At 57.9% G+C, this 57,671-nt stretch carries 48 protein-coding genes and 1 pseudogene (2 of these 49 cut by a window edge); 22 read left to right on the top strand and 27 right to left on the bottom strand.

Annotated elements, in window-relative coordinates:
- Nucleotides 1-254, top strand: partial view of a LysR substrate-binding domain-containing protein gene (locus AB8846_RS15930; protein ID WP_370733131.1) — the end only. The gene continues 670 nt to the left of window position 1, outside the view; the window shows 254 of its 924 coding nt (coding positions 671-924); the start codon falls outside the window, past its left edge; it ends in the stop codon at nt 252-254.
- A gap of 52 nt (nt 255-306) precedes the next feature.
- Here AB8846_RS15930 and AB8846_RS15925 read toward each other — a convergent pair whose 3' ends face one another.
- Entirely contained in the window at nt 307-777 is a 471-nt protein-coding gene (locus AB8846_RS15925) for a hypothetical protein (RefSeq protein WP_370733130.1), read from the bottom strand.
- A 268-nt stretch (nt 778-1,045) separates the two neighbouring features.
- Between AB8846_RS15925 and AB8846_RS15920 the strand changes: the two genes are divergently transcribed.
- Complete coding sequence (locus tag AB8846_RS15920) at nt 1,046-1,522, top strand: WbuC family cupin fold metalloprotein (protein ID WP_014883727.1); 477 nt, start codon at nt 1,046-1,048, stop codon at nt 1,520-1,522.
- A 65-nt stretch (nt 1,523-1,587) separates the two neighbouring features.
- Here AB8846_RS15920 and AB8846_RS15915 read toward each other — a convergent pair whose 3' ends face one another.
- Nucleotides 1,588-2,130 carry a cysteine hydrolase family protein gene (locus tag AB8846_RS15915; RefSeq protein ID WP_370733129.1) on the bottom strand — a complete coding sequence of 181 codons (543 nt, stop codon included), beginning with the start codon at nt 2,128-2,130 and terminating at the stop codon, nt 1,588-1,590.
- A gap of 551 nt (nt 2,131-2,681) precedes the next feature.
- On the opposite strand from AB8846_RS15915, the gene AB8846_RS15910 reads away from it, so the two are divergent.
- Nucleotides 2,682-3,047, top strand: coding sequence for a GNAT family N-acetyltransferase (locus tag AB8846_RS15910; RefSeq protein WP_331412376.1), 366 nt, complete (start codon nt 2,682-2,684; stop codon nt 3,045-3,047).
- Nucleotides 3,048-3,064: 17 nt separating this feature from the next.
- Here the strand turns inward: AB8846_RS15910 and AB8846_RS15905 are convergent.
- The 8 genes and pseudogenes from AB8846_RS15905 to AB8846_RS15870 form a co-directional block, all read right to left on the bottom strand.
- Nucleotides 3,065-3,247: pseudogene (locus AB8846_RS15905) on the bottom strand (ISNCY family transposase); the annotation flags it as partial.
- 365 nt (nt 3,248-3,612) lie between these two features.
- Entirely contained in the window at nt 3,613-4,212 is a 600-nt protein-coding gene (locus AB8846_RS15900; RefSeq protein WP_370733128.1) for an NAD(P)H-dependent oxidoreductase, read from the bottom strand.
- A 73-nt stretch (nt 4,213-4,285) separates the two neighbouring features.
- The gene (locus AB8846_RS15895) at nt 4,286-4,879 is read right to left on the bottom strand and encodes a TetR/AcrR family transcriptional regulator (protein ID WP_370733127.1); all 594 of its coding nucleotides are present in this window, start codon (nt 4,877-4,879) and stop codon (nt 4,286-4,288) included.
- Between the two features lie 34 nt (nt 4,880-4,913).
- A complete protein-coding gene (locus AB8846_RS15890; protein ID WP_370733126.1) occupies nt 4,914-8,003 on the bottom strand; it encodes an efflux RND transporter permease subunit in 3,090 nt (1,029 codons plus the stop codon).
- The gene (locus tag AB8846_RS15885; protein ID WP_331412372.1) at nt 8,000-9,109 is read right to left on the bottom strand and encodes an efflux RND transporter periplasmic adaptor subunit; all 1,110 of its coding nucleotides are present in this window, start codon (nt 9,107-9,109) and stop codon (nt 8,000-8,002) included. The genes AB8846_RS15890 and AB8846_RS15885 overlap by 4 nt, the downstream gene beginning before the upstream one ends.
- A gap of 74 nt (nt 9,110-9,183) precedes the next feature.
- Nucleotides 9,184-9,798: a TetR/AcrR family transcriptional regulator gene (locus AB8846_RS15880; protein WP_063145706.1), complete on the bottom strand. Its 615-nt coding sequence runs from the start codon at nt 9,796-9,798 to the stop codon at nt 9,184-9,186.
- Between the two features lie 306 nt (nt 9,799-10,104).
- Complete coding sequence (locus AB8846_RS15875) at nt 10,105-10,419, bottom strand: PTS sugar transporter subunit IIB (protein WP_063145707.1); 315 nt, start codon at nt 10,417-10,419, stop codon at nt 10,105-10,107.
- 84 nt (nt 10,420-10,503) lie between these two features.
- Nucleotides 10,504-10,971: a DUF1348 family protein gene (locus tag AB8846_RS15870; protein WP_370733125.1), complete on the bottom strand. Its 468-nt coding sequence runs from the start codon at nt 10,969-10,971 to the stop codon at nt 10,504-10,506.
- Between the two features lie 103 nt (nt 10,972-11,074).
- On the opposite strand from AB8846_RS15870, the gene AB8846_RS15865 reads away from it, so the two are divergent.
- Nucleotides 11,075-11,653 (top strand): TetR/AcrR family transcriptional regulator, encoded by a 579-nt coding sequence (locus AB8846_RS15865; protein ID WP_370733124.1) that lies wholly within the window; start codon nt 11,075-11,077, stop codon nt 11,651-11,653.
- Nucleotides 11,654-11,704: 51 nt separating this feature from the next.
- Here AB8846_RS15865 and AB8846_RS15860 read toward each other — a convergent pair whose 3' ends face one another.
- Nucleotides 11,705-12,484, bottom strand: a complete 780-nt coding sequence (locus tag AB8846_RS15860) for an SDR family oxidoreductase (protein ID WP_370733123.1) — start codon at nt 12,482-12,484, stop codon at nt 11,705-11,707.
- A gap of 90 nt (nt 12,485-12,574) precedes the next feature.
- On the opposite strand from AB8846_RS15860, the gene AB8846_RS15855 reads away from it, so the two are divergent.
- The 3 genes from AB8846_RS15855 to AB8846_RS15845 all read left to right on the top strand — a co-directional run bounded on the left by AB8846_RS15855 (nt 12,575) and on the right by AB8846_RS15845 (nt 13,918).
- Nucleotides 12,575-12,913 carry a helix-turn-helix domain-containing protein gene (locus AB8846_RS15855; protein WP_063145711.1) on the top strand — a complete coding sequence of 113 codons (339 nt, stop codon included), beginning with the start codon at nt 12,575-12,577 and terminating at the stop codon, nt 12,911-12,913.
- A gap of 69 nt (nt 12,914-12,982) precedes the next feature.
- The gene (locus AB8846_RS15850; protein WP_331412368.1) at nt 12,983-13,387 is read left to right on the top strand and encodes a VOC family protein; all 405 of its coding nucleotides are present in this window, start codon (nt 12,983-12,985) and stop codon (nt 13,385-13,387) included.
- Nucleotides 13,388-13,405: 18 nt separating this feature from the next.
- On the top strand, nt 13,406-13,918 hold the full coding sequence (locus AB8846_RS15845; RefSeq protein ID WP_370733122.1) for an N-acetyltransferase family protein: 513 nt from the start codon (nt 13,406-13,408) through the stop codon (nt 13,916-13,918).
- Here AB8846_RS15845 and AB8846_RS15840 read toward each other — a convergent pair.
- Both AB8846_RS15840 and AB8846_RS15835 read right to left on the bottom strand, forming a co-directional pair.
- A complete protein-coding gene (locus AB8846_RS15840; protein ID WP_370733121.1) occupies nt 13,899-14,681 on the bottom strand; it encodes a hypothetical protein in 783 nt (260 codons plus the stop codon). The two genes, AB8846_RS15845 and AB8846_RS15840, sit on opposite strands and share 20 nt — an antisense overlap.
- Before the next feature lies 1 nt (nt 14,682).
- Complete coding sequence (locus tag AB8846_RS15835; protein ID WP_370733120.1) at nt 14,683-14,889, bottom strand: hypothetical protein; 207 nt, start codon at nt 14,887-14,889, stop codon at nt 14,683-14,685.
- A gap of 248 nt (nt 14,890-15,137) precedes the next feature.
- Between AB8846_RS15835 and AB8846_RS15830 the strand changes: the two genes are divergently transcribed.
- The 8 genes from AB8846_RS15830 to AB8846_RS15795 are packed head-to-tail and all read left to right on the top strand — an operon-like array spanning nt 15,138 to nt 21,015.
- Entirely contained in the window at nt 15,138-15,572 is a 435-nt protein-coding gene (locus AB8846_RS15830; RefSeq protein ID WP_370733119.1) for a nuclear transport factor 2 family protein, read from the top strand.
- On the top strand, nt 15,569-16,288 hold the full coding sequence (locus tag AB8846_RS15825) for an SDR family NAD(P)-dependent oxidoreductase (protein WP_331412363.1): 720 nt from the start codon (nt 15,569-15,571) through the stop codon (nt 16,286-16,288). Before AB8846_RS15830 ends, AB8846_RS15825 begins: the two co-directional genes overlap by 4 nt.
- Nucleotides 16,285-17,544 carry an NAD(P)/FAD-dependent oxidoreductase gene (locus tag AB8846_RS15820; protein WP_370733118.1) on the top strand — a complete coding sequence of 420 codons (1,260 nt, stop codon included), beginning with the start codon at nt 16,285-16,287 and terminating at the stop codon, nt 17,542-17,544. Before AB8846_RS15825 ends, AB8846_RS15820 begins: the two co-directional genes overlap by 4 nt.
- 1 nt (nt 17,545) lies before the next feature.
- Complete coding sequence (locus AB8846_RS15815; protein WP_370733117.1) at nt 17,546-18,268, top strand: DUF1365 domain-containing protein; 723 nt, start codon at nt 17,546-17,548, stop codon at nt 18,266-18,268.
- The gene (locus AB8846_RS15810) at nt 18,265-19,485 is read left to right on the top strand and encodes a class I SAM-dependent methyltransferase (RefSeq protein WP_370733116.1); all 1,221 of its coding nucleotides are present in this window, start codon (nt 18,265-18,267) and stop codon (nt 19,483-19,485) included. Before AB8846_RS15815 ends, AB8846_RS15810 begins: the two co-directional genes overlap by 4 nt.
- Nucleotides 19,482-19,967, top strand: coding sequence for a DUF2878 domain-containing protein (locus AB8846_RS15805; protein ID WP_370733115.1), 486 nt, complete (start codon nt 19,482-19,484; stop codon nt 19,965-19,967). Before AB8846_RS15810 ends, AB8846_RS15805 begins: the two co-directional genes overlap by 4 nt.
- Complete coding sequence (locus tag AB8846_RS15800) at nt 19,964-20,485, top strand: hypothetical protein (protein ID WP_370733114.1); 522 nt, start codon at nt 19,964-19,966, stop codon at nt 20,483-20,485. The genes AB8846_RS15805 and AB8846_RS15800 overlap by 4 nt, the downstream gene beginning before the upstream one ends.
- Nucleotides 20,482-21,015, top strand: coding sequence for a DUF3833 domain-containing protein (locus AB8846_RS15795; RefSeq protein ID WP_370733113.1), 534 nt, complete (start codon nt 20,482-20,484; stop codon nt 21,013-21,015). Before AB8846_RS15800 ends, AB8846_RS15795 begins: the two co-directional genes overlap by 4 nt.
- Here the strand turns inward: AB8846_RS15795 and AB8846_RS15790 are convergent.
- Nucleotides 21,012-21,470: a DMT family transporter gene (locus tag AB8846_RS15790; protein ID WP_370733112.1), complete on the bottom strand. Its 459-nt coding sequence runs from the start codon at nt 21,468-21,470 to the stop codon at nt 21,012-21,014. The genes AB8846_RS15795 and AB8846_RS15790 overlap by 4 nt on opposite strands.
- 4 nt (nt 21,471-21,474) lie before the next feature.
- Complete coding sequence (locus AB8846_RS15785; RefSeq protein ID WP_063145723.1) at nt 21,475-21,909, bottom strand: DMT family transporter; 435 nt, start codon at nt 21,907-21,909, stop codon at nt 21,475-21,477.
- Nucleotides 21,910-22,004: 95 nt separating this feature from the next.
- Between AB8846_RS15785 and AB8846_RS15780 the strand changes: the two genes are divergently transcribed.
- Entirely contained in the window at nt 22,005-22,937 is a 933-nt protein-coding gene (locus AB8846_RS15780) for a LysR substrate-binding domain-containing protein (RefSeq protein WP_370733111.1), read from the top strand.
- A gap of 4 nt (nt 22,938-22,941) precedes the next feature.
- Here the strand turns inward: AB8846_RS15780 and AB8846_RS15775 are convergent, their stop codons facing one another.
- Both AB8846_RS15775 and AB8846_RS15770 read right to left on the bottom strand, forming a co-directional pair.
- Nucleotides 22,942-23,970: a methionine synthase gene (locus AB8846_RS15775; RefSeq protein WP_063145725.1), complete on the bottom strand. Its 1,029-nt coding sequence runs from the start codon at nt 23,968-23,970 to the stop codon at nt 22,942-22,944.
- A 23-nt stretch (nt 23,971-23,993) separates the two neighbouring features.
- Nucleotides 23,994-24,968 (bottom strand): DUF1852 domain-containing protein, encoded by a 975-nt coding sequence (locus AB8846_RS15770; RefSeq protein WP_370733110.1) that lies wholly within the window; start codon nt 24,966-24,968, stop codon nt 23,994-23,996.
- Between the two features lie 353 nt (nt 24,969-25,321).
- Between AB8846_RS15770 and AB8846_RS15765 the strand changes: the two genes are divergently transcribed.
- Nucleotides 25,322-25,861 carry a DUF2058 domain-containing protein gene (locus AB8846_RS15765; protein ID WP_370733109.1) on the top strand — a complete coding sequence of 180 codons (540 nt, stop codon included), beginning with the start codon at nt 25,322-25,324 and terminating at the stop codon, nt 25,859-25,861.
- Between the two features lie 7 nt (nt 25,862-25,868).
- Here the strand turns inward: AB8846_RS15765 and AB8846_RS15760 are convergent, their stop codons facing one another.
- Both AB8846_RS15760 and azoR read right to left on the bottom strand, forming a co-directional pair.
- Nucleotides 25,869-26,555: an RluA family pseudouridine synthase gene (locus AB8846_RS15760; protein ID WP_370733108.1), complete on the bottom strand. Its 687-nt coding sequence runs from the start codon at nt 26,553-26,555 to the stop codon at nt 25,869-25,871.
- Between the two features lie 90 nt (nt 26,556-26,645).
- Nucleotides 26,646-27,251 (bottom strand): FMN-dependent NADH-azoreductase, encoded by a 606-nt coding sequence (gene azoR, locus AB8846_RS15755; protein WP_080327161.1) that lies wholly within the window; start codon nt 27,249-27,251, stop codon nt 26,646-26,648.
- A 205-nt stretch (nt 27,252-27,456) separates the two neighbouring features.
- Between azoR and hrpA the strand changes: the two genes are divergently transcribed.
- Nucleotides 27,457-31,359 (top strand): ATP-dependent RNA helicase HrpA, encoded by a 3,903-nt coding sequence (gene hrpA / locus AB8846_RS15750; RefSeq protein ID WP_370733107.1) that lies wholly within the window; start codon nt 27,457-27,459, stop codon nt 31,357-31,359.
- 82 nt (nt 31,360-31,441) lie between these two features.
- On the opposite strand, the gene AB8846_RS15745 is transcribed toward hrpA, so the two are convergent.
- From AB8846_RS15745 to AB8846_RS15725, 5 genes are all read right to left on the bottom strand, one after another.
- Nucleotides 31,442-32,101 carry an O-methyltransferase gene (locus tag AB8846_RS15745; RefSeq protein ID WP_370733106.1) on the bottom strand — a complete coding sequence of 220 codons (660 nt, stop codon included), beginning with the start codon at nt 32,099-32,101 and terminating at the stop codon, nt 31,442-31,444.
- 71 nt (nt 32,102-32,172) lie between these two features.
- Nucleotides 32,173-33,552 carry an efflux transporter outer membrane subunit gene (locus tag AB8846_RS15740; protein WP_370733105.1) on the bottom strand — a complete coding sequence of 460 codons (1,380 nt, stop codon included), beginning with the start codon at nt 33,550-33,552 and terminating at the stop codon, nt 32,173-32,175.
- Nucleotides 33,549-34,631, bottom strand: a complete 1,083-nt coding sequence (locus tag AB8846_RS15735) for an HlyD family secretion protein (protein ID WP_370733104.1) — start codon at nt 34,629-34,631, stop codon at nt 33,549-33,551. The genes AB8846_RS15740 and AB8846_RS15735 overlap by 4 nt, the downstream gene beginning before the upstream one ends.
- A gap of 22 nt (nt 34,632-34,653) precedes the next feature.
- Nucleotides 34,654-36,306: an MFS transporter gene (locus AB8846_RS15730; RefSeq protein ID WP_370733103.1), complete on the bottom strand. Its 1,653-nt coding sequence runs from the start codon at nt 36,304-36,306 to the stop codon at nt 34,654-34,656.
- A gap of 157 nt (nt 36,307-36,463) precedes the next feature.
- Entirely contained in the window at nt 36,464-37,783 is a 1,320-nt protein-coding gene (locus AB8846_RS15725; RefSeq protein ID WP_370733102.1) for an MFS transporter, read from the bottom strand.
- A gap of 388 nt (nt 37,784-38,171) precedes the next feature.
- On the opposite strand from AB8846_RS15725, the gene AB8846_RS15720 reads away from it, so the two are divergent.
- Nucleotides 38,172-38,966 (top strand): YdcF family protein, encoded by a 795-nt coding sequence (locus tag AB8846_RS15720; protein ID WP_370733101.1) that lies wholly within the window; start codon nt 38,172-38,174, stop codon nt 38,964-38,966.
- 54 nt (nt 38,967-39,020) lie between these two features.
- Here AB8846_RS15720 and gap read toward each other — a convergent pair whose 3' ends face one another.
- Nucleotides 39,021-40,022, bottom strand: a complete 1,002-nt coding sequence (gap, locus tag AB8846_RS15715) for a type I glyceraldehyde-3-phosphate dehydrogenase (RefSeq protein ID WP_063142840.1) — start codon at nt 40,020-40,022, stop codon at nt 39,021-39,023.
- Between the two features lie 189 nt (nt 40,023-40,211).
- On the opposite strand from gap, the gene cybB reads away from it, so the two are divergent.
- A complete protein-coding gene (gene cybB, locus AB8846_RS15710; protein ID WP_063142839.1) occupies nt 40,212-40,742 on the top strand; it encodes a cytochrome b561 in 531 nt (176 codons plus the stop codon).
- A 90-nt stretch (nt 40,743-40,832) separates the two neighbouring features.
- Here cybB and AB8846_RS15705 read toward each other — a convergent pair whose 3' ends face one another.
- Complete coding sequence (locus tag AB8846_RS15705; protein ID WP_370733100.1) at nt 40,833-41,900, bottom strand: oxidoreductase; 1,068 nt, start codon at nt 41,898-41,900, stop codon at nt 40,833-40,835.
- Nucleotides 41,901-41,913: 13 nt separating this feature from the next.
- Entirely contained in the window at nt 41,914-42,657 is a 744-nt protein-coding gene (locus tag AB8846_RS15700) for a DeoR/GlpR family DNA-binding transcription regulator (RefSeq protein ID WP_063142837.1), read from the bottom strand.
- Nucleotides 42,658-43,397: 740 nt separating this feature from the next.
- On the opposite strand from AB8846_RS15700, the gene AB8846_RS15695 reads away from it, so the two are divergent.
- The gene (locus AB8846_RS15695; protein WP_331412344.1) at nt 43,398-44,735 is read left to right on the top strand and encodes a TolC family outer membrane protein; all 1,338 of its coding nucleotides are present in this window, start codon (nt 43,398-43,400) and stop codon (nt 44,733-44,735) included.
- A gap of 120 nt (nt 44,736-44,855) precedes the next feature.
- A protein-coding gene (locus AB8846_RS15690) for an Ig-like domain-containing protein (protein ID WP_370733099.1) crosses the window boundary here: on the top strand, nt 44,856-57,671 show its 5' portion. The gene runs 5,190 nt beyond the window's last position; only the first 12,816 of its 18,006 coding nucleotides appear in the window; the start codon lies at nt 44,856-44,858; its stop codon lies beyond the right edge, outside the window.

Raw genomic sequence — 57,671 nt, 5'->3', positions numbered from 1 at the left:
GCCGTGCTGCCATGAGCGGACATGGTGTTGCTATGGCCGATCTTCGTCTTACGCTTGAAGCGCTTGAGAGTGGGCTTCTCGCACTGCCTTTCAGGGAAGCAATCGCAACCGGCGAAGGCTACTATCTTGTCTGGCCGAAAAATTCGCTCAGAAGAGAGAGTATCGAACGCCTGATGGCCTGGCTTCAGCTCCATACGCCGGTTTTTCCCTCTCAGGATATTGTTTGTCTCGATTACGATGAGAAACGCGTTTAATCAATATAAAAGCAGGATATTCCGTACGGGATATCCTGCCTGCTGAATAATTTTATGCGTAGGGTATATTCGCCATCTTTTTATATCTTTCCGGCAGGGCGCTGTTCAGGTTAAGTAATTTATCCAGAATATAAAGCGCAGGCGTCCCCTTTGCGCGTTCAGCATCGATCAGCGCAGCGCGTAACAGATTGGCAGCCGACGTCATTTCACGGAAATACTCCTCCGATTCACGCGTCTGAGCTTCGCCTGACGCGGCGTAACGCACCTTTGGCCAATCCTCAAAGTCAAGCAGCGGAAGGAGCCCATCTTCTTTAGGTAAATGCGCTGAGAGCAACTCTTCAGCGTTAGCTGAATTGCTTTGGGCGAAAGAGAGGAGGTGCAGTCGATGGATAAAAGGTGATAGCGCCTCTGAGCTTTCCTTTTCTGTTGAAAGTAACGTTATCAACTCATGCGCATTTGCTTGGGCGCTAAATTTATGAGGCGAGATAATATTCATTACATGGAATAAAACATCGAGTGTCATAGGTGCTCCATACAGGCTTGGTATTATTTATTTTTTTCTATCCCAGGGATGAATGGATGGTATTTCAGAGGCGTCACTTTTGAAAAACGATAAATAGTGGAAATCAAAGTGAGTTTTACTCAACGTTACGCCCTGGAGTGCAATCACGCACATCCTCACGTTGCAGCGATTTGTTTCACAAATGCCATCGCTCATCGACCGTTCAGAATGGTATAACGTCTTGCGGCAATCGGGTTGCCGTCCGCTGATTCCATTCACAAAGGTGTATATGAAACAAATTACGTTCAGTGACCTGCAGCAACAAAGCGAGCAGGCTGCCAATTCTCCTCGCTTACGCGCGCATCGCAATTTACATCCTGAGCTGAGCGACCCGGTGCAGCGCCTGGCCATCGCGATGGAGCCCGGCACCTATGTTCGCCCCCATCGCCACCCGCACACGTTTGAACTGCTAACCGCTCTGAGCGGTCGCTTTCTGGTGCTGAATTTTGATGACAGCGGTAACGTGACCCAGCGCGTGGTGTTAGGTGAAGACTGCAAGGTGCTGGAGATGGATGCCGGTACCTGGCATGCCGTGCTGTCGCTGGATAAAGGCGGCGTCATTTTTGAGGTAAAACACGGCGGCTACCAGCCTGTACCTGAGCACGATACCGCCCCATGGTCACCGGCTGAGAACGCGCCCGGCAGCGCGGAGCTGATGAAATGGTACGCCCAGGCGCAGGTGGGTGACGGTGGTTTTACGCTGTAATTATTTTCTCATGTGCCCGGCGCGCGAAAAGGCGCGCCGGAAAAGAGAGAGACGATCCCGCCAACTCAACTGACCGTATTAAAATGCCAGTCGCCGGCAGTCGACAGCGTCACGAATGGACCGGCCAGCGTGCTGTTGTGATGCGCAATGATGTCATTGGCGGATAAATGTGCATTATCCATTGTGGTATGCGCATCTGAAATCAATACCGTCCTGAAACCCAGCTCCGGTGCGGCCCGGCAGGTGGTATCGACACAAAATTCTGTTTTCATCCCGGCAATGACCAGCTGTTTAATGCCTCTCTGATTAAGTTCACGCAGCAATTCGGTATCCCGAAAACAGCTGGGATAGCGCTTTGTGAAAACAACATCATGGTCCTTCACGTCCAGCTCGGGGATCAGCTGTGTTAAGGGACCCTTCTCTGAGAAGGGGGAGTCGTCTGGCCCGATATGGCGGGCAAAAAAGATGGGCACCTGCGCGTGCCGCGCGTTGGTTATCAACAAACGGATATTTGCCAGAACGGCATCGGCGGAACTGGGGGAAACTGGGCCCCGGAAGAGGCCCTGCTGCATGTCGATAATTAAGAGCGCATTGTCAGATGAAACCATTTTCTTTCTCCATTCAGAGGGTGGTGAACGGAGAGTTGTTTCCCCGTCCAGACTGGCGGGGGTTGAGGTTCTGTCTGTCAGTCGTTTGCTACAGATACGCCCACGCCGCCGAAGGTTCCGGTGGTGGTGAGCGTGATTGTTGGCTGAAATGACTGATACATGCAATTACCTTTGTTTATTTCGCTGTTAGCGTAACTATCGCGTCCAGTTATAGCCCTGGTGAGAGATTCTCTTCAATACACCAACATCAGTAGGTGCAACGTGTTATTGCAAGTTTAAAATGTCACCTGATTCCACAAAGAAGAAATGTCATCTTTTCTTCTTTAGAGAGCTGTCTTCAACTCTTTATTATGATGGTCAAGGACAAAAAGGGAGTTCCGAAACATAATGAAAAAACAGTTTATTGCGATTAAGTTTCAGAAAGCGTACTTCGGACCCTGACAACAATTGTAGTTGGCTACTATAGAGAAGATGAGATCGTGTGCGTACGTTCAGCTAGTATTGATGACTATGAGGCGCTTTGCGCCATCGACTCAGTTGCCGCAGATAGCATGGCGCGACGTGACCAAATTCGTTACTGGCTCGGGTCGGCGTGCTGTTGTGTTGCAGAGGTAAATAATCGGGTGGTCGCTTACGGCGTACTAACGCGCCATTTCTTTGACCAGCCTTTTATTGAGATGGTGATGGTAGGGGTAGAATATCGTAACCAGGGGTTAGGCACCGCAATTATTAGACATTTCGACTCAGCCATCACCGACTCGAAATTGTTCGGTTCCGCCAACATGTCGAACAGGCAAATGCAGGAGTTGTTTGTCAGGTTGGGCTTCAGACCAAGCGGTTACATAGACAACCTTGATGAAGGTGACCCTGAAATCATTTTCTACCGCCCTGCCACCTGCGTTAGTAGTGCTAAATGAAGGCCGGGATGTCCGTTCTATTTTACCAGACTGGATCTGAATTCTTCCGGATTGGCTAATACGGGATAGATGGCTATCAGCTGTTCCTGAATTCTGGCATGAGCACAGCGTTTTGGCATGGATTTACTCCGGCTGCGCTTATCCTGAAGCTCCAGCTCGTCCATTTTGTCCTGTGCCAGTTTCAGCACCGTCCCGAGGCGCGTGCCGTTCCCGGAGTTTTTCAGCCGCCAGTGTCGGACTGAAGTCGGGGTAATATTGACGCATCAGAGCCAGCACATGAAGTTTAAAGGAGTCAGGCAGACAATGGACACTGATTGCCGGGCTTTCCCCTGTGGCCGTGAGCCAGTCCTGGTGCGCCTGCATCACGCCGTCTGAGCCGCTTTTCACAGACCGCCTGAATGACGTTAACGCGGTTTAATTCTTTATCTGACATAGTCACCAGTATCCGGATATCCTTGTTTCAGCAAAGGTTTTATCCTTATGTGTCGCAAAAAGTGACATTATAATATTGGTGCTACACAACGTTAGCGTTGCGCCTGGGTTATATGAAGTTCACAGGCTGATATTATTTAATATTGCCGAGGCTTTGCAGGAACACCTCAACCTGCTCAGGCGTCGCCGTGTCTGCCTGGTAAAGGACATCGAGCTTAACGTTCTTCAACCCGCAGAAGCCAAATACCCCTTCGATAATCTGCGTCTGAATCGCCGTCGAATAGCCGTGTTTGTCGAATCCGCTGAGATCGCTGCCGCCGGTGGCAATCAGGCGGACGGGAATATCACGTAAGTTGCCCACGATCCGGCCATCCTCGGCCACCTTATACGCCCAGTTCAGGGTTAATACGCGATCGAACCAGCCTTTCAACAGCGCGGGGACCGACCACCAGTACACCGGGAAGACAAACACCAGCATATCCGCCCGCTCGACGCGCTGCTGCTCGCGCAGAATATCGTCGGGAAGGGCGCTCGGATCGCCGTGATACAAATCAAGGTCGGCACGAGACATGGCCGGGTTAAACCCTTCAGCATGCAGATCGGCAATCTCGACCTGCGTTCCTTGCTCGCGTAATTTCCCGGCAATGCGGGCAGCCAGCGAATGGGATAATGAATTGTCGACAGGGTGAGCCGTCAGGATCAGTGCGTTATTAATGGCATTTGTAGCAGACATAGCGACCTCGAATGGGTGAGAACTGACACCTATATTACTATTGGTAACTTAGGTGTCAATCCGCCCCGAGCGATCATTTTGTGCTATTCACGTAGGTCTCCAGCACGCCGGTCATGACGCCGCTGAGCGTATCTTCCGCAACATTCCGGGCGAGCACGCCGTTGCCTGCTGCGGTGCTGAGCGCGTCCGCCGCGCCAATGATGGCCGTCAGCGCTGCTTCTCCCTGAACGCCTTTCAGCGTGACAAAAGGGGAAAGCGCGGTACGCAGGCAGTCGGCACATTCTGCCACGCATGCCTCACGAAACGTCTGCAACGCGTGGGAACCGGACAGCGCCGCGGCGATCGGCCCGGTTTCAGGCCCGGCGGTAATGGCACAGTCGATATAGGCGGCGCTGAAAAAACGGATCGTCTTCTCCAGCGTTTTGCTGTCGACCGCCAGCGTCTCGCGGAATTTTGCCAGCTGCCGATCGCTATAGTCCTGGTACAGCGCCATCAGCAACCCTTCACGATCGCCAAAGTGGTCGTAGGGGATAGGTTTGGTCACGTTGGCCCGCTCGGCCAGGTAGCCAAGCGTCAACGCCTCCGTGCCTTGCTGACGAACAATTCCGCGTGCAACCTCCAGCAGCTGCACGCGGCGGTCCTCTTTTCTTAAGCGCTTAACAACCATGCTTTCCTCAGATGTGTTATCTACTCATGGTAGTTTACACGTTTTCTGCGGGGTGCTGCACGCGTTGTTCCGCTGGGCGGATGCGGAACCAGATCGCATACATCGCGGGCAGGAAGACGAGCGTGATGATCGTTCCGCCCAGCGTTCCGCCTATCAGCGTGTAGGCCAGCGTGCCCCAGAACACCGAATGCGTCAGGGGAATGAACGCCAGCACGGCGGCCATGGCGGTCAGAAGGACCGGGCGGGCGCGCTGAACCGTCGCTTCAACCACCGCCTGGAACGGCTCGAGACCCTCCTTCTGGTTATGATCGATTTGACCGATCAGAATCAGCGTATTGCGCATCAGAATGCCGGAAAGGGCGATCAAACCGACCAGCGCGTTGATGCCAAACGGCTGATTGAAAATCAACAGCACGGGCACCACGCCAATCAGCCCCAGCGGCGCGGTTAAGAACACCATCACCATCGCCGAGATTGAGCGCACCTGCAAAATGATGATCAGCAGCGTCAGGGCAATCATGATCGGGAACAGCGGGATCATTGCCTGCGTGGCTTTGCCCGATTCCTCAATCGAACCCGCCATGTCGATTCGGTACCCGGCCGGCAGCGCATCAACAATCGGCTGGAGCTGCTTCATGATGGCGACCGACACATCCGGTGGCTGAAGATTGTCAGCGATATCGCCCCGAACGGTTATCGTCGGCGTGCGATCGCGACGACGCAGGATCGGATCTTCCATGCCGATCTCAATCTTGCCGATTTGAGACAGCGGAACGCGCTGTCCCGCATTGCCGACAAGGGTAAAGCCCTCTATTTTTGCCGGATCAAGACGGATATCTCCCGCCGCGCGGCCAACCACCTCTACCGAGCGAATATCTTCCCGCACGGAGGTGACGGGCACGCCAGAGAGCAGGAACTGAAGCTGCTCGGCAACGGCACTGGAGGTTAATCCGGTTGCCTGCAGGCGGTTTTGATCGAGGGAGAAATGCAAGACGGGTACGCGTGACCCCCAGTCGGTGTTGACGGTTCGCATCAACGGACTTGCCTGAAGCACGGCTTTCACCCTATCAGCGATGTCATGCACCTGTTCGACATCCGGACCCGTCACGCGCCAGGCAACCGGGAAGGGCGAGTAAGGGCCAAACACCAGCTGCGTCACCCGCACGCGCGCTTCGGGCGCCAGGCCGTTGGCGACCGCTTCTCTCAGCCGGAGCTTGAGCGCCTCGCGTGACGTCTCGCTGTCCGTCAGGATCACGATTTTCGCAAAAGACGGGTCGGGCAGTTCAGGCGCCATCGCCAGATAAAAGCGGGGCGAACCCTGACCAATATAAGCAGTGACGATTTTGGCTTCCGGCTGCTGGCCAAGCCACGCTTCTATTTTTGCCGCTGCGGCGCTGGTTTGCTCAATCGAGGTACCGTAGGGCATCTGCACCTCAACCAGGACTTCCGGGCGATCGGAGGTCGGGAAAAATTGTTTTTTTACCAGACTCATTCCGAGCACGGCCACGATGAAAATGGCGACCACCGACCCGGCAACCCGCCATTTTCTGGCGATAACGCGGGCAAGCAGCTGGCGAAAACGGTTATAGCGAGGCGTGTTATAGATGGCGGCATGACCCCCTTCTACTTTGGGGATCGCCGGCAGGATCTTCACCCCAAGATAGGGCGTGAACACCACCGCGACAAACCACGACGCAATCAGGGCGAGGCCGACAATCCAGAACATATTGCTGGTGTATTCCCCGGCGGTCGACTGGGCAAAACCATTCGGCATAAAGCCAATGGCCGTCACCAGGGTACCGGCCAGCATGGGCGCGGCGGTATGGCTCCAGGCAAAGGCCGAGGCTTTGATTTTGTCATAACCTTCTTCCATCTTAACCACCATCATTTCGATGGCGATAATGGCATCATCAACCAGCAGGCCGAGGGCGAGGATCAGGGAGCCCAGCGTCACGCGGTCAAAGTTTATTCCCGCGGCTTCCATCACCACGAAAACGACCGCCAGCGTCAGCGGGACCGCCGCCGCAACCACCACCCCCACGCGCCAGCCCATGCTGACAAAACAAACCACCATGACCACAAGCAGGGCGACGAAGAATTTAACCATGAACTCATCGACCGACGAGCGAATATTCACGGACTGGTCGGTGACCTTGGTCAGGGACATGCCAAGCGGCAGGCTATCATTTATTTTTGCCGTTTCCGCATCCAGCGCTTTACCCAGCGCCAGGCCGTTCCAGCCTTCGCGCATCACGATGCCCAGCAGAAGGGCGGGCTCATGCTGATTACGTATCAGCATCGTCGGGGGATCTTCGTAGCCCCGTTCAACCGTCGCCACATCGGACAGCTTGAGCGTTTTACCCTGAGCGACAAATGGCGTATCGCGAATTTTCTGCAGCTCATCGAACGCGCCGTCCAGGCGGATAAAAATTTGCGCGCCTCGGGTCTCAATGGAACCCGCCGCGGCTAACGCGTTCTGGCTGTTGAGGGCATTGAAAATATCCTGGGGTGAGAGCCCGATCGTCGCCAGACGGTCATGGGAGAAGGAGATATAAATCCGCTCGGCCTGTTCGCCGATAATGTTCACTTTCTTCACGCCGGGAACGTGCAGAAGCTGCTGGCGCAGGCCTTCGGCATCACGTACCAGCTGCCGCTGCGGTTCGCCTTTCGCTTTCAGGGCAAAGAGGGCAAAGGTAACATCGGAGAATTCGTCATTGATCATCGGGCCGATGACGCCCGCTGGAAGACGCTGCGATTCATCTCCAAGCTTCTTACGCGCCTGATAGAACTCCTCCTGCACTTCGGCAGGCGGGGTTTTGTCCTGCAATGACAACGTGATAAACGCCATGCCGGGACGGGTATAGGTTTCGGTACGGTCATACCATTTGAGTTCCTGCAGGCGCTTTTCCAGCGGTTCGGCGACCTGATCCTGGATCTCCTGCGCGGTGGCGCCCGGCCAGACGGTTATCACCGTCATTTGCTTTACCGTGAAGGGCGGATCTTCCGCGCGCCCGAGCCCAAAGAAGGCGTAGATTCCGGCAATCGTGACCAGAACGATCAGAAACAGCGTGATGGAACGTTCGCGGACGGCCAGCGCTGACAGGTTGAAGCGGCTTCCGCTCATGGTGTGTTCTCCGCCAGGGCGGCATTGCGTTGTTTAGCAAGCCTGACGACCTCACCTTCGTGCAGAAGATGTGCGCCTAACGCAACAATCTTCTCACCGGGCTTCACCCCGCCCGTGACCTGCACCGCATCTTCACCCACGCTCAGCACCTTGACGGGCGTCCATGCGACCTTTGCCGGCTGGGCGGAAATGCGCCATACGCCGGGACCTTTTCCTGCATCATAGAGTGACGCCAGCGGGACCTGCATGACCTGACCTTCCGCTTTATTGTTCTGAATATTCAGCGTGACGGTCGCCCCCAGCGGCGCGTTCGCCAGCAGGCCATCCAGCACGTAGCGGGCTTCATACGTGCGGGTCGCGGCATCGGCCGAGTCAGACAGCAGCCGCAGCGTTGCGGTGACCGGGTGTTCTTCATTGCCATAAAGTGTGGCCTGCGCTTCGCTGCCGACGGCAGGGCGCAGCGTTTCCGGAAGCTGCACGAGCGCTTCACGCTGTCCCGCTCTGGCGAGCCTGATCGTCACCTGTCCGGCACTGACGACCTGGCCCGGCTCGGCGAGCGTCTCCATGACCACGCCGTCTGAATCTGCCAGCAGTACGGCATAGCCCGTGGCGTTTTGCGCCACGCTGGCCTGCGCCCGGGCGGCGCTGAGATCGGCTCTGGCCGTATCGGCTGCCGCTTTGATCTGGTCATACTCCGAGGCCGATACGGCGCCGGACGCCACAAGACCGCGATAGCGCGCCTCATCGCTGGAGGCTTTTCGCGCGCGCGCCTGGGCAGCATCCACCGCACGCTGCTGCGCCTGGGCCTGTAATTTCAGGTCAACCGGATCCAGGCGCAGCAAGGGCTGACCCTGTTTGACGGTTTGCCCCGTATCAACCAGTCGCTCAAGGATTTTTCCCTGAACCCTGAAACCCAAATCGCTTTGCGTTCTTGCGACCACTACGCCGGTGAAGGCGCGGGCGGTATTGTTCGCAAGCTCGACGGATGTGGATCTGACGAGCGGTGGCTTTGTGCGCGGATCGTCACTCGCGGAAATATCGCCGCACGCCACGAGGGCAAACGGCAGGAGACAAACGGCAACGCGGGCTGAAGTGAGCCTGAGCATGGGAAACCTTTTTGACGTAACAAGACGGTATCCGCATTCTCTGACTAGTGACCAAAAATGTCAATGGTCACAAATTAGGGGGCCAGGCTTCTTAAAATCATTGATGAGAGAAGCACCGCCGCGGTGGGAGCCATTTCGAGGTTGTACTGCAGCTGAACGGGGTTAATGTAAGGACACATCACCATATGGATAGCCTGTGTAACCTCATCCAGCGGCGTTTTTCTCTCAAACTCTCCGGCCTGCCTGCCTTCGATGATGATGCTCTCAATCAGCTTCATCAGGCTTTCTGAATACCGTTCTGTCGACGGCCACTGCTCGCGTGCGGCGACGGCGGCAATGTCGTAAAGCTTACGGTCGTGGAAAAACAGCTCGCTCCCCGCTTCGGTGAGCGCCTTGAAAAGACGGCGTAATCTTTCGCTTGCTGACGGGGCATCCTTGATGGCGGAAAGCACCGCCGCCATGATCAGCTCCAGGCGGTTAGCGCAGATCACCTCGCCGATGGCCTGTTTGGAATCGAAAAACTTATAAATGTAGGACTTTGAAAAACCGATGGATTTAGCCAGTTCGGCGACGGTGGTTTTTTCATAGCCGTAGTGACCGAAGTGCTCAAAAGCGGCTTCGACGATTTGCTCTCTGACAGCGTGGTCAAGGGGACCACGTGCGGATGGGGGGTTCATATTTTTAGTCATTATTTAAGCTTAGCGTGACGGGCTACGATTAACAACGAGTGACCATTTCGTACTTTGGTTACCGCCATTTATCATGAGCCCTTCAGACGGGACGATCAACCAGGTGGGGTAAGTGTATCACTGTTTTTCGTGCACTATGGCATCTATCTGTCTGCGATAAGCGAGGATTTCAGCGCAACTCCCTTGCGCTGAACCGAGCCGTTTTGCTTAAGCCGAGCGTGGACGCAATATGATCAGAATGTCGGGGAAAGCCGCGTTTTGATCGGCGGGTGAGTGGAGGCCGCAAAACCGATGCGGCCTTATCTATCAGGCAGCCAGTTCAGGCATCTGCTCCTTCACGAAACTCAACACTTTCTTCGCGTCCAGGGACGCATAGGGCAGGCTCTCAATAATAGCGATCGAACGCGTATTACCCACCGTTTCTTTTATCTCATCGAGTTTGTACTGAATGTGCGGCGCGATAAGAAAACCGTCGAAAGCAGGGGCGACGCTGGCGAAGTTATCCAGCCCAACGGCGCTAATCATCAGCGGATAGCCTTCATGTTCTGCCAGGGACTGCATTTTTTTGGCAAGAGAGTTTGCGGTATTACCGAACAAACAACATATCAGAAGCTTTTTCATATTTTGTTCCTCCTGAAAACCGCTCCTAGCGTAGTCCTGAGGTTGTCACCGAAATGCGCGCTATCTCTTATTTTGGTGACAAAACTATAACCCCAGATCGCTCAGTGAAGGATGATCGTCCGGGCGTCTGCCCAGCGGCCAGTGGAACAGTCGCTCAGAGGCTTTTATCGGCATATCGTTTACGCAGGCAAAGCGGCGCTTCATCAGTCCGTCCGGCTCAAACTCCCAGTTTTCATTGCCGTAAGAGCGGAACCAGTTGCCGGAATCATCATGCCATTCATAGGCATAGCGCACCGCAATGCGGTTATCCGTAAACGCCCAGAGCTCTTTAATCAGACGATAGTCCAGCTCTTTTTTCCATTTCCGCTCCAGAAACGCCTGCGCCTCTTCACGGTTGGTGGCGAACTCGGCGCGGTTGCGCCACTGGGTATCCAGCGTATAGGCCAGCGCGACTTTCGCCGGGTCGCGGCTGTTCCATCCATCTTCTGCCAGTCTGACTTTTTCGATGGCGCTTTCACGGGTGAAGGGCGGTAAAGGAGGACGTGCGTTCATTGCGATTACCTCTGCGTTATATGATGTAGACAGGTCTGTCTACATGCGGTAATCTATGCCTGTAAAATAACGCTGTCAACATCCGTTTTGAGGCTACCAAAAAGTGAAAACAGAACCTGAAGGCAACGATACAAAAATCAGCGTCAGAGATAAGATATTATTTACGGCGCACGATCTGTTTTATTCCACAGGCTTCAGGGCGACGGGCGTGGATACGCTGATTAAAGTGTCGAAAGTCACCAAGGTGACTTTCTATCGCCATTTTCCGAGCAAAAGTTTACTTATTCTCGCCTATTTGCACTATCGGCATGAAATATGGATTGACTGGTTTGAGTCCACGCTGCATCGGCATCTCGTCGAAGGTAAAGTACCTTCTGATGCGATACCTGCAACGCTTTACGAATGGTTTATTTCGCCCGAGTTTCACGGCTGCGCGTTTATTAATGCCAGCGCAGAGGCAAAATCGGAAGATATTGAAAGCGAAATAAAAGCGATATGCCGCAATCATAAAGGCGAAACAAAGAAAATTATTGCATCGCTGACGAAGATCGCGGATGCGCGCGTCGTCAATGAAATCATGCTGCTCATCGACGGCGCAATTATTCATGCACAAATGGGCATGGATTCAGAAACGGTCATAAATGTGTTAAAAACGGGCGTAGAGAGGCTGACCTGTCGGTGATATTCCCCTGTGATGAATCAGCCCTGGCGCCGGGCCGATTAAGCACCCGCGTTACACTGTCGGAATGGTGCCGCCATCAATCACAAATTCAGTACCTGTGATACTTGCAGCATGCGATGAAGCGAGGAAGACGATGAGGTTGGCCACCTCAATCGGCCTGGCTGGGCGTCCGAGCGGTATTCCGCCTAACGCCTTCATAATGATCTGTTTGCCGCCTTCGTAGTCTGTTCCTGCCTGCTTTGCCAGCCTCTCCGCCAGTGCAACCGCAGCTTCAGTTTCGATCCAGCCGGGTGCAACGCGCACCACCCGAACCCCCTTCGGCGAGACTTCCTTTGAAAGACTTTTACTGTAGGTTGAGAGGGCTGCTTTAGCCGCCGCATAACCCGTTGTTGATTCCGGTAACGGCAGTTCGCGTTGAATAGACGTCACGTGAATAATCACCCCGTTTCCCTGCGCGAGCATTCCGGGAAGCAGGGCGCGATCTAAGCGTACTGCAGGCAACAAATTAAGATTGAGCTCCTGCTGCCACTCCTCCTCGCCAAGCGCAGCAAAACCGCCACCGGGTGAGGTTGAACCGCCTGCAACATGGATAATTACGTCGACACCTCCCATCTGTTCCTGAACCGCGGATGCGACTGAGGCACATCCAGCGACGGTAGTAAGTTCAGCGGCTACGAAAATATCCGCGATATTTACGTCCGGCTCGTGGCGCGCCGTGGTAAATACCGTTGCGTCGAGTTGTTTTAAAAGTCCCACGACTGCTTTTCCGAGCCCTTTTGTGCCAGCGGTAACAAGCACGCGTTTGCCTTTAAAATTAATGTCTAATGACATGGCCTTTCACTCCCGTTATTTACAGTACAGGTATATTCAACATAGACTGATAAATTGACAAGTACGCACGAAAAAGTGAGTTACTAAATTATGAGTAAGTTATATAGTCCCGAATCTGCTGCAAGCGGCGTGGAGCAAGTATTACGGCTGCTGGAAGGCCGCTGGAAATTAATTATTCTTTTTCATCTTTTCGACGGGAAAGTGCAGCGCTACTCTGATTTCGAAAAACTGATCCCCGGTATTTCCCAGAAGATGCTGGCGCAGCAACTTCGACAACTCGAGTCCGACGGTATCGTTTCGCGGATGGTCTACCCTCAGGTGCCACCAAAAGTGGAATATCGACTCACCGAATGGGGGCAGGCACTATGCCCGGCGCTTGATGCCATGCTGAAATGGGCAGAAAAACGTGAGGCTTACGCAAGCCTGTAAACCCGGCGGCCAGCATGCTTCAATGGGATGGCGTTATCCGTCACCCATTTATGCAAAGGAAACGAAAAAATGAGAACACAGAAAAGATGCCTGGGCTGTGTGGCCATTGTGGTTGATGACTACGATCGTGCCATTGAATACTACACAGACAAGCTGGGTTTTACCCTCGTAGAAGATACCCCTCAACCGGGTAAACGCTGGGTGGTCGTCTCACCCAATCCGGAAAGCGACTGCAATATTTTGCTGGCTCGTGCATCTAACGAGAGGCAGGAAAGCTTTATCGGCAATCAATGCGGCGGCAGAGTTTTTCTGTTCCTTCAGACGGATGATTTTTGGCGCGATTATCATGCAATGAAAGACAAAGGCGTTCATTTCTGCGAAGAACCTCGTGAGGAAGAGTACGGTACGGTGGTGGTGTTTGAAGATATTTACGGCAACCGCTGGGACCTTTATCAAAATGCCCAACGCGGGTGATTACCAGGGATACTTTTCATGACTCTTCGAATTCGACAGGCCACTGCGGCCGATTCAGCGCTCTTAAGCGAGCTGGGATACCGCATCTATCCCGCCCATTTTCAGCATCTGTGGGTGTCAGAGGCCGAGATGAAGGATTTTCTGCACGGCGAGTACGCGCTTTCTGTAGTTGAACAGAGCCTGAAAGATAACGCTGTTTCCTGGTATGTTGCAGAGACCGCTCAGCCAGTGGGATTCATGAAAGTGACATGGGAAGCCAGGATCCCGGAAACGGACAAGAAGGGCGTTCTCCTCAACAAGCTCTACCTCGATCCCGCCGAGACCAGCAAGAACTATGGTCAGGTGATGTTCAACAACATCACCGACATGGCCCGGAACCTGGGGAAAGACTATCTCTGGCTGGAGGTGCTTGAGCAGAACGCGGGCGCGTACCGGTTCTACCAGAAGCAGGGCATGCTCTGCGTTAAGAACGTCCTTTTCGAAACCGCTTCACAGCAGAGCATAATCAGGATTATGGGGATGCCTCTTTAGAATGCGCGTCATGCTGTGCCAGCGACAGCGCGCTGGCGCTGGCGGGATCGAACAGTGAGATGCTTTCGATCTGATTGAGTAAAATCACCTTCCGGAATGACATGGCGCTGCGGGGTTCAGAGTCGAGCGTGATGTCATGCTCTGCATACCACTTGCTGTAATTATTCTCGATGCGAAAGTTCATCGTCTTCGCGTCTCTGTACCCGCTTAACATCGGGATCAGCACGATATTGGCCGTTTTTTCATATTCCAGCGTCGCGGTGTGGATCATGCCGACGTAAATCCGCCTGGAACGGAGCGTAACCTGCGCCAGCTCGCCTTGCTCCATACACTGGTACAGCAGTTGTTCGATACCGCTCGACTGCGCCAGACGTTTGTAGAGCTTTTTCCGGCTTTCACCGTCCAGCCTGGCGCTGCCTGCCCAGTTAGAGCGGTAGAGGCAAAACAGGATGGCAAACGCCAGCATCACGACCACCGGCGCCTGAATGCCTAAAAAGCTCCAGTTCATAAAGTCGATTTGCCAGTCGGTATATTTTGGTGAGGCAAAGTGAAAAGCGTTGTTGGCGGCGGACAGGGCGAGCAAGAGTAGCCAGAGCAGACCGGTGGCAATCACGCCCTGCAGAACGAAAATACAGCCGTACAGCGCCACAAGGAAATAGACGTCCCAGCCAAATGAGCGCTTGATTTTAAAGCGGGTCGACAGGTCGCGACTGGTGTACCAGTACCCGCATACCATCAGCACCATAAATATCGCCGTTCCCATATCAGGCCCTCTTCAGCGTGTTGACGTGACGCAGAAAATCCTGCCGCACCTCGTTGCTTTTGTAGTTCACCGAGGCGTTTCCGTCCTGGTCGATAATGATGCGATCGCCATCTTCGACGGCTTCAATGATTTCCTGCTGACTCATCACCTGGAGCAAAGATTCGGGGCTGGAGAAAAGGGAGAAAAAGAAGCGTTTCACGGCAGACATCCTTATGAATAAAAAGGATAAGCCTGGAAGAAGACCGGCAAGTTTGCCTTAAGGATAACCTGAAAGTGAAAGCCGGGCGGCGGCTTCGCCTTACTAGGTCTATAAAACCCACTCTTTTGCATAACTTTAAATCATTGATATATAGCCAAAATAAAAAATAGATCGTCACAAACTTGGACAAATAACGTTAATTGTGTAAGTTTTAATTATGCGATTACGCCACGTTGTTTACAGCCAGGATGTGACCCATGAGCACTTTGCCCTCTGTCGTGAGTCGGTTTGTTGAGTACTACGCCGCACTGGATAGCCAGCCGCCGTCCGCGCTGGTGGGGCTTTACCATTCGAATGCCTCGCTTGTCGATCCGTTTGGCGAGCATGACGGGATTTTCGCGCTTCAGCGCTATTTCACCCATCTGCTGGCCAACGTCGAGCATTGCCGTTTTACCATCGATTCGCCGCTGTGCAGCGGTAGCCGGTTTGTTGTCACCTGGGTAATGCACTGGTCGCACCCGCGCATTGCCGGGGGAGAGCCGCTCGAACTGCCGGGGTGTTCAGTGGTGCACACCGAAAACGATCTCATCACGCACCAGCGCGACTATTACGATGCGGGAGAGATGATCTACGAACATCTTCCTCTGCTTGGCTGGGCGGTGCGCGGCGTGAAGCGGAGGGTCAAATCATGAAGACGGTGCTGATTACCGGCGCAAGCTCGGGCATCGGTGCCGGGCTGGCGAAATCCTATGCCGCTGACGGCTACCACGTGATTGCCTGCGGACGCGATCCGGCGCGTCTTGAAGCGCTGCATCAGACCTGCCCCAATCTCACCGTTCGCCTGTTCGATATGACAGACAGGGACGCCTGTCGCCAGGCGCTGACCGGCAGCTACGCCGATCTGATTATTCTCTGCGCCGGTACCTGCGAATACCTCGAGCAGGGCGTGGTGGATGCGGCGCTGGTGGAGCGGGTTATGGCGACAAATTTCCTCGGCCCGGTGAACTGCCTTGACGCGCTGCAGTCGCAGCTGGCGGCTGGCAACCGCGTGGTGCTGGTGAGTTCCATGGCCCACTGGCTGCCTTTCCCTCGGGCTGAGGCCTACGGCGCGTCCAAAGCGGCGCTGAGCTGGTTTGCCGAGAGCCTGCGGCTGGACTGGGAGCCAAAAGGGATTGCCGTGACGGTTGTCTCCCCGGGCTTTGTTGATACGCCCCTGACGCGCAAAAACGATTTTGCCATGCCGGGCAGGGTGAGCGTCGACGACGCGGTTAGGGCGATCCGTACCGGGCTGGCGGCAGGGAAAATGCATATCGCGTTTCCTGACGGGTTCGGCTTTATTTTGCGGTTGCTCTCCGGGCTGCCCGCGTTTCTTCAGCGCGCGCTGCTGCGCAGGATGGTGCGTTCATGAACATTGCGATTATCGGCAGCGGCATCGCCGGGCTGACCTGCGCCTGGCGCCTGGCCGGACACCATCAGGTGACCCTGTTTGAAGCGGGTGCCACGCCCGGCGGCCATACCGCAACGGTTGACGTGACGACGCCACAGGGCACATACGCGATCGATACCGGGTTTATCGTCTACAACGACCGCACCTATCCGCGCTTTATGGGCCTGCTCAGCGAGCTGGGCATCAGCGGGCAAAAAACGCAGATGAGCTTTTCGGTGCACAACCCGGCGACAGGGCTGGAGTACAACGGACACACTCTGACGTCGCTGTTTGCCCAGCGTCGAAACCTGGTGAATCCGGCATTCTGGCGGCTGCTCGGGGATATCGTCCGCTTCAATCGCCTGGCGAAACAGGCGCTGGACGGGGAGGTGGACCCGAACGCCACGCTGCAGACGTTTCTGGACCAGCACGGCTTCACGCCGTTTTTCGCGCGCCACTACATTCTGCCGATGGGGGCCGCCATCTGGTCATCGTCGCTGCAGGAGATGAAGCGTTTCCCGCTGCCGCTCTTTTTGCGCTTCTTCCACCACCACGGCCTGCTGGATATCACCCAGCGCCCGCAGTGGTACGTGGTGCCGGGCGGCTCGCGGGAGTATATCCGCGCCATGCTCGACAAGCTGGGTGACCGTCTGAATCTGCATCTTAATTCACCGGTGCAGCGCGTGAGCCGCCACGAGCACGGGGTTACCCTTGAGCTTGAAAACGGCAGCCATACCTTCGATCGGGTGATTTTTGCCTGCCACTCCGCCAGCGCGCTGGCGATGCTTGATGACCCAACGCCCGCGGAGCGCGAGGTGCTGGGCGATATCGGCTGGCAGCGCAACGAGGTCGTTTTACACAGCGATCCGCGCTGGCTGCCGGTGCGGCAGCGGGCGTGGGCCAGCTGGAACTATCGCCTGAGCGCTCAGGAACAGGCCAGCGCCTGCGTTACCTACAACATGAACATCCTGCAGGGGCTGCCTGCGGGCAGTCCGCTGTTCTGCGTCACCCTGAATCCGGACGCGCCGGTAGATGAACGTTTCGTTCTGCAACGCTTTGTCTATGAACACCCGCTGTTTAACCCGCAAAGCTGGCGGGCGCAGGCGCGGCGCGGCGAGATCAATGGCCACCAGCGGAGCTGGTACTGCGGGGCCTACTGGTACAACGGTTTTCATGAAGATGGCGTGCGCAGCGCGCTGGACGTGGTCAATGCGATAGCGGCCGGAGAGGGGAACTGAGATGAACAGCTGCCTCTATCACGGCGTCTTACGCCACCGCCGCCTCCAGCCGAAAACCCACGAATTCAGCTACAGCGTCTTTATGGCCTGGCTGGATCTGGATGAACTGCCTCTGCTGTCGTCCGTCGGCGTGCGGCGCAATCGCTTTGCCGCCGCCTCGTTCCACGACGCGGACTATCCGCTCGGCACGCCGCTCAAAGAGAACGTGCTGAGCAGGCTGGAGAGCCTGACCGGAGAACGTCCGAACGGGCGGGTCATGCTCCTGACGCAGCTGCGCTATTTCGGCTTTCATTTCAATCCGGTCAACTTTTACTACTGCTACGACGGGAAGGGAACGCTGCGCTGGGTGCTGGCGGAGGTTCGCAACACGCCGTGGAATGAACGTCATTACTATGCCGTCAACGGACAGGATGCGCAGCCTACCGAAAAAGCGTTTCACGTTTCCCCCTTCAACCCGATGGACATGATCTACCACTGGCGCTTTAACGACCCGGACAACACGCTGCATATGCACATTGAAAATCATCAGGAAGCGAAGGTGTTTGACGCCACGCTCGCGCTGCGTCGGGAGCCTTTGACGCGCCCCGCGATGCGCTCGCTGTTGCTGCGCATCCCGCTCATGACACTGAAAACCTTTTTTGCCATTTACTGGCAGGCGCTGCGCCTGTGGCTCAAGCGCGTGCCGCTGTATAACCACCCCGTCAGCAGGAGTGAACGCTCATGACCGATCCCGTCTTTGCGTTAGAACCCGATATCCCGCGCAACGTCCGCATCGCGCGATGGCTGCTGTTTCGTCTGTTAAGCGGCATCCGCGGCGGCTCGCTCACGCTGCGTGAAGGGGCACAGACCTTTCATTTTGGCGAAGCATCCTCCGCGCTGCATGCCGACGTGCAGATCCTTACGCCCGGCGTCTACTGGCGTGTCTTAACGGGCGGGAGCCTTGCTGCGGCAGAAGCCTGGATGGACGGCGAATGGGAAACCGCGCACCTCACGCCGCTTCTGGAGCTGCTGGCGCTCAACGGCGAGGTTCTCGGTCGTCTGGAAAACGGGTTCCGCCTGCTCGGCAGGCCGCTGGAGCGGATACGCCACTGGACGCGGCGTAACTCCCGCCTGCAGGCGCGCGAAAATATTGCCGCCCATTACGATCTGGGCAATACCTTCTATGCCCATTTTCTGGATAAGGAGCTGCTCTATTCCAGCGCGCTGTTTACCGCAGACGAGCAGGATCTGACGGCGGCTCAGCAGGCCAAAATGGCGCGCCTGTGCGACCAGCTCGCGCTAAGCCCGGGTGACCACCTGCTGGAAATTGGCACCGGCTGGGGCGCGATGGCGGAATACGCCGCCCGTCATTATGGCTGTCGGGTAACGACCACCACGCTGTCGCAGGAGCAATATATCTGGGCGACCGAGCGGATCGCCCGCGCCGGGTTGCAGGATCGCGTTGAGGTCCTGCTCTGCGACTATCGCGACCTCACCGGACAGTACGACAAGCTGGTCTCGATAGAGATGATTGAGGCCGTCGGGCAACGCTATCTGCCGACGTTTTTCCGCACCTGCCAGGCGCGGCTGCGTCCCGGAGGACGGATGGCAATTCAGGCCATCACTATTCAGGACCAGCGCTATCGCGACTACAGCAAAAGCGTCGATTTTATCCAGCGCTACATTTTTCCCGGCGGCTTCTTGCCGAGCATTACGGCGATGAACGAGCTGATGACGCGCCACACCGATTTCGTGGTGCGCAATCTGTTTGACATGGGCCCCGACTACGCCCGCACGCTGGCCCACTGGCGGCAGCGCTTTGTCCACGCCTGGCAGGAGATTGAAAAGCTCGGCTTCGACGAACGGTTCCGCCGCATGTGGCTGTACTACTTCGGCTACTGCGAAGCCGGGTTTAACGCTCGCACCATCAGCGTGGTACAGCTGACCGCCGAGCGCGTATGAGACGTTACGTTCAGGTCTTTCTGCTGGCCGTCGCGTTCGATCTTTACTGGGCGCTGGTGGTGCTCTTTCGCGAACAGGGCCTGATTGTCTGGCTCGCGCTGGCGATCCTGGCGTGCTTGCTCTTGCCGCCTGCATACCGTTTTTACGCCATTGGGCTGGCTGCGGCGGGCAGCCTGCTGGACGCGCTCTGGGCCCTGACCGGGCTGATTGCCTTTACGGGCGAGTCCCTGATGCCGTTATGGATGGTGGCACTGTGGCTGATGTTCGCCACGGTCTGGACGCAGCTGACGCGCACCACCACGCTACCCGGCTGGCTGTTGACCCTGCTGGCCGCCGCGGGGGGGCCGGTGGCTTACCTGTTTGGCGAGCGGCTAGGGGGCATTACGTTTCTGGAGCCAACCTTTATCGTCGTGAGCTGGATGGCGCCGGGCTGGCTGGTGTTGATGCTGTTTTTCCACCTGCTGATGGGGAGACAAAAATGAGATCTGCGGTTTTGCTGCTTTGGCTGACGCTGGTTGTGCCTGTTACCCAGGCTGCCGACTGGCTTGCCTGGCGGAAGGTGGGTGACGCCACGCTCACCTGGGGACCTTTCACCGTCTATACCTCCCAGCTGCGCACCCCGGATGGCCGTTACAGCCGGGACCAGGATCAGGCGCTGATTATTACCTACGCGCGCGACATCGATCGCGATGAACTGGTTGAGGCGACCCGCGACCAGTGGCAGGCGCAGGGGATCCTGGCCCAGGAACCGCAAAGCGAAGCCTGGCTGCGGATGCTCCAGTCCCTGTGGCCGGATGTTCGACCGGGCTCACAGCTGGCGTTTGTTCTCAACGATAGGCAGGGGCAGTTCTGGTACCGCGAGTCGGCTACCCGCAAAACCTTTATTCCACTCGGACCACGCCAGTCGGAAGCGTTCAGCACCCGTTTTCTGGCCATCTGGCTCGATCCCCGCACGCAATATCCTGAGCTGCGTCAGCAGTTAATCGGAGGCCAAAAATGAAACGTATCCTGATGATGGCGCTGGCATTCACGATGCTGCTGGCGGGCTGTAGTACCGAGGTGGCCGAGTATCGCCAGCAGCAGCCGCGGCTGGATATCTTCCACTACTTCCAGGGCAAAACCGAAGCGTGGGGGATGGTGCAGGATCGCAGCGGCAAGCAGATCCGCCGTTTCCACGTTGAGATTGCCGGGGACGTTATCGGCGATACGCTGACGCTCAATGAACACTTTGTTTACGACGACGGCGAGAAGCAGCAGCGGGTCTGGCATATTCGCCGCGTGGGGAACGATCGCTACGAGGGAACGGCAGGGGATATTGAAGGGGTTGCCACGGGACAGGCCGCAGGCAACGCCTTTAACTGGCATTACAGCATGAACGTGACGGCCAACGGCAGCACCTGGCTACTGAACTTCGACGACTGGATGTACCTGCAGGATGAGACCCATCTGTTTAACAAAACCGAGATGAAGAAGCTGGGCGTTACCGTCGCTACGGTAACGCTGTTCTTTACCCGTAAGACCTCAGCTTAGTCGCGGACGCTGCTGGTTTTGCTGCTGGAGTAGATGAAGTACAGGGCAATCCCCAGGCACACCACCGCCCCCAGACGGCTCGTCGAGAACGGAATGGCCGCATTCCCCAGCCAGCCAAAGCTGTCAATCAGCATACTCATGGCGAGCTGGCCAAATATCACCGCCACCGTGGCGACGGCGGTGCCGATGCGCTGCACTGCCACGACCATGATCACAATGTAGGGCACGCCGAACATCGCCCCGAGGAGCTGCCATTTCGGCACGTCCAGCAGCGTGACCGCTTGCTTAGGCTCAAAGAAGAAAATGAGCAGGGCGGTCACCAGGGCGCCGACGGAAAACGTCAGAAACGCGCTCTTGAAAACGCCCACGCTGCTGCCGAGCTGTCCGTTAATTGCTGCCTGTATGCTCAGCGTTGCGCCGCCACACACGGCCAGAAGAATCATAATCAGTGTCATACGTTTACCCCTGTGCCACCAAAACCAGTGCGGCAATAATAAAAACCAGCGCCACGATGCGTTTCGCGTTTATCTTCCTGTGCGGCGTACCCAGCAGACCAAAGTGATCGATGATCAGGCTTTTAAACACCTGACCTGCCAGAATGCCAATCATGGTCATCGCGATGCCGATAGCGGGGGTCGCAACGGTCAAAATGACCACGTAGACTGGGCCAAGCACGCCGCCGAGCAGCTGCCAGCCGGGCTGTGCGAAAAACGACGGGCTGTTACGCGGGCTGAAAAACAGCATCAGCAGAAACGTCAGCGCGGCGCCGACGCCGAAGATGCTGAACGTTGCCCATAAGTCACCCACTTCGCCGCCCAGCGGCCCCAGCAGTCCCGCCTCGACGGAGAGGCCCATCCCGCCGACAATCACCAGTAAAATCAACACAAACTGCATTACGCTTCCTCCGTTTTCAGGCGAAGAAGATTACGTCGGCAGCTTCGTGAGAAAAATGCCATAATGCTGGAAACACCTTTGCAGGATATGCATTAATGGTCGACGCCAGCAACATCAACGTCCGCGCGCTGCTGATCTTTATTGACGTGTATGAAGCGCAGAACTTCTCCGTCGTGGCGCGGCGGCAGGGGATATCGGCCTCGCAGATATCGCGCGTGATCCACCAGCTTGAGGATGCGCTCGGCCAACAGCTTTTCTACCGCAATACGCGGGCCGTCATCCCGACGGAAAGCGGTCATCTGTTTATTCGCTATGCCCGGTCGATGGCGGAAAATCTGGAAGAGGCGCGACGGGAGCTGGACGCGCGTGCGGTGGAGCCTTCCGGCGCGATCCGCATTAACGGACCGGTGTTTTTTGGTCAGAAGCATATTGCGCCCGGCCTTCCCGGCCTGTCGGAACGCTATCCGCGCCTCAGCGTAGAGCTGACGCTGACCGATGATTTTATCGACCCCCATCGGGATGCCGCCGACGTGATCTTTCGGATTGGCGTGCTGACGGACTCCTCGTTTCATGCGCGGGTGTTCGGGCAGCAGGTTTATCATCTGGCCGCGTCGCCAGGCTACGTGCGTAAGAACGGTATGCCTGACGTGCCGTACGACCTGAACCGCCATCGCACGCTGGTCTATCGCGGATCGTCAGGGCCTAACCGCTGGCTGTTTCGCAGGAAGGGCGAGGCGTGGATACACTACCCCGTTACGCCATTGATGACCTCCAATAATGCGGAGGCGTTACTGGCTGCGGCGCTGGGGGGGATGGGGATCGTGCTGTTCCCGGACTGGCTGGTGAGCGAGCAGCTCCAGCGCGGCGAGCTGATTCCGCTCCTTCCTTCGCTGGAGTGCGCCATCAATACGGAACAGCAGGCTATTGCGGCGATCTATCCTGATGCCCGACATCCGCCCCTGAACGTCAGGGCGGTGATTGATTATTACGTCGAGCACTTTGGTACGCCGCCGTACTGGCAAACGTAAGAGATTACGCGCCGAGCTCCTTGCGGATAATCTCTGCGCCCGCGCTGAGCGCCTTCAGCTTACCGTTAGCAACCTGACGCGAAAGCGGAGCCATGCCGCAGTTGGTTGACGGGTAAAGCTTGTCCGCATCGACAAACTGCAGCGCTTTACGCAGCGTATCGGCGACTTCCTCCGGCGTTTCAACGGTGTTGGTTGCCACGTCAATCGCACCGACCATCACTTTCTTGCCGCGGATCAGCTCCAGCAGATCCATCGGCACGCGGGAGTTGTGGCATTCCAGGGAGATGATGTCGATGTTAGACGTCTGCAGCTTAGGGAAAGCCTCTTCATACTGTCGCCACTCTGAGCCGAGCGTCTTTTTCCAGTCCGTATTGGCCTTGATGCCATAGCCGTAGCAGATGTGTACTGCGGTTTCGCACTTCAGCCCTTCAACGGCGCGTTCCAGCGCGGCGATCCCCCAGTCGTTCACCTCGTCAAAAAAGACGTTAAATGCCGGTTCATCAAACTGGATAATATCGACGCCTGCGGCCTCTAACTCACGCGCTTCCTGATTGAGGATTTTGGCGAATTCCCAGGCCAGCTTTTCGCGGCTTTTATAGTGCGCGTCGTAAAGGGTGTCGATCATGGTCATCGGCCCGGGCAGGGCCCATTTGATTGGCTTGTCCGTGAGCTGGCGCAGGTACTTCGCATCGTCCACGAATACCGGTTTCTGACGCGCAACGGCTGAAACCACGGTCGGCACGCTGGCGTCATAGCGGTTACGAATGCGCACCGTCTGGCGATTTTCAAAATCCACGCCGCTCAGGTGTTCAATAAAGGTGGTAACGAAGTGCTGGCGGGTCTGTTCACCGTCGCTGACAATATCGATTCCCGCGCGGATCTGCTCATCCAGAGACAGGCGCAGCGCATCCTGTTTACCCGCCAGTAATTCATCATCCTGGAGTTTCCACGGAGACCACAGCGTTTCAGGTTGTGCCAGCCAGGTTGGCTTAGGGAGGCTGCCAGCCGTAGACGTCGGGAGCAATGTTTTCATAATAAAAGACCTTTTTTAATGAATTAAAGCGCGTAGTTATCAGACCACTGCTCAAGAATATGTTGGTAAGGCTTAATGAAGTACGCTTCGGTAAAGCGGCCCTGTTCAACCGCCAGCTGGCTTCGCTCTTCCCGGTCATAAACAATTTTGGTTAAGGAGTGATCCTGCTGGTTCAGATCCGGTCGGTAGCACAGTCCCGCCGCCGAGTTTGCGTTATAAATTTCCGGGCGATAGATTTTCTGGAACGTCTCCATCGTGCTGATGGTGGCAATCAGTTCCAGATCGGTGTAATCACTCAGCAAATCCCCGGTAAAGAAGAATGCGAAAGGCGCCACGCTGTTTTCCGGCATGAAATAGCGAACCTGCAGGCCCATCTTCGCGAAGTACTGTTCCGTTAGCGACTCGCCATCCGGCTGATACTCAATGCCCAGCACGGGGTGCTGGTTACCGGTGCGGCGGTAGGTGTCTTTGCTGGAGACGCTCAGGCAGATCACCGGTCCCTTTCTGAAGTTCTCTTTGTATTCCGGCGAATTCACAAAGTGGCGGAAAATATTGCCGTGCAGTTCGCCAAACTTTTCCGGAATGCTGAAGTGTTGCTGGTTCTTGTTGTGTTCCAGCAGCAGCACGCTGAAATCATAATCCCGCACGTAAGAAGAGAAGTTATTCCCGACGATGCCAGGGATACGCAGGTTATTTTTTTTGTCGACAATATACGTTTGCAATATCTCAATGGCCGGGAACGGTTTTTCCGCGCCAATGTTCAAATCGACAGAGATGATTTCAAGCTCAACCGCGTAGCGATCGGCGTTTGGGTTATCCCAGCGCGCTATGGCGTTAAAGCGGTTGTTGATCATCACCAGCGTATTGCGCAGGTTTTCCTGACGTTTTTCACCGCGCGCCAGGTTGGCAAAGTTGGTGGTCGTACGCGTATTTTCTGACGGGTTGTAATTCTCATCGAAGCAACTGCGCTTAAGGGTATATGTGAAAGCTTTGCTCATTGTGGTTATGCATCCTAAGTTCATGTTGCTAAGAAGTTACTGATGCATAATTTATGCCTGAGCCCGCGGCGCAGGGGAAGTGACTTAATTTCAATGCAACATGAGCGAAGTTCATGAAGTGTAATGCTCGAGGTGTCGCTGCCTTCATGCCGGGTGGCGCTGCGCTTACCCGGCCTACGGTTCAGCGTCGTTTGTAGGCCCGTGCAAGCGCAGCGCCGCCGGGCGAAGCTCGCAATATGTCTGTGATATGCACTTTGCCCTCGTCGTTAACCGGCTGCAGGGGAGAGGGATTTTTTATTTCCGTTCAATTCCCGCTATAATCCCCAAAATTTCCAACCGGTTTAGAAACGATCATGACAAAACTCACCTTACAAGAGCAGATGCTGAAAGCGGGCTTAGTCAGCAGCAAGAAAGCGGCGAAAGTGCAGCGCACGGCAAAGAAATCACGCGTTCAGGCGCGCGAGGCTCGGGAAGCGGTAGAAGAGAACAAAAAGGCGCAGATCGAGCGCGACAAGCAGCTGAGCGAGCAGCAGAAGCAGGCCGTGCTGGCGAAAGAGTTTAAGGCACAGGTGAAGCAGCTGATTGAGATGAACCGCATCACCGTGGCGAGAGGCAACATCACCTTTAACTTCACCGACGGTAATCTCATCAAAAAAATCGAGGTCGATAAGCAAACCCAGGCTCAGCTGATCAACGGCCGTCTGGCGATTGCCCGTCTGGTCATTAACGCCAGCGGCGACTGTGAATACGCAATTATTCCGGCGGTAGTGGCCGATAAAATTGCCCAGCGCGATGCCGAGAGCATCGTGTTAAACAGCGCGCTCAGCCAGGAAGAGCAGGACGAAGACGATCCGTACGCGGACTTCAAAATTCCTGACGATTTGATGTGGTAAACCGCATTCAGAACGGGGCGGCGTGACGGGCGTTAACCGGCTCTCCGCTCACGGGATGAATAAAATTCAACTCGCTGGCATGCAGCATGAGCCGGGGCGTTTCCTCAGCCCCCGGCGCGTCAAGACCGCCATACAGATCGCAGCCCAGAATCGGGTGCCCCAGCTGCTGGCAGTGAATACGCAGCTGATGGGTTCGCCCGGTCTCCGGTGTCAGTTTCACCCGCGTTAACGGCACTCCCGTCCCCTGATAAAACCGTTCCACCACCCGATAGCGGGAGCGGGCGGGTTTTCCGCTGATGGCGCAGATCGACATCAGCGGGAACAGCGCCGGATCTTTAGCAATCGGCGCGTCTATCACTCCCTCATCGTTTTCCAGATGTCCGCAAAGCAGGGCGCTGTAGCCTTTCTCCACGCTGCGCTGGCTGAACTGCTGGCACAGCGCGGCGTTGATGGCCTTATTGAGTGCAACCACCATCAGCCCGGACGTGCCGAAATCCAGACGATGTACCAGCGTGCAGCCGGGGAACGTCTGGACCAGACGATAATGGACAGAATCGAGGTTTTGCGGATTTTTGCCCGAGAGGCTGAGCAGGCCGGAAGGCTTATTGATTAGCAGCAGATGTTCATCCTGCCAGAGGATCTCAATGTCGTCGTGACACGGTGGGGCAATAAAAGAATCAATAATCGCAGACATCAGGCCGCCCGGCTGGAGAGTGGGAGCGGATGATAACGAAATGCGGGGGAAAAGAAAAACCCTCCCACCGGGCGGTGAGAGGGCGAAATCTTATGCTGCGACCAGGCTGTCGATCGCGGCTTTCGCATCGGTCTGCGCTTTGGTCGCCACTTCCGGACCGTAAGCGATGCCTTCAGCGAACACGAAGTTCACGTCAGTGATGCCGATGAAGCCCAGGAACAGGCTCAGGTACGGCGCAACCAGGTCGGTTGGGGTATCTTTATGGATACCGCCGCGGCTGGTCAGTACAACCGCACGCTTGCCTTTTACCAGACCTTCAGGGCCGTTCTCGGTGTAACGGAAGGTTACGCCAGCGCGAGCCACCAGGTCGAAGTAGTTCTTCAGCTGGGTAGGGATGTTGAAGTTGTACATTGGGGCGTTGATGACGATAACGTCGTGCGCCTGCAGCTCAGCAATCAGCTCGTCGGACAGGGCCAGCGCTTCCTGCTGACGCGGGCTCAGCGGTGCATCGCTTGGGCGCAGCGCGCCAACCAGCTCGCCATCCAGCACAGGAATTGGGTTTGCAGCCAGGTCACGCACGGTGATTTCGTCAGCAGAATGCTGTTCACGCCACTGTTCAACGAAGTAATCAGACAGCTGACCAGACTGAGAGTACCCTGCCAGAATACTGGATTTCAAAACTAATACTTTGCTCATGGGTGATTCCTGTTGTTGCATTTGATTGAAGGGGGTTGCCCCGTTGCTTGTTGACACTCTATTCACAATCCTGCCACAGAGATAGCGCAATATATCGAAGCCTATGTTCGAATTTTTTGAATAAGGCGCTAAAGGCGTCAATGTGGTACTCTATAGCAATCATTAAAAAGAGAGTTTATCAGGGCGTGTACTGCCCTTTAACGCTATGACAGAACAACAAAAATTAACCTTCCCGATGCTCCTGCAACAGCTTGATTCTCTGATGCTGCGCGATAAACAGCGCTTTGCCCGCCGTCTTCACGGCGTGAAGAAGGTTAAAAATCCTGATGCACAACAGGCCATTTACCAGGAGATGGCGAAAGAGATTGAACAGGCGGCAGGGAAAGTTGTGCTGCGTGAAGCCGCGCGTCCGGCGATTACCTACCCGGAAAACCTGCCCGTCAGCCAGAAAAAACAGGACATCCTCGAGGCCGTACGCGACCACCAGGTGGTGATTGTCGCGGGTGAAACCGGTTCGGGGAAAACCACCCAGCTGCCGAAAATCTGTATGGAGCTGGGGCGCGGGTTAAAAGGGCTGATTGGCCACACCCAGCCGCGTCGACTGGCGGCACGTACCGTGGCGAACCGTATTGCCGAAGAGCTGCAAACGGAGCCGGGCGGCTGCATTGGTTACAAGGTGCGATTTAGCGACCACGTTAGCGATAACACCATGGTCAAGCTGATGACCGACGGTATTCTGCTGGCGGAAATCCAGCAGGATCGCCTGCTGATGCAGTACGACACCATCATCATTGACGAAGCGCACGAGCGTAGCCTGAACATCGACTTCCTGCTCGGCTACCTGAAAGAGCTGCTGCCGCGTCGCCCGGATCTGAAAATCATCATCACCTCCGCGACCATCGACCCGGAACGCTTCTCGAAGCATTTCAACAATGCGCCGATTATCGAGGTGTCAGGGCGCACGTATCCGGTTGAAGTGCGCTATCGCCCGATTGTGGAAGAGGCGGATGATACCGAGCGCGACCAGCTTCAGGCCATCTTCGATGCCGTTGACGAGCTGGGCAACGAAAGCGCGGGCGACATTCTGATCTTCATGAGCGGCGAGCGCGAAATCCGCGATACCGCCGACGCGCTCAGCAAGCGCGACCTGCGCCACACCGAAATCCTGCCGCTTTACGCGCGCCTGTCAAACAGCGAGCAAAACCGCGTCTTCCAGCCGCACGGCGGGCGTCGCATCGTGCTGGCGACCAACGTGGCGGAAACTTCGCTGACCGTACCGGGGATTAAATACGTTATCGACCCGGGCACGGCGCGCATCAGCCGCTACAGCTACCGCACCAAGGTCCAGCGGCTGCCGATTGAGCCAGTCTCCCAGGCATCCGCTAACCAGCGTAAAGGCCGCTGCGGCCGCGTGTCGGAAGGGATCTGTATTCGTCTCTATTCCGAAGATGATTTCCTGTCGCGCCCGGAATTTACCGACCCGGAAATTCTGCGCACCAACCTGGCGTCCGTTATCCTGCAGATGACCGCCCTGGGGCTGGGCGACATCGCGGCGTTCCCGTTCGTCGAAGCGCCGGACAAACGCAACATTCAGGACGGCGTACGTCTGCTGGAAGAGCTCGGCGCGATTACCACCGACGAGCAGGCCACGGTCTACAAGCTGACGCCGCTGGGCCGCCAGCTCAGCCAGCTGCCGGTGGATCCGCGTCTGGCCCGTATGGTGCTGGAAGCGCAAAAGCATGGCTGCGTGCGCGAGGCGATGATCATTACCTCGGCGCTCTCCATTCAGGACCCGCGCGAGCGTCCGATGGACAAACAGCAGGCGTCTGACGAAAAGCACCGTCGCTTCCACGACAAGGAGTCCGATTTCCTCGCCTTCGTAAACCTGTGGAACTATCTCGGCGAGCAGCAGAAAGCGCTCTCCTCGAACCAGTTCCGCCGCCAGTGCCGCGTGGATTTCCTCAACTACCTGCGCGTGCGCGAGTGGCAGGATATCTACACCCAGCTGCGCCAGGTGGTGAAAGAGCTGGGCATTCCGGTTAACAGCGAACCGGCGGAGTACCGCGAAGTGCATATCGCGCTGCTGACCGGCCTGCTGTCCCACATTGGGATGAAGGACGCCGAAAAGCAGGAGTACACCGGCGCGCGCAACGCCCGTTTCTCCATCTTCCCCGGCTCCGGCCTGTTCAAGAAGCCGCCGAAATGGACCATGGTCGCGGAGCTGGTGGAAACCAGCCGCCTGTGGGGGCGCATTGCCGCGCGTATCGATCCGGAATGGGTGGAGCCGGTGGCTCAGCACCTGCTGAAACGCTCATACAGCGAGCCGCACTGGGAGCGCGCGCAGGGCGCGGTAATGGCGACCGAGAAGGTGACCGTTTACGGCCTGCCGGTGGTCGCCGCGCGGAAGGTCAACTACAGCCAGATTGACCCTGCGCTCAGCCGCGAGCTGTTTATCCGCCACGCGCTGGTGGAGGGGGACTGGCAGACGCGCCATGCGTTCTTCCGTGAAAACCTGAAGCTGCGCGCCGAAGTGGAGGAGCTTGAGCACAAGTCCCGCCGCCGCGACATTCTGGTGGACGACGAGGCGCTGTTTGAGTTTTACGACCAGCGCATCAGCCACGATGTTATCTCTGCCCGCCACTTCGACAGCTGGTGGAAAAAGGCCAGCAAAGAGACGCCGGACCTGCTCAACTTCGAAAAGAGCATGCTGATTAAGGAAGGGGCGGAGTCGGTCAGCAAGCTCGACTACCCGAACTTCTGGCATCAGGGCAACCTCAAGCTGCGTCTGACGTATCAGTTTGAACCGGGTGCCGACGCGGATGGCGTGACCGTTCATATTCCGCTGCCGCTGTTAAACCAGGTCGATGAGGGCGGGTTCGAGTGGCAGATCCCCGGCCTGCGCCGCGAGCTGGTGATTGCGCTGATCAAATCCCTGCCGAAACCGGTGCGCCGTAACTTTGTGCCTGCGCCAAACTATGCGGAAGCCTTTTTAGGCCGCGTCACGCCGCTGGAGCTGCCGCTGCTGGACGCGCTGGAGCGTGAATTCCGACGCATGACCGGCACCACCATCGACCGCGATGACTGGAACTGGGATCAGGTGCCCGATCACCTGAAAATCAGCTTCCGCGTGGTGGATGATAAAAACAAAAAGCTGCTGGAAGGGCGTTCGCTGAGCGAGCTGAAAGAAGCGCTGAAAGGGAAAGTTCAGGAGACGCTTTCTGCGGTGGCGGACGACGGTATTGAGCAGAGCGGGCTGCATATCTGGAGCTTTGGTCAGCTTCCGGAAAGCTACGAACAGAAGCGCGGTAACTATAAGGTCAAAGCCTGGCCTGCGCTGGTGGACGAGCGCGACAGCGTGGCGATCAAACTGTTCGATAACCCGTTGGAACAGCAGCAGATGATGTGGCGCGGGCTGCGTCGCCTGCTGCTGCTCAACATCCCGTCGCCGATTAAGTATCTGCACGAGAAGCTGCCGAACAAAGCCAAGCTGGGGCTGTACTTTAACCCGTACGGCAAGGTGCTGGATCTGATCGACGACTGTATCTCCTGCGGCGTGGACAAGCTGATACACGAGGCGGGCGGTCCGGTCTGGACGGAAGAGGGCTTTGCCCAGCTTCATGAAAAGGTGCGCGCGGAGCTGAACGACACCGTGGTGGAGATTGCCAAACAGGTCGAGCAGATCCTCACCGCCGTGTTCAATATCAACAAGCGCCTGAAGGGGCGCGTGGATATGACCATGGCGCTGGGGCTGTCGGACGTGAAGGCGCAGATGGCGGGGCTGGTCTATCGCGGCTTTGTCACCGGCAACGGCTTTAAGCGTCTGGGCGATACGCTGCGCTACCTGCAGGCAATCGAAAAACGTCTGGAAAAAATGGCTATCGACCCACACCGCGATCGCGCGCAGATGCTGAAAGTGGAAAGCGTGCAGCAGGCGTGGCAGCAGTGGCTCAACAAGCTGCCGCCAGCGCGCCGCGACGATGAAGACGTGCAGGCGATCCGCTGGATGATCGAGGAGCTGCGCGTCAGCTTCTTTGCCCAGCAGCTCGGTACGCCGTATCCGATTTCGGATAAGCGTATTCTGCAGGCGATGGAGCAGATTTCCGGTTAAAACCTTTGCCCGGTGGCGCTGCGCTTACCGGGCCTACGGGAGAATATGTAGGCCGGGTAAGGCGTAGCCGCCACCCGGCTGGTTATCGTTCTACAATTGCCAGCGTAAACCCATCCCATCCCTTAACCCCCACCGTTTGCAGCGCGGTGGCGGTTAGGCGCGGGTTATCCCCAATCATCTCGATAAAACGCCGCACGCCCAGCACGCGCGCGTCGTCACTTTGCCCGTTAATGACCTCGCCGTCGCGCACCACGTTATCGCCAATAATCACCGTGCCGGGACGGGAGTAGTGCAGCGCCCACTCCAGATAGCCGGGATTTTTTGGCTTATCGGCATCGATAAAGATCAGGTCGAACGGCGGAACGTCACCGAAATTCTCCAGCGAGTTCAGCGCCGGGCCTTCAATTAATTCAATACGATCGTTCAGCCCCGCGAGGCGAATATTCTGGCGGGCAACATCGGCATGCGTCGGATCAGCCTCGAGCGTAACCAGCTTTCCGTCCGGCGGCAGGGCGCGCGCCATCCAGATTGAGCTATAGGCACCCAGCGTACCGATTTCAAGAATGCGTCTTGCCTGCGTCATGCGCACGAACAGCGCCAGCAGCTGCCCCTGATTGGCCGCTACGTCGTGCTCGGGTAGCCCGGCGCGCTTGTTGTTTTCCAGTACCTGACTCAGCACGTCATCGTCAGGGATAAGCGAAGAAATCATGTAATTATCTACTGCAGACCATTGTTGTTGCATAGATTGACTCCTTGTGGGATTGCCGGATGCGAAATGTAGGCCCGGTAAGCGCAGCGCCACCGGGCAGGTTTTCAGGCACTGACCCAGCCGCCGCCCAGCGCCCTGTAGAGATCCACCTGCGCCAGCAGTAGGTTATTTTTAGCCTGCACGACGCTTGTCTGAACCGAGAACAGCGTGCGCTGCGCGTCCAGCACGTCCAGATAGGATGAATAACCGTTGCGATAGCGATTCTGCGCAATGCGCAGCGTCTCCTGCGCCACATCCTGCTGGGCAAGCAGCTCCGTCAGCTGTTCCTGATAGCGCGTAATCGCATCAAGGCTGTTGTTCACTTCGGCAAACGCGTTACGCACGGTTTTTTCATAGGCGTACAGCGCCTGGTTACGTTGGGACTGGGAAATGTCTACCTGCGCATTCAGCGCCTGGCGGTTCAGCAGCGGGGCGAGAATACTCCCCCCGACGCTCCAGAGCTGAAGCGGGTTGTCCAGCAGGCCTGAAAGGGTACGATCCTGGACCGATCCGGTTGCGGTCAGGTTGATCGACGGCAGCAGGCTGGCGCGCGAGGCGGCAAGCGAGGCGTCTGCCGCAACCAGCTGTCGTTCGGCCTGAACAATATCCGGTCGACGGTTCAGGAGCGTGGAAGGCAGCTGTGAGGGCAGCTTCAGCGGCGTCAGCGTCTCATAGCTTTCACTGCGCGCCACCGCGCCGGGATTGCTTCCCAGCAGCAGGCTCAGGGCGTTCTCCTGCTGTGCGATCTGATGCTGCAGCACGGGAACCTGCGCCCGCGTTGAGCGCAGCTCGGAATCCGACTGCATCAGCTCCAGACGCGAGCTGTAGCCCGTCTCAAACTGACGTTTCGCGAGGTTAAATGCCTCTTCGCGCGATTTCAGCGTGGATTCGGTCACGCGCAGCTGTTCGTCAAGCGAGAGCAGGGTGACATACCCGGAGGCAACGGAAGACGCGACGGTCAAATCCGCGGCGGCAGCGGCGGCTTTTTGCGCCTCCAGCGAGGCTTCGGCTGCACTGGCCGTGCTGCGGTTGACGCCCCAGATATCTACGTCATAGCTCGCCGTCAGGCTACCTCTGTACAGCGTGCCGTAGACCGGCAGCCCGGTCGCGGCGGATTGCGAACGGGCGCGCGTCCCCGTTACGCCCGCGTCAAGCGAAGGAAACAGGCTGCCGTCGGCAGCAAAGACCCGCGCCTGATACTCGTTAATCCGCTCGCGGGCGATCAGCACGTCGCTGTTGTTCTTAAGCGCCCGATCCACATAGCGGTTGAGGTTGTTGTCATGGAAATTGCGCCACCAGAGCTGCTCCGCCGGACTGGCAGGACCGGCGTCAGCACGCCACTGGGTGGGGATTTGCAGCGTCGGCTGCGCCGGTTTTACGTCGACGGACTGGCATCCGGCGAGCATCACCGCCAGCACCAGACCCGCTATCGGGCGAAGGATCATGGCTTCGCCTCCCGCGTATCAATGGTCACCTGCACCGACATGCCCGGACGCAGCAGCGCGATCGCCTCTGGCTCGCCAAGCACCTCGATGCGCACCGGAATACGCTGGGCGATTTTGACAAAGTTGCCGGTGGCGTTGTCCGGCGTGATGGCGCTGAATTCAACCCCGGTTGCCGGCGAAATACTCTCCACGCGGCCCAGATACGCTTTGTCGTTCAGGGCATCAACGGTGAATTTGACAGGCTGACCGATGCGCAGCTCCGCAAGCTGGGTCTCTTTAATATTGGCAATGACCCAGTGCTGAGGCGGCACAAGGGTGGTGAGATGGGTCCCGGCGGTCACATACGCCCCGAGACGCACGGCAATCTGGCCGAGCTGACCGTCGCGCGGGGCGAGAATGCGGGTGTTTTGCAGGTCAATCTGCGCCAGCTCCAGCGCCGCTTTCGCGTTTTCGACATCCGCCTCCAGCGCACCGCGATTGACAATCACCGTCTGCAGATCCTGACGCGACATCTCAAGCGTGGCTTTGGCCTGGTCGATATCGGCGCTGCCCTGGGCGGCGCTGGCCAGCGCGGCGTCGCGCTCGCGGACGGAAAGGGAACCGTCCGCCGTCAGATCCTTCACCCGTTTTAAATCCGCCTGCGTTTTCAGGCTCTGGGCGCGGGCATTTTTCAGCGCCGCGTCGTTTTTGGCGATCGTCGCTTCGGCGCTTTTACGCTGCTGCAGGTTGTTATTGAGCGCGGCAATTTTCATCGCCAGCTGCGCCTCGGCCTGATGCACGCGCTGACGATAGATGCGGTCATCAATCTGCAGCAGCAGGTCGCCTTTTTTAACCTGCACAAAGTCCTGAACCTTCACCTCGGTGATATAGCCATTCACCTGGGGGCTGATAAACGTCGTCTGACCGCGCACGTAGGCGTTGTCGGTAAACTGCGCGTGGCGGGTGAACGGCGGAAGCTGCCACGCATAAAGGATCACCAGTACGCCGACAATACCGATTGCCGCGGCGGTGAAAACGGAAACAATGCGCACATTTTTGCGGGTGTTGGCCTGCTCTTTGGCGGCATCCTGCTGACTCATAAACTCTCCAGAACTATTTCAATTATTTATTGCCGGTGGCGTTCTTAAGCGCCATACGGGCAGTGATGCGCAGGCGCAGCAAGCGCCATAAAATCCAGACCAGCGTGGCGGCAGCGATGCTCGCCGTCAGCAGATAAGTATCGTTGTAAGCCAGAATATTCGCCTCCAGCGAGGTCGCCGTTTGCAGCTGCGTTATCGCCTGCGTCCCCAGCAGCGAACTGTCGCCAATCAGGCTTTGGTACATCTGGGTGTAAATCTGGATACGCTCGTTGACCAGCGGATTGAGCGTGGTGAGCTGGTCCGCCAGCAGGCTGGAGTGGTACTTCTCGCGCCAGGTCTGGAAGGTCCCGAGGATCGCGGAGCCCAGCAGGCCGCCGAGGTTCTGGCTCATGCCAAACATCACCGAGAAGCTGACCAGGTTGCGCGGATCGGCGATCACCCCGCCAATGGCGGCCAGCATGGCGGGTGCCAGGAAGAAGGCGCTGCCGAAGCCCAGCAGAAACTGGCTTAGCATCAGCTGATCCGGCCGGGTCAGGTTGTTGGACTGGCTGTCCAGCAGCGAGGCAACAATCATCAGCGCCAGAGAGGTGATGATGGGCCACGCCAGTTTCGTCGGCTTGATGGTGAGACAGCTGGTGACGATCCCGCAGACTATCCCGGCGAAAATGGACCACGCCAGGTGGGTCATCTGCTCGTTCTGTAATCCCACGTACTGCAGCCAGCCGATGACGCCGGTGTTTTGCTCTGCCAGCACGATACGGATCAGCAACATGATCAGCCCCAGACGGACGATGCTGCCGCTCGACAGCCAGCGGGTGTTCAGCAGCGGGTTGGCGCGGTTATGTTCAAAGACGATGGCAGCCACAATCAGCACCAGCGATAGCGCCAGCGACCAGCCGATCCACGGCGCCTCGAACCACCAGTCAAGACGGCCCAGGGAGAGCACGGCGCAGAGCAGGGCCATTCCCGGGGCCATTAAAAAGAAGGTGATGAAGTCTTTTTTCTCAAAGACCTTGCGCCTGTCGCCCGGCGGCAGTTTTAAGGCTATTACGCAGGCCAGGGAGATTAGCGCCAGCCCCAGTTCAAAGAAATAGAGCCCGCGCCACTCGTCCAGCTGCAGCAGTTCGGTTGAAAACAGGCGGGCCAGAGGGATAGCGAGCGACGACCCGGTAATCCCGATGGTGAGCGCCTTCAGGCGATGCTTTGCAGGCCAGGCCTGGATCTGATAGTAAATCCCCAGCGAGCTGAGCGCGGCGGCCACCATCCCGTGCGCGGCGCGAACCATCAGCGCCGAGCTGAGATCGTTAACGAACAGGTGGAAAAAGGTCACCAGCACGTACAGCACCAGAAAACCTTCCGTGAAGGCGCGCAGACCGTACTGCTGGCGGAACTTGACCAGCAGCAGGTTGATAGAGATGTTGGTCATGACGTAGACCGCGGGCAGCCAGGCGATTTCGGTCGACCAGGCCCCGAAGGTCCCCTGCAGGTTTTGCAGATTGGCGGTCACCACCGCATTTCCCAGCGCTCCCGTCAGGCACACCAGCAGGCCAACGACGCCGTAGGCAATACGTTTTGGCGTAGTGTGCTCGGGTGTGGAAGGCGAACCCAGCAGGGCGGGTTTCTCATGTGGCTGCCACTCGCGAGGAGCATAAGGGTCGCGTTCGGGCAGGCGCATAACGTCGGTTACCTTAGAAAGAGTTGAATAATTAGCGGGCTAGGGATTCTACGTCTGCCGCAAATGATAATTCAAGTGAATATGATTTACGCATGTTAATCAAATGTAGAAGGGAAGTTTAAGGAAAAAGAGCGGCCCGATGTCGGGCCGATAACGTTCAGTGATGTTCGGGCTGTGCCCCGATAAGTGAGGTGCGCTTAACGCGGCTGGCGCAGAGAATCGCGATTAAGGAAATGACCACCGTGACGGCAAGATACCAGGCCACCGGAACCCAGTCGCCGTCATATTTTGCCAGCAGTCCGGTGGCAATCAGCGGCGCGGTACCGCCTGCCAGCGCGGCACCCAGCTGATAACCGAGCGTAATGCCGGTGTAGCGCACGTTTGCACTAAAAATTTCAGAGCACAGCGTGCCGAGTACCGCCGTCACCGGTGCCCACAGCACCCCAAAGGCGATGACCGTCGCGAGCACAATGCCCCAGGTTGTCCCGGTATTGAGCAGCATGAACCACGGCACGATAAACAAACCCAGGATGAAGACGCTGGTGGCATACATGCGCTGGCGGCCAATTTTATCCGAGAGCAGCCCCATGAGCGGGATCATAATGGTCGCCACCAGGGCTCCCAGCGTCACGGCTTCCAGCGCCTGCGATTTCTGATAGCTCAGGGTATTGGTGGCATAGCTCACCACGAACGTTGAGAAAATATAGAACGGCGCGGTTTCCACAACCTTTAAACCGGCGGCAATCAACACTTCGCGCCAGTGATGCTTCAGCGTATCGCGCAGGGGAGTCTTCGCCACCTGACCGGACGCTTTGACTCTCTTAAAATCGGGCGTTTCGTCAATATCTTTGCGGATCCACAGGCCGAGCAACACCAGAACCGAGCTCAGCAGGAACGGAATGCGCCAGCCCCAGGAGAGGAAATCCTCCTCGCTGAAAAGCGTCATCAGCGAAACGATAAAGGTTGCCATCAGCATGCCAATGGTAACGCCCGCCTGCGGAATACTGCCGAAGAAGCCTTTACGTTTTTCGGGCGCGTATTCATAGGCCAGCAACAGCGCGCCGCCCCATTCACCGCCGATGCCCATCCCCTGAATGATACGCATCAGGATCAGCAGAGCGGGCGCCCACAGGCCAATCATCTCATACGTGGGCAGCAGGCCAATCATGACGGTTGCACCTCCCATGAGTGAGAGGGTGAGAACGAGGGTTTTTTTACGTCCGATGCGGTCGCCAATATGGGCGAAAAGGACCCCGCCAATGGGGCGAATGAAAAAGGTTAATGAGAAAGAGAGATACGAGAGAATGAGTCCGATCACCGGATCGACCATCGGGAAAAAGATCTTATTAAAGACCAGCGCGGCCGCCGTGCCGTAGAGAAAATAGTCAAACCATTCAATGGCGCTTCCGGTAAGGCTGGCGATTAACACCTTCTTATTTTTTCGTAATACCGTCGTCGTACTTTCATGTTCTGTCATGACCTGAAACCCCGCCACGTTGATAAAGTTATAGGTGTCACCTGGCGCGCTTCAGGTGCAACCTGCGATGATGAAGTGGTTGTGAAATTGTTAAGCAACTTAGGTTTGAATGTTACATTTAGCAAGCTCACGGGGAATGAAACTGGTCAGATCACGACGAAATAAGCAGCGTTGGGTGCTTTTTAAGCGAGCATGAGCAACAGGATGTTTTGTATGATGGAAAACCAAAAGCATAATAAGCAGGTGCAACCCGATTGTTTTTGGATGTTTCTGGTTATTTCAGAAAAATGACAATTTGGGCGATAAAACAACGTCTGGTTTCAGATCCCGCATCTGCTTTATCCGTCAGAAGCCGCTAACCTGAAGAGACACAAACGAGGAGTTCACCATGGTTCAGCCCCATTTTCCCATCCTGCCGGAAGCCACGCTGGCGGCCATCAATACTCTCGGTGAATGGCTGGCGCAGGACGACCTGCGTGGCAGCCGCGTGCACCCGGACGTCGATGCGGTCATTCTGGCAGGGAACGCGGTGATCCCGACCATTGAGGCGGCCTGTCGAATTGCCGCGCAGCGAGAAATCCCGCTTCTGATTAGCGGCGGTATTGGTCACTCGACCGCGTTTTTATATTCAGCTATCCGCAGTCATCCGCGTTATCACACTTTACAGGTCGAAGGGCGGGCGGAAGCGAGCATTCTTGCCGACATTGCGCGGGAGTTCTGGCAGATCCCCGAGACGCGCCTGTGGATTGAAGATCGCTCCACCAACTGCGGTGAGAACGCGCGTTTTAGCTGGAACATGCTGAAACAGCATCAGCGCGCAACCGGGCGGGTGCTGGTGGTGCAGGATCCGACGATGCAGCGCCGTACGATGGCGACGTTTGCCCGCGTTTGTCAGGATGAACCCGCGTCACCGGAGTGGATAAGCCACCCAGGGATTACGCCGATACTGCATAACGGCAAAGAGGGCGTGGAGTTTAGCGGAGGCAATAGCGGACTGTGGCCCGTTGACCGCTACCTGTCACTGGTTCTGGGGGAGCTGCCGCGTTTGTATGATGACGTTAACGGCTATGGCCCAGCCGGGCGGGATTTTATCGCGCACGTTGATTTTCCTGAGGCGGTGATTGCCGCGTGGAAACAGCTGCATCAGGATCCGGTCCTGAAGGGGGCGCGAAAGATAATCTAAGCACGGAACCATTCCCTCGCCCCATTGGGGAGAGGGTTAGGGTGAGGGGAAAAATCACAGCGCCGCAAACTTATCCAGCGTCCGCACCAGCTGCGTTACAAACCCATATTCGTTGTCATACCATGCTACGGCTTTCACCAGCTGCAGCTCTCCCGCTTCTGACACCTCCGTCTGCGTGGCGTCAAACACCGAACCATAATGCGAGCCAATCACATCGGATGACACAATCTCTTCGTCGGTATACCCGAACGATTTATTGCCCTGCGTCGCCTTTTTCAGCGCGGCGTTGATCTCCTCAACGGTCACTTTTTTGCCCAGAATCGCCACCAGCTCGGTTACCGAACCCGTTTTTACCGGCACGCGCTGCGCGTGGCCCTTCAGTTTGCCGCTGAGCGCAGGGATCACCAGCCCGATGGCCTTTGCGGCACCGGTGGTATGGGGAATGATATTCTCTGCCGCCGCCCGCGAGGCGCGAAGGTCTTTCCCGCGCGGGCCATCCACCAGCGCCTGCGTACCGGTATAGGCGTGAATGGTGGTCATGGTGCCCACTTTTATTTCAAACGCATCGTGCAGGGCCTTCGCCAGCGGGGCGAGGCAGTTGGTGGTGCAGGATGCGACGGAAATAATGGTGTCACTGGCGTCAATGGTGTCGTCATTCACGCTGTAGACGATGGTTTTCATGTCACCCGCAGGCGCGGAGATCAGCACTTTCTTGGCGCCGGCGTCCAGGTGCGCCCGTGATTTCTCTTCAGAGGTATAAAAACCGGTGCACTCCACGACGATATCCACACCTGCGCCTTTCCACGGAATGTGTTTCGCCTCTTTTTCGGCGTACACCGCAATGGTTTTACCGTCAACAATCAGCGCATCCTCGGTGAAATCCACGCTCCACGGGAAGCCACCGTAGTTGGAATCATGCCTGAGGAGGTAGGCCAGCACTTTCGGTGAGGTGAGGTCGTTGATGGCGACGACGGTATTACTGTCCTGGGTTTCAAGAAGGCGACGCAGAACAAGGCGCCCAATGCGTCCAAAGCCGTTAATGCCAATTTTACTCATGGTGTTCTCCTGTAAACGTGTCGATGCGACAGTTTGAACTCATCCAGGCTTAGACCATCACGGGCAGGGCGGCAATTGAAGATGCTTCATGCGGGAGGAAGTATTTGAAAAACCATACAGAAAAGTTAATGAATTTTTAAGGAAAGGGGATTATGTTGGCGCGATAACTGTTTTTAATCGGGAAATCACATGCGAACTAAATATACAAGCCTGCAAATCGGCATCCACTGGCTGGTGTTTCTGTTAATCATCGTCGCCTACTGCGCCATGGAGTTCAAAGGTTTCTTCCCGCGCACCGCGCGTCCAGCGATCAATATGATCCACGTCTCATGCGGTATCAGTATCCTGGTGCTGATGGTGACGCGTCTGCTGGTTCGCCTGAAATTCCGCGCGCCACCGATTCAGCCGAAGCCAAAAGCGATGGTGACGGGGCTGTCCCATCTGGGGCACCTGGTGGTGTATCTGCTGTTTATTGCGCTGCCGCTGATTGGCATTGTGATGATGTACAACCGTGGCAGCGACTGGTTGGCTTTTGGCCTGGTGATGCCGCATGCGGCGGAGTCAAATTTTGACCTGGTTGATGTGCTGAAAGAATGGCACGAGACGCTGGCGAACCTGGGCTATTTTGTGATTGGCCTGCACGCGGTGGCGGCGCTGATGCATCACTATTTCTGGAAAGATAATACCCTCCTGCGCATGATGCCGAAAAAGCGTTCGTAGTCCTCTTGCCCGGCGGCGCTTCGCTTGCACGGGCCTACAAACGGCCCTGAATTGTAGGCCGGGTAAGCGCAGCGCCACCCGGCTTGTTTTTTAACCCAGCAGAGCACGCTCTTCAGCAGTTAACGCCAGCGGCTGCGTTGACCCCGTCTCCGACGACTTCACCGCCGCTTCCAGCACGGCCATGACCGCCAGTGCCTCCACAGGGTGGACAGGGTTGGTGATTTTCCCGAGTAACGCATCACGTACGTTGAGGTAATACTGGCGCTGATCGCCTTTCGGGGTAGGGATCGTCTGCGGTGCACCGTCCGCCCCAAAGAACACCATGCTGTCGCCGTCTTCGCCCCAGGTTTCACTGCCGGGAATCACCCCTGAGAGCAGCTGCGCTTCCTGCTGATCGATTCTGGCTTTCACCACGCTGCCCTTGTCCCCGTGGACGGTAAAGCGCGCCGTACCGCCAGCAACCAGCATGCTGGCGTGCAGAATGACCTTATGCTCCGGGTAGTTTAAGACCACGTGCGCCCAGTCGTTAATTTCTGCACCGTCGCGCAGCGTTGCGATATTTCCCTGAACCGACTGCGGCAGGCCAAAGAGCTGCAGCGTCTGGTCAATCAGGTGAGGACCCAGGTCAAACCACAGACCGCTCCCTGGGACGTTCTGCTCGCGCCAGCGCACGCGCACTTCCGGGCGGAAGCGGTCGATATGCGATTCCAGCTGTTTAACCTTGCCGAGCGTGCCTTGCTCAATAATCTGCTTAATGCCGAGGAAATCACTGTCCCAGCGGCGGTTGTGGAAGACGGAGAGCAGCAGCTGCTTTTCATCCGCCAGCGCAATCAGGTCTCGGGCTTCCTGCATGTCGAGGGTAAAAGGCTTATCCACGACCACGTGTTTACCCGCGTTCAGGGCCAGCGTCGCCAGCGGGGCGTGCGTGGCATTGGGGGAGGCAATTACCACCAGATCGATATCTGGATGCTGAATAGCCTCTTCTGGTGTTGCCACCACCTGTACGTCCGGCAGATCGCGTTTCACCTTCTCTTCATCACGAGAAGAGACCACTGCCAGCTTAATCCCGTCCACAGACTGGATCAGCGGGGCATGGAAGGTTTTACCGACAAATCCATACCCGATCAGCGCAATGTTGATTGTTTGAACGTTACTCATGACCTTCTCCACGTTAATTGGTGCACACCGTAACTTGCAGTGCGCTATGGTCCCCAAGCTCAGGCCAGGGACGATCTAAAAAGAGTTGTTGAATGCTGGATAACCCGGAAACCAGATACGGCTCGCAGCGGTTAATTTTCAGGTGATCGGCGACAATCCAGTGCGCATGGCTTGCGTCGAGCATCGCGCGTTTCACCTCGGCATCCGCTTCTTTACCGGCGCTCAAACCGAGTTCGGCATGAATGGCGCACGCCCCAAGAATGGCGATATCTGCCCGATAACGGGACAGCAAAGACAGCGTGGCGCTGCCGGCAAACAGTCGCTGCTTGTGGTCCCATTTCCCGCCGAGCAGGATCAGCTCAATGTCTTCCCGGTCGCTAAAATGCTGGGCGATATCCAGCGAGGGGGTAATGACGGTAAGCGGCCCCTGAAGAAAGGTGGCGACGGCCATCACCGTGCTTCCGGCATCCAGAAACAGGGTGGAGCCCGGTGGAACCTGCTGTGCAACCAGTTTACCCAGGCGCTGTTTGGTCTCCGGCAGCAGCGTATTGCGGCCCTGACGGTTCATGGCGGAGAGGTTAAGCGCGATGGCTCCGCCGTGGTTCTTCTGCGCAAGGCCCTGGTTTTCCAGGTCGGTCAGATCCCGACGGATGGTATCCGCCGAAACCTGCAGCTTTTCGGCCAGGTCGGTGATGCTGGCCTGGCCTTGCTCGCTGAGGATATCCAGGACGTAGCGTTGACGAGCGGTTTTGTGCATGGGAGTACATTCCTGCAAAATGTCGCAATAGTTTGCATAATACAGCATTTTGACGCAGTGAGAAGGGAAATGTCGTCCTGATGATGTGCAGCGGCGTGATGATTCAGATGGGTGATTATTGATATTTTATTAAGCAGGTATAAGGAAGCCGTTTTGAATGTTAATCACAATGTTATTGTTATGTTTTATTTAACGATTTGGGTTATGTAACCAGTACATCGCCATTGTGTGGGGTTAAATGCTGTTTAATTTCAATTATGCAGCTTTTAATTGCTTCAATTAGTTTTTTAATGGTTTTTAATTTTAAATAAACCCCCTGGATTACTAAAACTGACACTTCTTTGAAAATCTTTGTGTCTGACCCGCTCAGAAATTAACGCAAAAATGTACATAGAAAGAATTAAGAATTTTCCTTAGATAACAGGGGGTTTATATGTTTCATTTGAAAGGATACTTTAAGAGTTTTGTCCAGAAACCCCATATTTTTTCTTGCTTGTAACACCACATTAACATTGTGGCTGTAGTGGGCTATACCACATTTTGTTATGCTGCTAACCAGTTTAAGAAATAAGTAAATTCTTAATTGAAAATAAGACGCAAGCAGATCTCATCTCCAACGGAAATGGGTATGGGGAGTATTACCTAAAATTCAGCACGGTAGCGAAATAAGATATTTGTCTAATTATCTGTACCTCTTTTTGGGTATTTGCTTGAGTATCACTCAGAGTCAGGGAGATAACATGACGATATTACGAAAGCCTATGTTACGCCGATTTACAGCAGCACTGGCATTCATTTCATTAGCCATAAATACGGCGTACGCCAATAGTAATCAGGTGGGAATTGCCCCGGTGGCAACCACAACCTTAAAAGAAAGTATTCTTTTTGCTATCGATCGCGATCCGTCAATTAGTCAGCAGGCAGCGCAATTAGGTATTGGCCAGGCTCAAATAGATGAAGCGCGCAGCGGCTGGATGCCGCAAATATCGTTGAACGGGAGTACAGGGCACAGCCAGACCACCGATTCCAGCGGGTCGCTGAAGAATTCAGCCGCCTGGGGGCTGAGCCTGACGCAGCTGCTGTACGATTTTGGCAAGACCAATAACAGCATCAGCCAGTCTTCCGCCCAGCGCGATAGCTACCGCTATCAGCTGATGGGCACGCTTTCAGATGTGGCGGAAAAAACGGCGCTGAGCTACGTAGAGGTCAAACGCTATTCCGATCTCCTGCAGGCGGCAATAGATAACGTGCAGGCGCTCAAAAACGTCGAGCAGCTGGCAAAGCTGCGGGCAGACGCGGGCGTGAGTTCCACCTCCGATGAGCTCCAGACCCGCACGCGCATTGCCGGCATGCAGGCGACGGTCGCGCAGTATAACGCCGCCTTAAACAGCGCGCGCGCAAGGCTTGCGGTATTAACCGGGATGCAGGCAGAAGCCTTTTCGCCAGTGCCGGCGAACCTCGCGGTGGAGCCAGATTCGCTCAACCGTATTGATTATTCGCTAATACCGGCGGTGATGGCCGCGCAGAACATGGAACGTTCGGCTCAGTATGGCGTGGAAACGGCGAAGTCCCAGCACTGGCCGACGTTAAGCCTGAAAGGGGGGCGCACCCGTTATGAATCGGACAACCGTTCATACTGGGACGACCAGATACAGCTCAATATTGATGCTCCGCTGTATCAGGGGGGCGCGGTTTCCGCTCGCGTTCGGCAGGCGGAAGGCGCGCGGGCCATGGCCTCCTCTCAGGTCGATCAGGCGCGTTTCGATGTTCTGCAAAAAGCCTCCGTCGCGCAGGCTGACTGGACCGGCGCACGGGGAAGAATGGAGGCCGGGAAGCAACAGCTGGAAAATGCGCTGCGCGCCCGCGACGTTTATAAAAATGAATACACCCTAAGCAAGCGGAGCATTAACGATCTGCTCAGCGTTGAACAGGATGTCTGGCAGGCCACATCAGCGAAAATAATCGCTGAGTATGATGGCTGGAGTTCGGCAATTAATTATGCTTCCGCGGTTGATAATTTAATGCCGCTTATAGGAATAGAGAAAAACGCTGCCGCAAAATTACCTGACTTGAGTTAAAAAACACGCGCATTGTTGCGCAAAAATAAGTCTGAAAATAATGGGTGTTTTTTCCCAGGGATAGCTACATCCATCTGGTGGTCATATCCACAGGAATCCGTACACCTGCAAGGAGAAGAAATGAGTAACGTAAAAGTTGTTGATGTCATCATTCGAAAAACGGCGGAGAAAACGAAATTAACCGGCGAAGGAAATCTGTCGGTCTCTATTTCATCGCCGAGCGTGATTGAAATCCAGGGTTCTGCTCAGGATGTGGCGCGTTATGTCCGCCAGGGGAAAGATCTCCTCATTTATATGAAAGATGGCAGCGTTATTCGCTGCAATAACTATTTTGTCGAAGATCCAGAAACGCATAATCAGTCAGAGCTGGTGTTCAACGACCGTCAGGAACTGACACATATTTCTTTTGCCGATGCCGGGGAAGCGTCAGGCGCTGCGGTGACCGAGTTAACCGCGCAGGCCACACCGATTAGCAGCATTCAACCTTTCCTTGAGCAGGAGAGTGTTTTAAGCGACGCGCCGTGGGGCTGGATTGCGGGGGCTGCGTTAGGCGGCGGTGCCATCGGGGCACTGCTGGCAAACGGCGGTGACGGCGATACTAAAACAAAAGTCATTGATAATACGAAAGAAGTCGAAAGCGCGACGCCGACCTTCTTGCTGTCGGATAAAGCGGGTGACAAGCAGGGCGTGCTGAGTGCAAAAGAGGTCACGGATGATAACACCCCAACCTTTAGCGGTACGGGGCAGCCAGGTGCAACCATTCAGATTAAAGACAGCAGCGGCAGCACCATTGCCAGCGCCATGGTCGCGAAGGACGGCACCTGGACGGTAAAACTCCCGACCCAGACCGACGGGGAACATACCTGGTCCGTCGTGCAGATCGACGGCAGCAAAACGACCTCTGCGGGGAGCATTACCGTCACCGTGTCGACGGCTGATGCCACCTTAACGCTCGCCACCACGGCGGGCGATAACGTGATCAACGCCAGCGAACAGTCTGCGGGCTTCACGCTCTCCGGCGCCAGTAAAAACCTGGCGCAGGGAACGGCGCTCACCGTCACGCTGAACGGTAAGACCTATTCCGCAGAGGTGGGGGCAAACGGCGCGTGGAGCGTGAAGGTGCCTGCCGCAGACGCGCAGGCGCTGGGCGACGGTACCTGGACGGTTAACGTTAGCGGTAAAGACGCGGCGGGTAACACCGTCAGCGGAAGCCAGACGATCGGCGTCGATACCGCAGCACCCGCGCTGTCCGTCGACGCAATCGCGCAGGACAACATCATTAACGCCGCTGAACACAATCAGCCGTTAACGCTGACGGGTAAAACCGATGCGGAAGCGGGCCAGATTGTCACGGTCACGCTGAACGGCAAAAACTACACCGCGACCGTGGGCAGCGACGGCACCTGGTCCGTCACGCTTCCCGCCAGTGAAGTACAGGCGATGGCTAACGGCGGGCACACCCTGACGGTCAACGTCAGCGACAAAGCGGGTAACGGTTCTACCACCACCGCCGATTTTACCGTCGATACCGCAGCACCCGTTGTGACGATCAACACCGTCGCGGGTGACGATATTCTGAACACCAGCGAGCAGGGCCAGGCGCAGATCATTTCCGGGCAGGCGAGCGGTGCCGCCGCGGGCGACGTGGTCACCGTGACCCTTGGCGGCCAGACCTTCACCGGCGTGGTGCTGGCGGACGGCAGCTGGAGCGTGGGCGTTCCGGCGTCCGTGCTGGGCGCGCTGGGTGAAGGCAGCCACACGATTTCTGTCTCCGTTACCGATGCGGCAGGCAATACCGGCAGCGCGACGCACGGCGTGACGCTGAGCGGACACCCGCCGGAATTCACGATTGACGCCATCAGCCAGGATAACGTCCTGAATGCCCAGGAGGCCATGCAGCCCCTGAGCCTGAGCGGCACCAGCAACCTGCCGGACGGCACCACCGTCACCGTGACGCTGAACAACGTCAACTATCAGGCCACCGTCGAAAACGGTATCTGGGCGGTCCAGGTGCCGGTTTCCGACGTCCTGAATCTGGCGAACACGCTTTATACCGTCAGCGTCAGCGGTACCGACAGCGCGGGGAATAGCGGTTCTGCCGGGGCGAATGTGCTGGTGGATACCGTCCTTCCGCAGGTCATTATCAATACGTTTGCGGGCGACAACCTGGTCAATAACGCCGAAGCGGGCGTCGATCAAAACCTCAGCGGTCGCGTTACCGGCGCGGCGGCGGGCGATACCGTCTCTGTCACGGTCGGCGGCAAGAGCTACACCGCAACGGTTGGCAGCGACCTGACCTGGAGCGTGAACATCCCGTCAGCGGATCTTCAGGCGTTCGGCGACGGCGATTTAACCTTCAGCGCCTCCGTTACCAACGCGCATGGCAATACCGGCACCGGCGAGCGTGATATCAATATCAACGCGGAACTGCCGGGTCTGCGCGTGAATACCATCTCCGGCGATGACGTAATCAACGCGATCGAACAGCAGCAGGATTTGAGCGTCACCGGCTCCAGCAGCCATCTGGCCGCGGGCACGCAGATTATCGTCACCATCAACAACGTTGAGTACGTCACTGCGGTTAACGCCAGCGGTAACTGGCAGATCGGCGTTCCGGCGGCGGACCTGCAGGCCTGGACGGCGGGCGGCATGACGGTTAGCGTCAGCGCTGAAGATGCCTGGGGCAATACCGTTGCGGCTGAACACCCGATTGAACTCGATCTGAACGCCGTGGCGGTCACCATTGATACCGTCTCCGGCGACGACCTGCTGAATGCGGCAGAAAAAGGCGGTGATTTAACCCTTTCCGGCCAGACGCAGGGCGTGGAAGCGGGGCAGACCGTGGTGGTGAAATTCGCTGACCAGACCTTTACCGCGCAGGTGCAGCAGGATGGCTCCTGGAGCCTGACCGTACCCGCCGGCGCCATGGAAACCCTGATCGACGGGCGCGCGCAGGTGAGCGTCAGCGTCACTAACGTCAGCGGCAACAGTGCCGACGCGTCGCGCGTGGTCACAGTGGATACGCAGCCGCCGGCGATTACGCTCGATAACCTGACCGACGACAACATCATTAATGCGGCTGAAGCGCATCAGGATTTACTGTTAAGCGGCAGCAGCACGGCGGAACCCGGCCAGACGGTCACCGTGACGCTGAACGGCAAAACGTATCAAACCACGGTTCAGACGGACGGGACCTGGCAGCTGAGCGTCCCGGCGGCAGACGTGGGAGCCCTGACGGATGGCATCGTGACCGTGACGGCAACCGTGAGCGACGTGGCGGGCAACGCCAGCAGCGCCGATCGCGTGGGCTTGGTGGATGCGACCGTACCGCAGGTGACCATTAACGACTTTGTCACCGACACCAACACCGTTAACCAGCTCGCCCATTCACAGGCGCAGATCCTGAGCGGCTCCGTCACTGGTGCGGCAGCGGGCGATCGGGTGACCGTCACCATTAACAGCGTCGATTACACCACCGTGGTGGATGCGGCGGGGAACTGGAGCCTTGGCCTGCCGGCGTCCGTCGTGCAGGGGCTGGCGGACGGTACCTGGACCATCGACGTCTCTGTGACCGACCGATCCGGCAATACCGGAAGCAGTTCACTGGATGTGGTGGTGAATACCGTGACGCCTGTTATCGGTATCAACACGCTGGCGGCGGACGACGTGATTAACGCGACCGAAAAGGGCGAAGATCTGCTGCTCTCCGGCACCAGCAACCAGCCGGAAGGCACGACCATTACGGTGACCCTGAACGGCATTCACTACACGGCCACCGCTGATGCGAGCGGTAACTGGAGCGTGACCGTACCGGCCTCGGCCGTAAGCGCGCTGGGAGAAGCCCATTACACCGTGACGGCGAGCGTTACAGATAGCGTAGGCAACAGCGCCTCAAGCTCACACGATGTGCTGGTGGACAGCTCGCTGCCGGTGGTGACGATCGGCACGCTGGCGGGCGACAATATCGTTAACGCAGCGGAAGTGGCGGCAGGGCAAACCCTGACCGGTAAAGTGACGAACGCGGCGCCAGGTGACACTGTCACCATTATTCTTGGCGGCCAGACATACACGGCTACCGTGCAGGACGATCTCACCTGGAGCCTGCCGTTAAGCGAAAGCCAGCTTACCGCGCTCGGCAACGGCGACCTCACCGTATCCGCGAGCGTGACTAACGCGCACGGCAATACCGGCTCTTCTTCTCTCGACTTCAGCATCGACGCCCAGCTTCCGGGACTGCGCATTGATACCGTCGCAGGTGACGACGTCATCAACGTCATCGAACACGCTCAGAACCTGATTGTGTCCGGCACCAGCACCGATCTGGCGGCGGGCAGCACCGTAACCGTGACCATCAACGGCAAAGCCTATTCGGCAACGGTACTGGCGGACGGCACCTGGCATGCGGCGGTACCGGCGGCCGATGTGTCCCAGTGGGCGGACGGTTCGCTCACCATCAGCGCCAGCGCGCAGGATGCCTCCGGCAACCCGGTGACCATCGGCACCGTCGTGGACGTCGATCTCGCGCCTGTCGCCATCACCATCAGCAGCGTGACCGACGATAACGTGCTCAACGCGGCGGAAAAAGGCCAGGATCTGGTGCTTTCCGGCACCACCTCCAACGTTGAAGCGGGTCAGACCGTGACCATCACCTTCGCGGGTAAAACCTACACCACGACGGTGGATGCCAACGGTGACTGGACCTGGACCGTTCCGGCAGCCGATCTGAACGGCCTGAAAGACGGCGACGCCAGCGTGCAGGTAAACGTCAGCAACGTGAACGGCAACGCGGCGTCTTCGGCGCAGGAATTCAGCGTCGATACCACCGCGCCGACGGTGACCATCAACACCATCAGCCATGACAATATGCTGAACGCGGCGGAGGCGGCGCAGGACCTCACCCTGAGCGGAACCTCTACTGCGGAAGCAGGCCAGACGGTCACCGTGACCTTCAACGGCAATCAGTACACCGCGCAGGTGCAGGCGGACGGCAGCTGGACGCTCGACGTTCCGGCGGCGGATATGGCAGGCATCACCGACGGCAGCGCGGCGGTCACGGCGACCGTGTCCGATAAGGCAGGCAACCCGGCCAGCGCGGGCTCCTCGGTGCTGGTCGACACCACCGTACCGCAGATTTCGTTCAACATCGTTGCGGGCGACGACGTCATCAATATTGCCGAGCACGGCCAGGCGCTGATCGTCTCCGGTAAGGTCACGGGCGCGCAGGCGGGCGACGTGATTACTGTGACCCTGAACGGGAAAGACTACACCGCCATGCTGGACGCGTCCGGCAGCTGGAGCGTGGGCGTTCCGGCGACGGACGTGGGCGCGCTGGTTAACGGCGAGCAGACGATCTCTGCGACCCTCACCGATAAAGCCGGTAACAGCACCACCACGACGCACGAGTTTGACGTATCCCTGACCGCGCCGGTGGTTGCCATCAATACCCTGGCGGTTGACGACGTGATCAACGCGACCGAGAAAGGCCAGGATCTGTTGGTGTCCGGCACCAGCAACCAGCCGGAAGGAACCACCATTACGGTGACCCTGAACGGGATCGGCTATACGGCCACCACCGACGCCAGCGGCAGCTGGAGCATCACCGTTCCGGCGGCAAACGTCTCTGCGTTGGGCGAAGCAAGCTACGTCGTGACGGCGAGCGTAACCGACGCCGCAGGCAATAGTGCGAGCACCGGCCACAGCGTGCTGGTCGACAGCGCGCTGCCGACCGTCACCATCAACCCTGTCGCAACGGACGATGTGATCAACGCAGCGGAAGTGGCCGCCGGGCAGACCCTGAGCGGCAAAGTGAGCGGCGCGGTGAGCGGTGACACTGTCACCATTTCGATCGGCGGCAATACCTATACCGCGACGGTTCAGGACGATCTGAGCTGGTCGGTCAACGTGCCGTCCACGGTCTTAACCGCCATCGGTAACGGCGATCTGACGGTATCAGCCAGCGTCACCAACGGCCACGGCAACACCGGCTCCGGCGAGCGCGACATCACCATTGATGCCAACCTGCCGGGCCTGCGCGTCGATACCGTGGCGGGCGACGATGTGATCAACAGCATTGAGCACGCTCAGAACCTGATTATTACCGGCTCCAGCGAAGGCCTGGCAACGGGCGCGGCGTTGACGGTGACCGTCAACGGTAAAACCTACGCCGCAACCGTTCTGGCGGACGGAACCTGGACGGCGGCCATTCCGGCAGCAGACGTCAGCGCGCTGAACGCGGGCACGGTCACCGTGACCGTGGAAGGCCAGAGCGCGGCGGGCAATCCGGTTTCCATCAGCCATGACGTGAAGGTGGATCTGGCGGCAGTTGCCATCAGCATTGACCCGATTGCGTCGGACGACGTGATCAACGCGGCGGAGAAAGGCGCGGATCTGGTGCTGTCCGGCTCGACGACCAACGTGGAAGAAAACCAGACCGTTACCATCACCTTCGGCGGCAAGTCGTACACCGCGACGGTGGATGCCAGCGGCAACTGGACGGCGACCGTACCGTCCGCTGATTTGGGCAGCCTGAAGGACGGCGATGCCAGCGTGCAGGTGAGCGTCACCAACGTGAACGGCAACAGCGCGTCGGCAGGCCGCGAGTACAGCGTGGACGCCACCGCGCCGACGGTGTCTATTGAAATTGTCAGCGACAACAACATCATCAATGCGGCCGAAGCGCAGCAGGATCTGGTCGTTAACGGCGTGACCAACGCCGAAGCGGGCCAGACCGTCACCGTGACGCTGAACGGCGTGGACTACACCACCACCGTGCAGGCAAACGGCAGCTGGAGCGTGACCGTGCCGTCCGCTGATCTGAGCGGTATTACCGACGGCAACTACACCATCAGCGCCGCCGTGTCTGATAAGGCGGGCAACCCGGCCTCTGCGGATCGCGACGTGCTGGTCGATACCACCGTCCCGCAGCTGACCATCCACACCGTTTCCGACGACGACGTGATCAACAGCGCCGAGCATGCGCAGGCATTGATTGTCACGGGCTCCGTGACCGGCGCGGCGGCGGGCGACGTGGTTACCGTCACCCTCAACGGAAAATCGTACACCGCCACCCTGGATGCCTCAGGCAACTGGAGCGTGGGCGTGCCTGCGGCGGACGTCACCGCGCTGGCCGCCGGGGATTACACCATTACCGCAGCGCTGACCGATAAAGCGGGCAACAGCAACAGCGCCACGCACGGCGTGGAGGTGAACCTGACCGCGCCGGTGCTGACCATTGACACCGTATCCGGTGACGACGTGATCAACAACGCCGAGAAAACCCAGGATCTGACGATCTCCGGTACGGCTTCCGGCCTGGCGACAGGCGCGGTGGTCACCGTGATGCTGAACGGCAAAGCGTACAGCGCGACGGTCGATAGCAACGGGAAATGGACGACTACCGTTCCGGCGGATCGGGTGAGCCAGTTGGGCGAAGCGTTGTATACCGTTACCGCATCGGCAACGGACAGCGTCGGCAACAATACCAGCGCGTCGCACACCGTGAACGTGGAATCCGTTCTGCCGGGCGTGATTATCAACACCATTGCAGGTGACGACGTCATTAACGCGGCGGAGCTGGCAGCCGGCCAGACCATCAGCGGTAAGGTGGTGAATGCCGAAGCGGGCAACACCGTGACCGTGACCATTGGCGGTAACAGCTACACCGCAACGGTGCAGGGCGATCTCACCTGGTCCGTTAACGTGCCGGAATCCGTGCTGACCGCGCTGGGCAACGGCGATTTGACCGTGTCGGCCAGCGTCACGAACGGCGTGGGCAATAGCGGAACGGGCGAGCGCGAAATCGTGATAGACGCTAACCTGCCGGGCCTGCGCGTGGATACCGTGGCGGGTGACGACGTGATCAACAGCATCGAACATACTCAAAACCTGATTATCACCGGCACCAGCGACGGGCTGGCGGCGGGCGCGGCGCTGACCGTGACCGTCAACGGCAAAACCTATCCGGCGACCGTGCTGGCGGACGGCACCTGGAGCGCGGCGATCCCGGCTGCGGACGTGGGTGCGCTGGCCGCAGGCACGGTTTCCGTGACCGTTGCGGGCCAGAGCAGCGCCGGTAACCCGGTCTCCATCAGCCACGATGTGACGGTGGATCTGGCGAGCGTTGCCATCAGCATTGACGCCATCGCCACCGATGACGTGATTAACGCGGCCGAGAAGGGCGCGGATCTGGTGCTCTCCGGCACTACCTCGAACGTTGAGGAAAACCAGACCGTCACCATCACTTTCGGCGGCAAGAGCTATACCGCGACGGTGGACGCCGACGGTAAATGGACCTCCACGGTGCCAGCGGCCGATCTGGCGGGTCTGAAAGACGGCGACGCCAGCGTGCAGGTGAGCGTCACCAACGTGAACGGCAACAGCGCCTCGGCGGGCCGCGAGTACAGCGTGGATGCAACCGCGCCGTCCGTGACCATCAACACCCTGGCGAACGACGACATTCTGAATGCCGCCGAAGTTCAGGCCGATCTGACCGTATCCGGCACCAGCACCGCCGAAGCGGGCCAGACGGTCACCGTATCGCTGAACGGCAAAGACTACACCACAACCGTCAGCGCGGACGGCAGCTGGACGCTGAACGTCCCGGCGGCGGATCTGGCTGGATTAACCGACGGCAGCGTGACCGTCACCGCATCGGTCAGCGATAAAGCGGGTAACCCGGCGTCCGTGGATCACAACCTGGCGGTAGATATCACCGCGCCTGCGGTAACCATCAATACCGTGGCGGGCGACGACGTCATTAACATCGCAGAACTCGGCCAGGCGCAAATCATCAGCGGCACCGCCACCGGCGCGGCAGCGGGCGATAAGGTCACCGTCACGATTGGCGGCCAGACTTACACCACCGTGCTGGACGCGGCGGGGAACTGGAGCGTGGGCGTCCCGGCGAACGTGATTTCCGGCCTCAGCGACGGCACCGTGATCGTCACTGCGTCAGTCACCGACGCGGCGGGCAACACCGGCACCGGCACGCATAACGTGACCGTCGATACCGGTCTGCCATCGGTGGCCTTCAACGCCATCAGCGATGACAACGTCCTGAACGCGGTGGAGAAAGGTCAGGATCTGAGCGTCAGCGGCACCAGCGCTAACCTCGCGGAAGGCACCGTGGTGACCGTGACCCTCAACGGCAAAAACTACACGGCCACGACGGCGGCAGACGGCACCTGGAGCCTGACGGTTCCGGCAGCGGATCTGGCCGGTCTCGGCCAGGCCAATTACACCCTGAACGCGACCGCCACCAACGGCGTGGGCAACAGCGTGAGCAACACCGCGAACCTGCTGGTGGACACCGCGCTGCCGACCGTCACCATCAACACCGTGGCGGGCGACAACGTCATCAACGCGGCGGAAGTGGCGGCAGGCCAGACCCTGAGCGGTACCGTGGCGAATGCCGAAGCGGGCAATACCGTCACCGTCACCATTGGCGGCAACAGCTACACCGCAACGGTGCAGAACGATCTGACCTGGTCCGTCAACGTACCGTCTGACGTGCTGACCGCGCTGGGCAACGGCAGCCTCAGCGTGACGGCGACCGTCACCAACGGCCACGGCAATACCGGCACCGGCGAGCGCGAAATCGCTATCGACGCTAACCTGCCGGGACTGCGCGTGGATACCGTGGCGGGCGACGATGTGATCAACAGCATCGAACATACTCAAAACCTGATCGTCACCGGCTCCAGCGACGGGCTGGCACCGGGCACGGCGCTGACCGTCACCGTCAACGGTAAAGACTATGCGGCGACGGTGCTGGCGGACGGCACCTGGAGCGCGGCGATCCCGTCCACCGACGTGAGCGCATGGCCGGAAGGCACCGTCAAAATCAGCGTGACCGGCGACAGCTCTGCGGGCAACCCGATTACCATCAGCCACGACGTGACGGTGGATCTGGCGACCGTTGCCATCAGCATCAATTCCATCGCCACAGACGACGTGATTAACGCGGCGGAGAAGGGCGCGGATCTGGTGCTGTCCGGTGCGACCACCAACGTGGAAGCCGGGCAGACCGTGACCATCAGCCTGAACGGCAAGATCTATAGCGCGACAGTGGACGACAGCGGTAACTGGACCTACACCGTACCGTCTGCGGACCTGGTACACCTCAAGGACGGTGACGCCAGCGTGCAGGTGAGCGTCACCAACGTGAACGGCAACAGCGCCTCTGCGGGCCGCGAGTACAGCGTGGATGCGACCGCGCCGTCCGTGACCATCAACACCCTGGCATCCGACGATATTCTGAATGCCGCAGAAGTTCAGTCCGATCTGACCGTGTCCGGCACCACCACCGCCGAAGCGGGCCAGACCGTGACCGTGACGCTGAACGGCAAAGACTACACCACAACCGCAGGCGCGGACGGCAGCTGGACGCTGAACGTTCCGGCGGCGGATCTGGCGGCGCTCGGCGACGGTAGCGTGACCGTGACGGCGAGCGTCAGCGACAAGGCGGGCAACCCGGCGTCGGCCGATCGCAACCTGACGGTGGACGTGACTGTTCCTGCGGTGACCATCAACACCATTGCAGGCGATGATGTCATTAACCTCGCAGAACACAGCCAGGCGCACATCATCAGCGGCACCGCCACCGGCGCGGCCGCGGGCGATAAGGTGACCGTGACCATCGGCGGCCAGACCTGGACCACCGTGCTGGACGCGGCGGGTAACTGGAGCGTGGGCGTCCCGGCGAACGTGATTTCCGGCCTCAGCGACGGTACCGTAACCGTCACTGCGTCAGTGACCGACGCGGCGGGCAATACCGGCACCGGCACGCATGACGTGACCGTCGATACCGGCCTGCCGTCCGTGGCGTTCAACGCCATCAGCGGCGATAACGTGCTGAACGCGGTGGAGAAAGGTCAGGATCTGAGCGTCAGCGGCACCAGCGCCAACCTATCGGAAGGCACCGTGGTTACCGTGACCCTCAACGGTAAAAACTACACGGCCACGACGGCGGCGGACGGCACCTGGAGCCTGACGGTTCCGTCAGCGGATCTGGCGGGCCTGGGCGAAGCTAACTACACCCTGAGCGCCGCCGCGACCAACGGCGTGGGCAACACGGTGAATAACATCGCGAACCTGCTGGTGGATACCGCGCTGCCGACCGTCACCATCAACACCGTGGCGGGCGACAACGTCATCAACGCGGCGGAAGTGGCCGCAGGCCAGACCATCAGCGGCAAAGTGGCGAACGCGGAAGCGGGCAATACCGTCACCGTCACCATTGGCGGCAACAGCTACACCGCAACGGTGCAGAACGATCTGACCTGGTCCGTGAGCGTGCCGGAATCCGTCCTGACCGCGCTGGGCAACGGCGATTTGACCGTGTCGGCGACCGTCACCAACGGCCACGGCAACACCGGCGCGGGCGAGCGCGAAATCGTTATAGACGCCAGCCTGCCGGGTCTGCGTATTGATACCGTGGCGGGCGACGATGTGATCAACAGCATCGAACATACTCAAAACCTGATCGTCACCGGCTCCAGCGACGGGCTGGCGGCTGGCACCACGCTCACCGTGACCGTCAATGGCAAAACCTATGCGGCCTCAGTGCTGGCAGACGGCACCTGGAGCGCGGCGATCCCGGCGGCAGACGTCGGGGCCCTGGCTGCGGGCACGGTCACCGTGACCGTTGCAGGCCAGAGCGCGGCGGGCAACCCGGTGACCATCAGCCACGATGTCACCGTCGATCTGTCTGCCGTTGCCGTCAGCATTGATGCGATTGCCACCGACGACGTGATTAACGCGGCGGAGAAAGGCGCGGATCTGGTGCTGTCCGGCAGCACCTCGAACGTGGAGGAAAACCAGACCGTTACCATCACCTTCGGCGGCAAGACTTACGCCGCGAAGGTGGACGCTGACGGTAACTGGACGGCCACCGTGCCTTCCGCCGATCTCGCGGGCCTGAAGGACGGCGATGCCAGCGTGCAGGTGAGCGTCACCAACGCGCACGGCAACAGCGCCTCTGCGGGCCGCGAGTACAGCGTGGATGCGACCGCGCCAACCGTGAGCATTGATACGGTCGCTGGCGATAACGTGATTAACGGCAGCGAAGCGGCTGCGGGCGTGGCCATTTCCGGCACCACCACGGCGGAAGTCGGTCAGACGGTCACCGTGACGCTGGGCGGTAAGAGCTATACCGCGCAGGTGCAGCAGGGCGGCATCTGGAGCGTGAACGTGCCGGGCACCGACCTGTCCACTCTGGCGGATAACGGCTACACCGTGCAGGTCAGCGTGAGCGACGCCGCGGGTAACCCGGGCAGCGCGGGCAAAGCGATTACGCTTGATACCACGCCGCCGACCGTCAGCTTTAACGTCGTGGCGGGCGATAACGTCATTAACAGCGTGGAGCACGGGCAGGCGCAGATTGTCAGCGGCACGGCAACCGGCGCGAGCGTCGGCGATAAGCTGGTCATCACCATCGGTTCGAACCAGTACACCACCACCGTTGACGCCAGCGGTAACTGGAGCGTGGGCGTTCCGGCCAGCGTGATTTCCGCGCTGAACGACGGCACCGTGACCCTCAGCGCGACGATTACCGACAGCGCGGGCAACAGCAGCACCCAGACCCACGATGTGGTGGTGAACACCGCCTCCGTGGCGCTGACGGTTAACACCATTAGCGGTGACGACGTCATCAACGCGGCGGAAGCCGGTTCGTCCCTGGTGATTAACGGCTCCAGCGCCCAGTTCGCCAGCGGGACTCAGGTTACCGTAACGCTGAACGGCAAGACCTATACGGCCACCATCCAGAGCGACGGCAGCTGGACGACCACCGTACCGGCCACAGACGTGGGCGCCCTGGCCGACGGCGCGAGCTATCAGGTGTCCGTGTCGGCGCAGGACAGCGCGGGCAACAGCGCGTCGGCAACGCACGGCATCAGCGTGGATACCACCGCGCCGGTGGTGAGCATTGCAACGCTG

Source organism: Enterobacter sp. KB-221C9 (assembly GCF_041320715.1).
Classification (GTDB): Bacteria; Pseudomonadota; Gammaproteobacteria; order Enterobacterales; family Enterobacteriaceae; genus Enterobacter; species Enterobacter asburiae_D.
This window is presented reverse-complemented; position numbering and strand designations above follow the sequence as displayed.

Excerpts from the sequence above, each read along its gene's own strand:
- AB8846_RS15925 (WP_370733130.1), bottom strand. The coding sequence starts at position 777 with ATGACACTCGATGTTTTATTCCATGTAATGAATATTATCTCGCCTCAT.
- AB8846_RS15920 (WP_014883727.1), top strand. The coding sequence starts at position 1,046 with ATGAAACAAATTACGTTCAGTGACCTGCAGCAACAAAGCGAGCAGGCT.
- AB8846_RS15915 (WP_370733129.1), bottom strand. The coding sequence starts at position 2,130 with ATGGTTTCATCTGACAATGCGCTCTTAATTATCGACATGCAGCAGGGC.
- AB8846_RS15910 (WP_331412376.1), top strand. The coding sequence starts at position 2,682 with ATGGCGCGACGTGACCAAATTCGTTACTGGCTCGGGTCGGCGTGCTGT.
- AB8846_RS15900 (WP_370733128.1), bottom strand. The coding sequence starts at position 4,212 with ATGTCTGCTACAAATGCCATTAATAACGCACTGATCCTGACGGCTCAC.
- AB8846_RS15895 (WP_370733127.1), bottom strand. The coding sequence starts at position 4,879 with ATGGTTGTTAAGCGCTTAAGAAAAGAGGACCGCCGCGTGCAGCTGCTG.
- AB8846_RS15890 (WP_370733126.1), bottom strand. The coding sequence starts at position 8,003 with ATGAGCGGAAGCCGCTTCAACCTGTCAGCGCTGGCCGTCCGCGAACGT.
- AB8846_RS15885 (WP_331412372.1), bottom strand. The coding sequence starts at position 9,109 with ATGCTCAGGCTCACTTCAGCCCGCGTTGCCGTTTGTCTCCTGCCGTTT.
- AB8846_RS15880 (WP_063145706.1), bottom strand. The coding sequence starts at position 9,798 with ATGACTAAAAATATGAACCCCCCATCCGCACGTGGTCCCCTTGACCAC.
- AB8846_RS15875 (WP_063145707.1), bottom strand. The coding sequence starts at position 10,419 with ATGAAAAAGCTTCTGATATGTTGTTTGTTCGGTAATACCGCAAACTCT.
- AB8846_RS15870 (WP_370733125.1), bottom strand. The coding sequence starts at position 10,971 with ATGAACGCACGTCCTCCTTTACCGCCCTTCACCCGTGAAAGCGCCATC.
- AB8846_RS15860 (WP_370733123.1), bottom strand. The coding sequence starts at position 12,484 with ATGTCATTAGACATTAATTTTAAAGGCAAACGCGTGCTTGTTACCGCT.
- AB8846_RS15855 (WP_063145711.1), top strand. The coding sequence starts at position 12,575 with ATGAGTAAGTTATATAGTCCCGAATCTGCTGCAAGCGGCGTGGAGCAA.
- AB8846_RS15850 (WP_331412368.1), top strand. The coding sequence starts at position 12,983 with ATGAGAACACAGAAAAGATGCCTGGGCTGTGTGGCCATTGTGGTTGAT.
- AB8846_RS15845 (WP_370733122.1), top strand. The coding sequence starts at position 13,406 with ATGACTCTTCGAATTCGACAGGCCACTGCGGCCGATTCAGCGCTCTTA.
- AB8846_RS15840 (WP_370733121.1), bottom strand. The coding sequence starts at position 14,681 with ATGGGAACGGCGATATTTATGGTGCTGATGGTATGCGGGTACTGGTAC.
- AB8846_RS15835 (WP_370733120.1), bottom strand. The coding sequence starts at position 14,889 with ATGTCTGCCGTGAAACGCTTCTTTTTCTCCCTTTTCTCCAGCCCCGAA.
- AB8846_RS15830 (WP_370733119.1), top strand. The coding sequence starts at position 15,138 with ATGAGCACTTTGCCCTCTGTCGTGAGTCGGTTTGTTGAGTACTACGCC.
- AB8846_RS15825 (WP_331412363.1), top strand. The coding sequence starts at position 15,569 with ATGAAGACGGTGCTGATTACCGGCGCAAGCTCGGGCATCGGTGCCGGG.
- AB8846_RS15820 (WP_370733118.1), top strand. The coding sequence starts at position 16,285 with ATGAACATTGCGATTATCGGCAGCGGCATCGCCGGGCTGACCTGCGCC.
- AB8846_RS15815 (WP_370733117.1), top strand. The coding sequence starts at position 17,546 with ATGAACAGCTGCCTCTATCACGGCGTCTTACGCCACCGCCGCCTCCAG.
- AB8846_RS15810 (WP_370733116.1), top strand. The coding sequence starts at position 18,265 with ATGACCGATCCCGTCTTTGCGTTAGAACCCGATATCCCGCGCAACGTC.
- AB8846_RS15805 (WP_370733115.1), top strand. The coding sequence starts at position 19,482 with ATGAGACGTTACGTTCAGGTCTTTCTGCTGGCCGTCGCGTTCGATCTT.
- AB8846_RS15800 (WP_370733114.1), top strand. The coding sequence starts at position 19,964 with ATGAGATCTGCGGTTTTGCTGCTTTGGCTGACGCTGGTTGTGCCTGTT.
- AB8846_RS15795 (WP_370733113.1), top strand. The coding sequence starts at position 20,482 with ATGAAACGTATCCTGATGATGGCGCTGGCATTCACGATGCTGCTGGCG.
- AB8846_RS15790 (WP_370733112.1), bottom strand. The coding sequence starts at position 21,470 with ATGACACTGATTATGATTCTTCTGGCCGTGTGTGGCGGCGCAACGCTG.
- AB8846_RS15785 (WP_063145723.1), bottom strand. The coding sequence starts at position 21,909 with ATGCAGTTTGTGTTGATTTTACTGGTGATTGTCGGCGGGATGGGCCTC.
- AB8846_RS15780 (WP_370733111.1), top strand. The coding sequence starts at position 22,005 with ATGGTCGACGCCAGCAACATCAACGTCCGCGCGCTGCTGATCTTTATT.
- AB8846_RS15775 (WP_063145725.1), bottom strand. The coding sequence starts at position 23,970 with ATGAAAACATTGCTCCCGACGTCTACGGCTGGCAGCCTCCCTAAGCCA.
- AB8846_RS15770 (WP_370733110.1), bottom strand. The coding sequence starts at position 24,968 with ATGAGCAAAGCTTTCACATATACCCTTAAGCGCAGTTGCTTCGATGAG.
- AB8846_RS15765 (WP_370733109.1), top strand. The coding sequence starts at position 25,322 with ATGACAAAACTCACCTTACAAGAGCAGATGCTGAAAGCGGGCTTAGTC.
- AB8846_RS15760 (WP_370733108.1), bottom strand. The coding sequence starts at position 26,555 with ATGTCTGCGATTATTGATTCTTTTATTGCCCCACCGTGTCACGACGAC.
- azoR (WP_080327161.1), bottom strand. The coding sequence starts at position 27,251 with ATGAGCAAAGTATTAGTTTTGAAATCCAGTATTCTGGCAGGGTACTCT.
- hrpA (WP_370733107.1), top strand. The coding sequence starts at position 27,457 with ATGACAGAACAACAAAAATTAACCTTCCCGATGCTCCTGCAACAGCTT.
- AB8846_RS15745 (WP_370733106.1), bottom strand. The coding sequence starts at position 32,101 with ATGCAACAACAATGGTCTGCAGTAGATAATTACATGATTTCTTCGCTT.
- AB8846_RS15740 (WP_370733105.1), bottom strand. The coding sequence starts at position 33,552 with ATGATCCTTCGCCCGATAGCGGGTCTGGTGCTGGCGGTGATGCTCGCC.
- AB8846_RS15735 (WP_370733104.1), bottom strand. The coding sequence starts at position 34,631 with ATGAGTCAGCAGGATGCCGCCAAAGAGCAGGCCAACACCCGCAAAAAT.
- AB8846_RS15730 (WP_370733103.1), bottom strand. The coding sequence starts at position 36,306 with ATGCGCCTGCCCGAACGCGACCCTTATGCTCCTCGCGAGTGGCAGCCA.
- AB8846_RS15725 (WP_370733102.1), bottom strand. The coding sequence starts at position 37,783 with ATGACAGAACATGAAAGTACGACGACGGTATTACGAAAAAATAAGAAG.
- AB8846_RS15720 (WP_370733101.1), top strand. The coding sequence starts at position 38,172 with ATGGTTCAGCCCCATTTTCCCATCCTGCCGGAAGCCACGCTGGCGGCC.
- gap (WP_063142840.1), bottom strand. The coding sequence starts at position 40,022 with ATGAGTAAAATTGGCATTAACGGCTTTGGACGCATTGGGCGCCTTGTT.
- cybB (WP_063142839.1), top strand. The coding sequence starts at position 40,212 with ATGCGAACTAAATATACAAGCCTGCAAATCGGCATCCACTGGCTGGTG.
- AB8846_RS15705 (WP_370733100.1), bottom strand. The coding sequence starts at position 41,900 with ATGAGTAACGTTCAAACAATCAACATTGCGCTGATCGGGTATGGATTT.
- AB8846_RS15700 (WP_063142837.1), bottom strand. The coding sequence starts at position 42,657 with ATGCACAAAACCGCTCGTCAACGCTACGTCCTGGATATCCTCAGCGAG.
- AB8846_RS15695 (WP_331412344.1), top strand. The coding sequence starts at position 43,398 with ATGACGATATTACGAAAGCCTATGTTACGCCGATTTACAGCAGCACTG.